45 protein-coding genes and 1 pseudogene are annotated in these 49,653 nt (G+C 73.7%); 25 read left to right on the top strand and 21 right to left on the bottom strand.

Annotated features, from left to right (window positions below):
• Nucleotides 1-285: 285 nt before the first annotated feature.
• Nucleotides 286-1,134, bottom strand: coding sequence for an AraC family transcriptional regulator (locus tag AB0K92_RS28170; protein WP_365927399.1), 849 nt, complete (start codon nucleotides 1,132-1,134; stop codon nucleotides 286-288).
• Nucleotides 1,135-1,224: 90 nt separating this feature from the next.
• On the opposite strand from AB0K92_RS28170, the gene AB0K92_RS28165 reads away from it, so the two are divergent.
• Complete coding sequence (locus tag AB0K92_RS28165; RefSeq protein ID WP_365927397.1) at nucleotides 1,225-2,067, top strand: NAD(P)H-binding protein; 843 nt, start codon at nucleotides 1,225-1,227, stop codon at nucleotides 2,065-2,067.
• Between the two features lie 17 nt (nucleotides 2,068-2,084).
• Here AB0K92_RS28165 and AB0K92_RS28160 read toward each other — a convergent pair whose 3' ends face one another.
• Entirely contained in the window at nucleotides 2,085-2,825 is a 741-nt protein-coding gene (locus tag AB0K92_RS28160) for a helix-turn-helix transcriptional regulator (protein WP_365927395.1), read from the bottom strand.
• A 54-nt stretch (nucleotides 2,826-2,879) separates the two neighbouring features.
• On the opposite strand from AB0K92_RS28160, the gene AB0K92_RS28155 reads away from it, so the two are divergent.
• Complete coding sequence (locus tag AB0K92_RS28155; RefSeq protein ID WP_365927393.1) at nucleotides 2,880-4,088, top strand: MFS transporter; 1,209 nt, start codon at nucleotides 2,880-2,882, stop codon at nucleotides 4,086-4,088.
• Nucleotides 4,089-4,636: 548 nt separating this feature from the next.
• Complete coding sequence (locus AB0K92_RS28150) at nucleotides 4,637-5,305, top strand: O-methyltransferase (protein ID WP_365927391.1); 669 nt, start codon at nucleotides 4,637-4,639, stop codon at nucleotides 5,303-5,305.
• On the opposite strand, the gene AB0K92_RS28145 is transcribed toward AB0K92_RS28150, so the two are convergent.
• The gene (locus AB0K92_RS28145) at nucleotides 5,302-6,447 is read right to left on the bottom strand and encodes a hypothetical protein (protein WP_365927389.1); all 1,146 of its coding nucleotides are present in this window, start codon (nucleotides 6,445-6,447) and stop codon (nucleotides 5,302-5,304) included. The genes AB0K92_RS28150 and AB0K92_RS28145 overlap by 4 nt on opposite strands.
• A gap of 164 nt (nucleotides 6,448-6,611) precedes the next feature.
• Between AB0K92_RS28145 and AB0K92_RS28140 the strand changes: the two genes are divergently transcribed.
• A complete protein-coding gene (locus AB0K92_RS28140; protein WP_365927403.1) occupies nucleotides 6,612-7,553 on the top strand; it encodes an ankyrin repeat domain-containing protein in 942 nt (313 codons plus the stop codon).
• 2 nt (nucleotides 7,554-7,555) lie between these two features.
• Nucleotides 7,556-8,134, top strand: coding sequence for a hypothetical protein (locus AB0K92_RS28135; RefSeq protein WP_365927387.1), 579 nt, complete (start codon nucleotides 7,556-7,558; stop codon nucleotides 8,132-8,134).
• A 90-nt stretch (nucleotides 8,135-8,224) separates the two neighbouring features.
• Here AB0K92_RS28135 and AB0K92_RS28130 read toward each other — a convergent pair whose 3' ends face one another.
• The 5 genes from AB0K92_RS28130 to AB0K92_RS28110 all read right to left on the bottom strand — a co-directional run bounded on the left by AB0K92_RS28130 (nucleotide 8,225) and on the right by AB0K92_RS28110 (nucleotide 15,603).
• Nucleotides 8,225-11,071: a hypothetical protein gene (locus tag AB0K92_RS28130; RefSeq protein ID WP_365927385.1), complete on the bottom strand. Its 2,847-nt coding sequence runs from the start codon at nucleotides 11,069-11,071 to the stop codon at nucleotides 8,225-8,227.
• A gap of 41 nt (nucleotides 11,072-11,112) precedes the next feature.
• Complete coding sequence (locus tag AB0K92_RS28125) at nucleotides 11,113-12,225, bottom strand: AAA family ATPase (protein WP_365927383.1); 1,113 nt, start codon at nucleotides 12,223-12,225, stop codon at nucleotides 11,113-11,115.
• Between the two features lie 62 nt (nucleotides 12,226-12,287).
• Nucleotides 12,288-13,712: a VWA domain-containing protein gene (locus AB0K92_RS28120; protein ID WP_365927381.1), complete on the bottom strand. Its 1,425-nt coding sequence runs from the start codon at nucleotides 13,710-13,712 to the stop codon at nucleotides 12,288-12,290.
• Complete coding sequence (locus tag AB0K92_RS28115) at nucleotides 13,709-15,130, bottom strand: hypothetical protein (RefSeq protein ID WP_365927379.1); 1,422 nt, start codon at nucleotides 15,128-15,130, stop codon at nucleotides 13,709-13,711. Before AB0K92_RS28115 ends, AB0K92_RS28120 begins: the two co-directional genes overlap by 4 nt.
• Nucleotides 15,100-15,603: a hypothetical protein gene (locus tag AB0K92_RS28110; protein WP_365927377.1), complete on the bottom strand. Its 504-nt coding sequence runs from the start codon at nucleotides 15,601-15,603 to the stop codon at nucleotides 15,100-15,102. The genes AB0K92_RS28115 and AB0K92_RS28110 overlap by 31 nt, the downstream gene beginning before the upstream one ends.
• A 265-nt stretch (nucleotides 15,604-15,868) precedes the next feature.
• Between AB0K92_RS28110 and AB0K92_RS28105 the strand changes: the two genes are divergently transcribed.
• The 3 genes from AB0K92_RS28105 (at nucleotide 15,869) to AB0K92_RS28095 (ending at nucleotide 17,790) form a co-directional block, all read left to right on the top strand.
• A complete protein-coding gene (locus AB0K92_RS28105; protein WP_365927375.1) occupies nucleotides 15,869-16,162 on the top strand; it encodes a MazG-like family protein in 294 nt (97 codons plus the stop codon).
• A gap of 1 nt (nucleotide 16,163) precedes the next feature.
• Nucleotides 16,164-16,658: an NUDIX hydrolase gene (locus tag AB0K92_RS28100; protein ID WP_365927373.1), complete on the top strand. Its 495-nt coding sequence runs from the start codon at nucleotides 16,164-16,166 to the stop codon at nucleotides 16,656-16,658.
• A gap of 394 nt (nucleotides 16,659-17,052) precedes the next feature.
• A complete protein-coding gene (locus AB0K92_RS28095) occupies nucleotides 17,053-17,790 on the top strand; it encodes a D-Ala-D-Ala carboxypeptidase family metallohydrolase (protein ID WP_365927371.1) in 738 nt (245 codons plus the stop codon).
• 150 nt (nucleotides 17,791-17,940) lie between these two features.
• Here AB0K92_RS28095 and AB0K92_RS28090 read toward each other — a convergent pair whose 3' ends face one another.
• The 3 genes from AB0K92_RS28090 to AB0K92_RS28080 form a co-directional block, all read right to left on the bottom strand.
• Nucleotides 17,941-18,114 (bottom strand): CsbD family protein, encoded by a 174-nt coding sequence (locus tag AB0K92_RS28090; protein ID WP_365927369.1) that lies wholly within the window; start codon nucleotides 18,112-18,114, stop codon nucleotides 17,941-17,943.
• Between the two features lie 98 nt (nucleotides 18,115-18,212).
• Nucleotides 18,213-19,751 carry an FAD-dependent oxidoreductase gene (locus AB0K92_RS28085; protein WP_365927367.1) on the bottom strand — a complete coding sequence of 513 codons (1,539 nt, stop codon included), beginning with the start codon at nucleotides 19,749-19,751 and terminating at the stop codon, nucleotides 18,213-18,215.
• 204 nt (nucleotides 19,752-19,955) lie between these two features.
• A complete protein-coding gene (locus AB0K92_RS28080; RefSeq protein WP_365927365.1) occupies nucleotides 19,956-20,612 on the bottom strand; it encodes a class I SAM-dependent methyltransferase in 657 nt (218 codons plus the stop codon).
• Nucleotides 20,613-20,761: 149 nt separating this feature from the next.
• Between AB0K92_RS28080 and AB0K92_RS28075 the strand changes: the two genes are divergently transcribed.
• The 4 genes from AB0K92_RS28075 to AB0K92_RS28060 all read left to right on the top strand — a co-directional run bounded on the left by AB0K92_RS28075 (nucleotide 20,762) and on the right by AB0K92_RS28060 (nucleotide 28,483).
• Nucleotides 20,762-21,625 carry a fructosamine kinase family protein gene (locus AB0K92_RS28075; protein WP_365927401.1) on the top strand — a complete coding sequence of 288 codons (864 nt, stop codon included), beginning with the start codon at nucleotides 20,762-20,764 and terminating at the stop codon, nucleotides 21,623-21,625.
• A 58-nt stretch (nucleotides 21,626-21,683) separates the two neighbouring features.
• Entirely contained in the window at nucleotides 21,684-22,601 is a 918-nt protein-coding gene (locus tag AB0K92_RS28070; RefSeq protein WP_365927363.1) for a lipoprotein, read from the top strand.
• 62 nt (nucleotides 22,602-22,663) lie between these two features.
• Nucleotides 22,664-25,708, top strand: coding sequence for a SpoIIE family protein phosphatase (locus AB0K92_RS28065; protein ID WP_365927361.1), 3,045 nt, complete (start codon nucleotides 22,664-22,666; stop codon nucleotides 25,706-25,708).
• A gap of 9 nt (nucleotides 25,709-25,717) precedes the next feature.
• Nucleotides 25,718-28,483 carry a SpoIIE family protein phosphatase gene (locus AB0K92_RS28060; protein ID WP_365927359.1) on the top strand — a complete coding sequence of 922 codons (2,766 nt, stop codon included), beginning with the start codon at nucleotides 25,718-25,720 and terminating at the stop codon, nucleotides 28,481-28,483.
• Nucleotides 28,484-28,672: 189 nt separating this feature from the next.
• Here the strand turns inward: AB0K92_RS28060 and AB0K92_RS28055 are convergent, their stop codons facing one another.
• From AB0K92_RS28055 to AB0K92_RS28045, 3 genes are all read right to left on the bottom strand, one after another.
• Nucleotides 28,673-28,909: a hypothetical protein gene (locus AB0K92_RS28055; RefSeq protein WP_365927357.1), complete on the bottom strand. Its 237-nt coding sequence runs from the start codon at nucleotides 28,907-28,909 to the stop codon at nucleotides 28,673-28,675.
• Nucleotides 28,910-29,406: 497 nt separating this feature from the next.
• Nucleotides 29,407-30,996 (bottom strand): MFS transporter, encoded by a 1,590-nt coding sequence (locus AB0K92_RS28050; RefSeq protein ID WP_365927355.1) that lies wholly within the window; start codon nucleotides 30,994-30,996, stop codon nucleotides 29,407-29,409.
• A 204-nt stretch (nucleotides 30,997-31,200) separates the two neighbouring features.
• Nucleotides 31,201-31,683, bottom strand: a complete 483-nt coding sequence (locus AB0K92_RS28045) for a MarR family transcriptional regulator (RefSeq protein WP_365927353.1) — start codon at nucleotides 31,681-31,683, stop codon at nucleotides 31,201-31,203.
• A gap of 98 nt (nucleotides 31,684-31,781) precedes the next feature.
• Here AB0K92_RS28045 and AB0K92_RS28040 point away from each other — a divergent pair, with 98 nt between their 5' ends.
• The 3 genes from AB0K92_RS28040 (at nucleotide 31,782) to AB0K92_RS28030 (ending at nucleotide 35,620) form a co-directional block, all read left to right on the top strand.
• A complete protein-coding gene (locus AB0K92_RS28040) occupies nucleotides 31,782-32,402 on the top strand; it encodes an L-threonylcarbamoyladenylate synthase (RefSeq protein WP_365927351.1) in 621 nt (206 codons plus the stop codon).
• 421 nt (nucleotides 32,403-32,823) lie between these two features.
• Complete coding sequence (locus AB0K92_RS28035) at nucleotides 32,824-34,023, top strand: glycoside hydrolase family 64 protein (RefSeq protein ID WP_365927350.1); 1,200 nt, start codon at nucleotides 32,824-32,826, stop codon at nucleotides 34,021-34,023.
• Nucleotides 34,024-34,111: 88 nt separating this feature from the next.
• Complete coding sequence (locus AB0K92_RS28030; protein WP_365927349.1) at nucleotides 34,112-35,620, top strand: metallophosphoesterase; 1,509 nt, start codon at nucleotides 34,112-34,114, stop codon at nucleotides 35,618-35,620.
• A gap of 206 nt (nucleotides 35,621-35,826) precedes the next feature.
• Here AB0K92_RS28030 and AB0K92_RS28025 read toward each other — a convergent pair.
• From AB0K92_RS28025 to AB0K92_RS28015, 3 genes and pseudogenes are all read right to left on the bottom strand, one after another.
• Nucleotides 35,827-35,904 (bottom strand): annotated as a pseudogene (locus AB0K92_RS28025) (dipeptidase); the annotation flags it as partial.
• Nucleotides 35,905-35,969: 65 nt separating this feature from the next.
• Entirely contained in the window at nucleotides 35,970-36,437 is a 468-nt protein-coding gene (locus AB0K92_RS28020) for a peroxiredoxin (protein ID WP_365927347.1), read from the bottom strand.
• Complete coding sequence (locus AB0K92_RS28015) at nucleotides 36,434-36,814, bottom strand: DoxX family protein (RefSeq protein ID WP_365927345.1); 381 nt, start codon at nucleotides 36,812-36,814, stop codon at nucleotides 36,434-36,436. The genes AB0K92_RS28020 and AB0K92_RS28015 overlap by 4 nt, the downstream gene beginning before the upstream one ends.
• 555 nt (nucleotides 36,815-37,369) lie before the next feature.
• Here AB0K92_RS28015 and AB0K92_RS28010 point away from each other — a divergent pair.
• The 6 genes from AB0K92_RS28010 to hemC all read left to right on the top strand — a co-directional run bounded on the left by AB0K92_RS28010 (nucleotide 37,370) and on the right by hemC (nucleotide 42,434).
• The gene (locus tag AB0K92_RS28010; protein ID WP_365927343.1) at nucleotides 37,370-38,350 is read left to right on the top strand and encodes an ATP-dependent DNA ligase; all 981 of its coding nucleotides are present in this window, start codon (nucleotides 37,370-37,372) and stop codon (nucleotides 38,348-38,350) included.
• 144 nt (nucleotides 38,351-38,494) lie between these two features.
• On the top strand, nucleotides 38,495-39,271 hold the full coding sequence (locus AB0K92_RS28005; protein WP_165995329.1) for an NPP1 family protein: 777 nt from the start codon (nucleotides 38,495-38,497) through the stop codon (nucleotides 39,269-39,271).
• Nucleotides 39,272-39,395: 124 nt separating this feature from the next.
• Nucleotides 39,396-40,415, top strand: a complete 1,020-nt coding sequence (locus AB0K92_RS28000) for a questin oxidase family protein (RefSeq protein WP_365927341.1) — start codon at nucleotides 39,396-39,398, stop codon at nucleotides 40,413-40,415.
• Nucleotides 40,416-40,440: 25 nt separating this feature from the next.
• Nucleotides 40,441-40,959, top strand: coding sequence for a hypothetical protein (locus AB0K92_RS27995; protein ID WP_365927339.1), 519 nt, complete (start codon nucleotides 40,441-40,443; stop codon nucleotides 40,957-40,959).
• On the top strand, nucleotides 40,956-41,429 hold the full coding sequence (locus AB0K92_RS27990) for a GNAT family N-acetyltransferase (protein ID WP_365927337.1): 474 nt from the start codon (nucleotides 40,956-40,958) through the stop codon (nucleotides 41,427-41,429). Before AB0K92_RS27995 ends, AB0K92_RS27990 begins: the two co-directional genes overlap by 4 nt.
• Before the next feature lie 69 nt (nucleotides 41,430-41,498).
• On the top strand, nucleotides 41,499-42,434 hold the full coding sequence (hemC, locus tag AB0K92_RS27985; protein WP_365927335.1) for a hydroxymethylbilane synthase: 936 nt from the start codon (nucleotides 41,499-41,501) through the stop codon (nucleotides 42,432-42,434).
• A 31-nt stretch (nucleotides 42,435-42,465) separates the two neighbouring features.
• Here the strand turns inward: hemC and AB0K92_RS27980 are convergent, their stop codons facing one another.
• Nucleotides 42,466-42,987, bottom strand: a complete 522-nt coding sequence (locus AB0K92_RS27980; RefSeq protein WP_165995336.1) for a hypothetical protein — start codon at nucleotides 42,985-42,987, stop codon at nucleotides 42,466-42,468.
• Nucleotides 42,988-43,424: 437 nt separating this feature from the next.
• On the opposite strand from AB0K92_RS27980, the gene AB0K92_RS27975 reads away from it, so the two are divergent.
• Nucleotides 43,425-44,219, top strand: coding sequence for a SigB/SigF/SigG family RNA polymerase sigma factor (locus AB0K92_RS27975; protein WP_165995338.1), 795 nt, complete (start codon nucleotides 43,425-43,427; stop codon nucleotides 44,217-44,219).
• Nucleotides 44,220-44,252: 33 nt separating this feature from the next.
• On the opposite strand, the gene AB0K92_RS27970 is transcribed toward AB0K92_RS27975, so the two are convergent.
• Nucleotides 44,253-44,612, bottom strand: coding sequence for an ANTAR domain-containing protein (locus AB0K92_RS27970; RefSeq protein WP_240926082.1), 360 nt, complete (start codon nucleotides 44,610-44,612; stop codon nucleotides 44,253-44,255).
• A 127-nt stretch (nucleotides 44,613-44,739) separates the two neighbouring features.
• Between AB0K92_RS27970 and AB0K92_RS27965 the strand changes: the two genes are divergently transcribed.
• A complete protein-coding gene (locus AB0K92_RS27965; protein ID WP_365927332.1) occupies nucleotides 44,740-45,543 on the top strand; it encodes a VOC family protein in 804 nt (267 codons plus the stop codon).
• A 101-nt stretch (nucleotides 45,544-45,644) separates the two neighbouring features.
• On the opposite strand, the gene glgX is transcribed toward AB0K92_RS27965, so the two are convergent.
• The gene (gene glgX, locus AB0K92_RS27960) at nucleotides 45,645-47,798 is read right to left on the bottom strand and encodes a glycogen debranching protein GlgX (protein ID WP_365927330.1); all 2,154 of its coding nucleotides are present in this window, start codon (nucleotides 47,796-47,798) and stop codon (nucleotides 45,645-45,647) included.
• On the bottom strand, nucleotides 47,795-48,307 hold the full coding sequence (locus AB0K92_RS27955) for a pep a2 (RefSeq protein ID WP_365927328.1): 513 nt from the start codon (nucleotides 48,305-48,307) through the stop codon (nucleotides 47,795-47,797). Before AB0K92_RS27955 ends, glgX begins: the two co-directional genes overlap by 4 nt.
• 313 nt (nucleotides 48,308-48,620) lie before the next feature.
• On the opposite strand from AB0K92_RS27955, the gene AB0K92_RS27950 reads away from it, so the two are divergent.
• Together AB0K92_RS27950 and AB0K92_RS27945 are read left to right on the top strand one after the other, a co-directional pair.
• Nucleotides 48,621-48,917, top strand: coding sequence for a DUF5133 domain-containing protein (locus AB0K92_RS27950; protein ID WP_165995345.1), 297 nt, complete (start codon nucleotides 48,621-48,623; stop codon nucleotides 48,915-48,917).
• A 71-nt stretch (nucleotides 48,918-48,988) separates the two neighbouring features.
• Nucleotides 48,989-49,653: maltotransferase domain-containing protein (locus AB0K92_RS27945; protein WP_365927325.1), on the top strand; the 665-nt coding region annotated here is incomplete at its 3' end.

The raw sequence follows: 49,653 nt of genomic DNA, 5'->3' as shown, positions 1-49,653 counted from the left end.
GCCCGCGAGCGGCTGGTGCGCGCGGTGGCGCCGCCCGCCGCCCTCGTGGTCGCGCGCGGCGACTGGACCGCCGTCGAGGAGGAGTGAGCACGGTCTGCGCCGGGTGGGCGACGGAACGTCGGGACGAGGTACCTGCGGGGACTGGCCGACCGGCCGATGGATGCGGGCGCGCCGGGTCGCCTCGCCGGACCCGGCCGCGGCGGCGACGCGCTGCCCCGCCCGGTCACGCGGGGCAGTCAGCGGCGCAGTCGGCCGTGCCGCAGGCCCGGCGGTACTCGCTGGGGCTCAGCCGTGGACGCGTTTGAAGGCCGTGCTGAAGCCGAAGGCGTCCGCGTAGCGCACCTGGCGGGCGACGGCGGCGACGGTCGCGGTGGACCCGGTCAGCAGATCGGCGGCCAGGGTCATCCGCCAGTCGGTGAGATAGGCCAGCGGCGGCTTGCCGACCTGCCGGGTGAACCGCGCGGCCAGTGTCGTACGGGACACGGCCGCCTCGGCGGCCAGCGCGGCGAGGGTCCAGGGCCGCTCCGGCGCCCCGTGCATCGCCCGCAGCGCGGGGCCGGTCACCTCGTCGCCCAGGGCGCGGTACCAGGCCACAGGCGCGGCCTGCGGGGAGTCGAACCAGCCGCGCAGCGTGCACACCAACAGCCAGTCCAGCAGCCGGTCCAGCACCACCTGCCGGCCCGGACGGCAGGCGGCCGCCTCGGAGTCCAGGAAATCGCCGAGGGAGGCGCAGCCGTCGGTGCCCGGGACCACCAGCAGCGGCGGCAGCACATCGAGCAGCCGCGCGGAGACCCGGCCACGGACCTGGTAAGTCCCCGTCAGCAGCACGGTGGAGGCGGGCGGCGGCGGGTCGGCGGCGCCGGCACGGGGGGAATCCGGCTGCGGGCGGTCGGTGACCGTGAACGGCGCGGGACCCCGCACGATCGCGGAGTCGCCCGGCTTGAGCAGCACGCCTTTGCCGTGCTGTGGCGAGCCGTCGTCCAGGGCGATCCAGGCCTCGCCGCGCAGCGGGGCCGACAGCGTCAGGGAGGCACCGTCGGCGAACCGGAGCGCCCACGGCGGCGACAGCTCCGTGCGGCCGAAACCGGCACCGTCGGCGCGCACGCCCTGAAGGAGATCGTCCAAGGGATCCACGCGCTTCACGATAACCCGGCGGACGATCGGACATCCCCGGCGGACGCATGGCCATGTCCCCTGACGGAACAGGTGAGTTGACTGACCGCCATGACGACACACACCGATGAGATTCTGGTCCTCGGCGCGACGGGCAAGGTCGGCCGCCGGCTCGTGCGCACCCTGCGGGCGGCGGGCCGGCCGGTGCGGGCCGCGTCCCGCACCGGCACCGTGCGGTTCGACTGGACGGACCGCAGCACCTGGAGGACCGCCCTGGACGGGGCGTCGGCGGTCCACCTCCTGGCCCCCGTGGACCCGGCCCTGGCCTCGCCCTTCGTCGAGCAGGCGACCGAGGCGGGCGTCTCCCGCTTCGTGGCGCTGTCCGCGCGCGGCATCGACCGGATGCGGCCCCCGTACTTCCAGGGCATGGCCGCGGCGGAGCAGGCGGTCCGCGAGTCCGGCGCGCGGTGGACGATCCTGCGCCCGAACAACTTCCACCAGAACTTCGACGAGGACGTCTGGCGGGCCCCGCTGCGGTCCGGGCACCTCGCCCTGCCGCTCGGGGCGGTGCCGGAGCCGTTCGTGGACGTCCAGGACATCGCCGACGTCGCCGCGGCCGTGCTGACGTCGGACGGACACCACGGCCGGGTGTACGAGCTGTCCGGGCCCCGGGGGCTCACCTTCGAGGAGGCCGTCGCGGCCATCGCCGAGGCCGCGGGACGCCCCATCCGTTACACCGAGGTGACGCCGGAGGAGTACCGGGCGGACCTCCTGGCCTCGGGCGCGTCCGGGGAGGCCGCGGACGAGCTGAACGCGATGTTCGCCGCCATGCGCGCGGGGCACTTCGCCGAGCCGGGCACCGGCGTGCGGGAGGTACTGGGACGCGCGCCGGTCGACTTCGCCACGTACGCCGCCCGGGCGGCGGCGGCCGGTGCGTGGGACCAACTGCATTGACCTGAAGCGTCGACCGGTCACCGGGAGTGCGTGCCCGGGGTATGGCCGAACGCGCGGCGGAACACGTCGATGAAGGCGCTGGTGGACGACCATCCGCACTGGTTCGCGACCGTGGTCACCGGCACCTTCTCGGCCAGCAGGACCAGGGCGTGGTGGAGTCGCAGCTGGGTGCGCCACTGGGGGAACGTCATGCCGAGGTCGCTCCGGAACAGGCGGGAGAGTGTGCGGTCGCTGGCCCCGACCTCTCGGCCGAGTCGGGCGAGTGTGCGGTTGTCCGAGGGGTCGGACCGCAGGAGGTCGCAGACGCTCCGGAGCAGGGGACTGCTCGGCGTGGGCAGGTGCAGGGGCTGCTGTACCGAGGTCCGCAGCTGGTCCAGGAGCACCGCGCGCAGCCGCGTCCGCTCCGGGCTGCCGTCGTCCTCGGTGCGGGTGAAGGCAATGATCAGCTCGCGCAGCAGCGGGCTCACCGCGAGCACGCTGGGGGTGTCCAGGCGCAGAGGGTTCTCCCACGCGGGGAGGCCCACCAGGTGCAGTTCGAGGTCACCGTGGGCCTGGTGGGCGTGGACGGTGCCGGCCGGGACCCAGATGGCGCGGGTCGCGGGGGCGACCCAGGAACCGGCGCTGGTGGTGACGGACAGTACGCCCCGGCCCGCGTAGACGATCTGGTGGTCGTCGTGCCGGTGCGCGTCTATCCCTGCACCGGACGCCAGTCGCTGGGTGCGGGTGGGGGCCACGGGTGTGTGGCGGACTTCCGTCATTGCTTGGCAGTTTATCGGAAGCGCGACACGGTGGGTGCCGTCCACGATGACCGGGTGCGCAGGAATCTCTCCCTCACTCTCTTGTCCGTCGGGCATGGCTGCGTCGACGTCTATCAGGGCGCCGTCGCCTCCCTCGTGCCCTTCTTCGTCACCGAGCGCGCGTACGGCTACGCCGCCGTCTCGGGCGTCGTGCTCGCCGCCTCCGTGTTGTCGTCGGTGGCCCAGCCGTTCTTCGGCATGGTGACCGACCGTCGGGCGATGCCTTGGCTGTTGCCGGTCAGCACGCTGGTCGCGGGGGTGGGTATCGCGCTCAGCGGGGTGAGTGACTCCTACCTGGTGACGCTGACGGTCGTCGCGGTGTCCGGGGTCGGCGTGGCCGCGTACCATCCGGAGTCCGCGCGGGTGGCCAGGATCGCCGGCGGCGGCAGTCACAGCGCGATGGGATGGTTCTCGCTGGGGGGCAACCTCGGCTTCGCGCTGGCCCCGGTCACGGTCGCCGTCGTGGTCTCGGCCGGAGGACTGCGCCTGACACCGTTGCTCGTGCTGCCGGCCGTGGTCGGCGCCGCGCTGTGCCTGCCCGTGCTGCGGGTGCTGGAGACCCGGTTGTCCGACGCGGCCGAGGCGCCCGCGTCCGGCGAGGACGACAGGGCGTCGTTCGTGCGCCTCTCGCTCGCCGTGGTGTGCCGCTCCGTCGCCTTCATCGGTCTGAGCACGTTCGTCTCGCTGTACGCCACCGACCGCATGGACGGCGGCAAGGCCGCGGGCACGGCGGCTCTGTTCCTGCTGTACGTGGGTGGCGCGGTGGGCAGCGTGCTGGGTGGTGCGCTGGCGGACCGATGGGACCGGGTGCGGGTCTCGCGCTGGTCGTACCTGCTGACGGCCGGATCGATCGCCGGTCTGCTCTTCGTTCCGGGCCCCGCCCTCTACCTGTTCGTCCTGCTCACCTCGGCCGGGCTGTACATCCCGTTCTCGCTCCAGGTCACGCTGGGCCAGGACTACCTGCCCTCGCGGATCGGCACCGCCAGTGGGATCACGCTCGGTCTCACCGTGAGTATCGGCGGCCTGATCAGCCCGGTCATCGGCACCATCGCCGACAGGACTTCGCTGCAGACCGCCTTGGCCCCACTGATCCTGATGCCCGTCCTGGCCTGGCTGCTGTTCAAGACCCTGCCCGAACCCGCCGTGCCGGTGTCAGAGGACACGGCACCGAAGGGAGAAGACACCCATGCCGAACCCTCTCCCGTCCAGCCCGGTCCCCGCTGAGCGGTCGGCACACCCCTTACGGCCGGCTACGCGGGCGGACGGTCCGACGCTCCACTCCGCCCGCGAGGGATGTCCGCTGCTCGCCTGGGGCTGTACGGCCACCGCGGACGCACCGGCCTGGAAGCTGTTGTCCGCCCACTCGACGTCGAGCGGCGAGGTCGAGTACTGCACGTGCAGCTGCGACGCCATCGTGGTGCTCTGCCGCGGCGAGGTTGCCGCGTTCATCGCTCCGGACGGTGATGGCCCCGGCGGGTGCGAGGGAAGCGAGCGAACACCGTGAACGGTGCAGCCGGTGAGCGTGCCGTCGACGAACAGGCAGCGGTCGGCCCGGTCTGAAGGGCCACCAGCACCTGGTCAGCCCGCGCAGCACCAGCAGGCTCCACCGGTCGCCGACCACCGCCGCGGCCTGCGCGATGCCGCAGATGTCGTCAGCCTCGCGCCGAGGACTCATGCCGTACTCCCGAAGGGAGGGAAAACCGATCGCGGGATGCCGCCCACCCTCGTAGGTTCCCCATGGGAGCCCGGTGAGTATCGAAAGGGAACGCACTGTGTCGCAGCAGACGTGGACGGCCGTCGACGACTACTTCAACGGCTTGCTGATGGCCGAGGACGCCGCGCTGCTCTCCGCCGTCGCGGACAGTGACGCGGCCGGGCTGCCGCCGCACCAGGTCGCCCCGAACCAGGGGAAGCTGCTGCACCTGCTCGCCCGCATCCAGGGTGCCCGCACCGTCCTCGAGATCGGCACGCTCGGCGGCTACAGCACCATCTGGCTCGCCCGCGCGCTGCCCGCGGACGGGCGGCTGGTGACGCTCGAGGCCGACGAGCGGTGCGCGGACGTCGCGGCCCGGAACATCGCCCGCGCCGGCGTCGACCACGTCGTCGACCTGCGGGTCGGCAACGCCCTGGACACCCTGCCGCTGCTGGCTGATGAGGGGGCCGGCCCGTTCGACCTCGTCTTCATCGACGCCGACAAGCCGTCCAACCCCGCCTACCTGGACTGGGCGTTGCGGCTCACCCGGCCGGGCAGCGTCCTCGTCGGGGACAACGTGGTCCGCGAGGGCGCGGTCGTCGACCCGGCGAGCGAGGACCCCCGCGTGCAGGGCATACGCCGCTTCACCGAACTCGTCGCCGAGCACCCGCGGCTGACCGCCACCACGGTGCAGACCGTCGGTGTGAAGGGGTATGACGGCTTCACGCTCGCCCTCGTCACCGACTAGCGGGACCGGCCCGGCGACTGCTCGCGCCGTCCCGTACGGCTCTCCAGGCGCCGCAGTGCGGCCGCCGCGGCGCGGGCCTCCCGTTCCGCCGTGGTGCGGGCGTCGGCGGCGGAGCGGTGGCGTTCCTCGGCCTCACGGCGCGCGCGGTCGGCGTCCCGCAGGGCCTCCCGCGCGGTGCGCAGCCGCTGCTCGGCGGCGTCCAGCTCCGCCCGCGCCGCCTCCCGGCGCTCGCGGGCCCGCGTCAGGGACTCCGCCGCCTCGGCCGCCCTCTCGCGGCGCTCGCCCAGACGCCGCTCGGCCTCCTCGGCGGCCCGACGGGCCTGGGCGAGCTGCTCCTCGCGGACGCGGCGGCGTTCGGCGAGTTCGTCTGTGGGAGGGGTGGAGGGCTGTGACTTCTCGGCGGCCTTCTTGGCGACCTTGTCGGCGGCCTTGGCGGCGGTCTTGGCTGTCTTCCTGGTGCTCTTCTTGGTGCTCTTCTTCGCGGGCCCCCCGGCGGGTTCCGCACGGGACTCGGGAGCCGTGGTCGTCCTCGGCTTCGGCCGCGCCGTCAGCGCCGCCGCGTCCGGGTCGGGGGACAGGAAGGCGGACGGCGGGCTGAGGGCGCCGGTCAGCCGGCCGGAGGACCACTGCTCGGCGGCGTCGGGATCGGCGAGGACCGCGTGCAGCGTGGCGGCGACGTCCTGCTGTGCGGCGGCGGACAGCGGGTGCCCGGCCGCGTCGGCGAGCCGGGCGGCCTGCCGGGACAACACGGCGACGACCTGGCGCCGTTGGGCGGTGAGGTCCCTGAGCGCGGCCGGGTCCAGCGTGCGGTAGGCCTCGCGCAGGGCTTCGCCCAGGTCGAGCAGCCGGCGGCTCTCGTCCGGGTCGCGGCGCAGCAGCAGGTTCGCCGCCCAGGCCGCCAGGGTGGGCCGGCGGGCGGCGCGGATGCGCCGGGAGTCCGCCGCGCGGCCGGCTGTCCTCGCCGCGACGGCCAGTTCCTCGCGGCGGGCGACGAACTGGGGCGGCGGCGTGGTGTACAGCTCGTCGAGGACCGCCTCCACATCGGGCTCCTGACCGCCCTCACCCCGACCGCCCTCACCCCGTCCGCCCTCGCCGCGTCCGCCCTCGCCGCGTCCGCCCTCGCCGCGTCCCTTGCGCTGCATGGTCCCCAGCCTGCCGCCGGCCCCGCGCCCGCGCACCTCGGGACCGGGCGGGAGGGGCGTTGTCGGACCCGTCTGCGAGGGTGGGCGTACGGGGTGGCGCGGGTGCCGCCCGGGTCGGTGCCGAAGGGGGCAGGGTGACACGGTGGGACGACGGCTGGGCCGGGATGGGCTGGGACGGCTGGAAGGACGTCGAGGAGGTGCGGCGGCGTCTGGCCGCGGGTGCCGATCCTGAGCAGTGGAGCGGAGGGCGTCCGCTGCACCGCGCGGCGGTGTTCGGCTCACCGGAGGTGGTCGCTGAGCTGGCCCGGCGCGTGGCGGACGTGGACGCGGTGGAGTACGGGGGCACGGCGCTGTGGGAGGCCGTGATGACGGACCGGCCGGACAACGCCCGCGCTCTGGTGGAGGCGGGGGCGGATCCCTGGCGGCGGCTGATCGGCGGCTGGTCGCCCGGGCGGCTCGCGCTGGCGGGACCGACGCCGGATCTGTTCCCGCTGCCGGAGGGCGAGCCCGGTCTGAGCGACGCGGAGCGCGCGATCGCCGAGGAGGGCGGACGGCTCCGCGCCGCGCTGGGCACCTTCCATCACGAGGGCACGGGCCTGGCGTGCGTGGCGGGCATCGACGCCGACGAGGCGATACGCCGCCTGGAGGCGACCCCGGTGCCGGACGGCGCGGAACCGGACCTGACGAACGTCCTGAGGGACCCGTTCGCGTACGACTTCGAGGAGCTTGTACCGTACGTGGGTGTCACCACGGTGCCGGGTGGCTGCGTCGTCACCCAGCCGTGGGGGTACGCGCCGTCGACGCCGGGCGTGCACATCCTGCTGTCGGCGGGCACGGTGAGCTACGGCCTGTACGCCAACGCCAAGAGCGGCAACCAGGGCAGCGTCGCGCGCGACGGGGTCATCGAGGGCTGGGATCTCAGCCCGGGCGGCGCGCCGGGTCCGGAGTCGACCTCCGAGGAGGTGCTGCTCTCCTACGTCCACCGGTACAACGCGGTCTCCTACTCCTGCGCGTACGCCGGCCTGCGCCCGGCCGACGCCCGCGCCGTCGTGGGTCCGCCGGACGTGTGGGTGAAGCTCCCCCGGCGCGACTACTGGAGTTACTGACCATGACCACTCCCCCGCCCCGCCCCCTTCTCTACCTCGATGTCGACGGCCCGCTCAACCCGTACGCGGCGAAGCCGGAGCGCAGGCCCGAGGGCTATGCGACGTACCGCATGAAGCCCGAGGGGTGGGTCGCGCGGCACCCCGGTGAGCCGCCGGGGGCCGTGAAGCCCTTGCGGGTGTGGCTGAACGCGGAGCACGGGCCCCGGCTGCTGGCACTGAGCGAGGTCTACGACCTGGTGTGGGCCACCACGTGGGGCGTGGAGGCGAACACCTTCATCTCACCCGTCCTCGGACTGCCCGAGCTGCCCGTGGTGGAGTGGCCCGCGCCGCACGAGACGGGCGACGGCAGCGCGGACTGCGTCTTCTGGAAGACCCCGCATCTCATCGCGCACGCCGCGGGCCGCCCTTTCGCCTGGGTCGACGACGAACTCGGCGAACGCGACAGGGGGTTCGTGAGCGTGCGCCACGCGGGCGCCGCGCTGCTGCGGCACGTCGATCCCCGGCTCGGGCTGCGGGAGGGCGACTTCCGTGCCCTCGCGGAGTTCGGGCGCGTCTGTGTCCGCTCGGGGCGCCGGCCCTGAGGGGTGTCCCCGCGCGCCGTACCGCCGGCCCGTGCGTACGCCGGGGCCACCGCTCCCTGCCGGGGGCGGTGGCTCCGGTGGTTGTCGCCGTCAGGGGGTGGCCAGGAGGGCTCCCAGTGCATCGGCGGTGTGCGGGTGGCGGGCGAGGAGGGCCGCGCCGGCCGGGGTCCGGTCCGCCGGGGCCCAGTCGGCGTCGCAGCCGAGCAGGGCCGCCACCGCGTCGCAGGCCGCGGGGTGCGCGGCGAGCAAGGGCAGGCCGCGCGGCGCGGACGAGCGGTCGCTGGCCGGGCGTACGGCCTCCGGGGCCGGCTCGGCTCGCCACGGCGGTATCCAGGCGTCCAGGGCGGCGAGGCGGCCGGGGAAGACGCGGCCCGCCTCGCGGATCAGCAGGGGCGCGAGGTCCGCGCCGCCCGCGCGGAGTGTGGTGATGAGGGTCGGCAGCCAGGGCAGCAGCACCGGGTCGGGCAGCCGGGCGAACGCGTTGGACACCGCTTCGACGACGAAGTCGGCGAGGCCGGGCACCGGTTCCAGGGCGTGCAGGAATCCGCTGAGGTAGCGCGGATAGGCGGGCACGACCAGGGGGTTGCCGAGCAGTTCGTCGCAGCGGGCCCGCAGGTCGGCCCGGGAGAGGGTGCCGAGCTGGGTCTTGGCCGCCCACAGCAGCGCCGTCTTCGCGGGGTCCTCCGGATGGGACTGGGCGACGGCCAGCTCCAGCTGGTTGCGGTCGCAGCCCAGCGACAGGGCGAGGCTCTCCATGCTGAACAGGAAGCCGAGCATGGCCGCGACCTGGCGGACGCTCGCCTCGTCGTCGGTGAACGCCGTCGGCAGCAGGGTGCAGTAGTGGGCGTAGCCGGTCTTGACGAAGGACTCGATCCACGCGGGCAGGGACGGCTCGCTGGTGCGGTAGTACGCCAGCAGTCCGCGCACCCGGCGCAGCACCTCGGGCGCGCCGTCGACGGTCCGCTCGGTCGCCAGCACGTCGAGGGCGCGCCGGCCGAGTTCGTCGGCGAGGCGGCGGCTGCGCAGGTAGAGCGTAGCGTCCTCGACGGCTTCGAGGACGGTCGCCGTGGTCGCCTGCGGGCCGTACGCGGTGCGCCGCAGCCGCTGTTCGAGGACCTGCTCGATGCTGACGCCCTCGTAGCCCAGCTCGATGAGGGCCCGCTGATGGGTGCCGAGGGCCAGATCCCAGGACTCCTGGATGGGGCGCTCGCCGAGCTTGCGTTCGCCCATGATGGGGCGCGCCGCGCCGTGCGGCATGAGGTAGCGCAGCATCCACAGCACGTCGGAGCACTGTTCCAGCTCCGGCCGCGAGGCCATGTCGAGCAGGGCCCGCTGGACGCCGCGCTGCTGGAGCTTGAAGTTCAGCGGGGCGAGCCGGTCGTGGACGTCGCGGGCGAGGGGCGGCAGCGCGTCGTAGCCGACCTGGCCGACGCGGTCGCCGCCCAGCATGATCTCCACGAGGCGGCGCACATCGCGCCGGCCGGGCACGGTGTCCTTCTCGATGCAGGTGACCGCCGCGTCCTGGAAGTCGTACGGCGTGGGCTTGGCGCGGTCCCGCATGCCCGCGAGGAGGATCGACGTCTCGAACACGGCGATGGCGTCGGCGGTGGAGGCGAGGTAGCCGTTGCGGCGGGCGGCGCGCACGATCTCCACGGACCAGCCGAGCAGTTCCTCCTCGTCGAGGCGGTCCAGGACGGGGGGCCGTTGCAGGAAGCCGGTGAGTTTGTCGGTGGTGGCGGCCGGGCCGGCGGGAACGGGAGCCGCCGCGGCCTTCGCCGTCTTCTTCGGCGTCCTGGTGCCGGCCTGGCCGGCGAGCCGGTACGGCTTGACCCGGGTGCGCTTGAGGTTCTTCGTCCACTGGGTGGCGGCGATGGACACCGAGCCGGCGGCGAGCCCGAACTGTGCCTCGATGGCGGCGTGGCTGGACGGGATCAGGCCGTGCTGCCACTTGGTGGCGGTGGGCGGGCTGATCTCGAAGGTGTCGGCGCCGTGGACGCCGAACTCGGCGACGCGGCTGGCGGCGTGGAAGGCGCCGCAGACGTAGAGGGCGTCCGCGGGGTGGGTGCCGGTGGCGGCCATGTGCCGGCGCATCCGCGTCCACATGTACCGTTCGCGGTCCTCGTCGACGCGGACCCGGTGCGGGTCGCCGGGGGCGAGGCGCCGGAAGAGGCTGCCGATGAGCAGCATGACCTGCCGGTAGGTGTCGTGGTCGCTGTCGCCGAGGGGCAGTTCGACGTACTGGTGCCACCACTCCGACCAGTGCCGCACCTTGCCGTGGCGCAGCAGGTGCTCCTCCAGTTCGGCGAAGCGGGGGCGCAGGTCGCCGATCTCCACGCCGACCGCGTCGCCGTGCAGCGCGGCTTCCTCCTCGGCGGGCGGCGCGTCCGGGTCGGCCGGTGTGCCGGTGTTCTCCTTGGTCTCCTGCCGGGTCTCCTGCCACTGGAAGACGTGGTCGGAGGAGCGGTCCACGAGGACGAGTTCGACGCCCGGGGTGTCCAGGGCGTAGGCGATGGCCTGGTACTCGGCCGACGCCTCGGTGATCGGGGCGACCACCGACAGCGGTGCCCATTCGGCGGGGAAGCCGTCGACCTCGGTCGCGAACGCCTGGACGGCGACCGGGAGCTTGCAGTTGCGCAGCTCGGTCAGGAGGGGGGCCATGTCCTCGCAGAGTTCGAGGTAGACCACCTTGGGCTGCTTCTCGCGCAGCCGGCGTGCCATGGCGAGGGCGGAGGCGGGCGAGTGGTGGCAGACGGGGAAGATCTCCAGGGGTTCGCGCACTGCGCGGTCGACGTCGTCGACGATGCCGAGGAGGATGCCCTCCAGGGCGTCGGGTCCGCCGGCGAACGCGGTGGCGGCTTGCTGGAGCTGGGTGCGCAGGGCGGTGAAGGCGGACTCGTTCACAGGGGTGTTCAGAGGGCTGTTCGCAGAGCTGTCCACGGGGTGGTCCACAGGGCTGTCCACGGTGTGGTCGCGGGCGCTCACGACAGGGTCGCGATGGTGTCGCGGCCGCCCTCGAGGAATTCCGGCCAGGAGCCGCCCTCCTCCTTGCTGCGCGGCTCGACGACGCCGTGCAGGTACTTGTTGAGGATGGCCAGGTCCTCCGGTTCGCGGCGGGCGAGGGAGCCGACGAGCGAGGAGGCGAGGGTACGGGCGGTCAGGGCGCGCTCGCCGAAGAAGTTGCTGTGCAGGATGGCGTCCTCCAGGACGCCGATCTGCTCGGCGGTGGACAGCGCGGACTCCAGCTTCTCGTCGTCGCTCGCGGCCGCGGCGGCGGAGGCGCGCAGGTCGGAGAAGGACTGCAGCAGCACGTCCAGCAGGGTGGGCGGGACGTCGAGTTCGATCTGGTGGCGGCGCAGCAGTTCCTCGGTGCGGAAGCGGACGATCTCCGCCTCGCTCTTCTTGTTGGTCACGACGGGGATGCGGACGAAGTTGAAGCGGCGCTTGAGCGCGGAGGACAGGTCGTTGACGCCCCGGTCGCGGCTGTTGGCGGTGGCGATGACGGAGAAGCCGGGCTTGGCGAAGACGATGTTGTCGCTGTCGAGTTCGGGGACCGAGATGTACTTCTCGGAGAGGATGGAGATCAGCGCGTCCTGGACGTCGCTGGTGGAGCGGGTCAGTTCCTCGAAGCGGCCGATGACGCCGTTCTCCATCGCGGTCATGATCGGCGAGGGGATCATCGACTCCCGCGACTGGCCCTTGGCGATCACCATGGACACGTTCCACGAGTACTTGATGTGGTCCTCGGTGGTGCCGGCCGTGCCCTGCACGACGAGGGTGGAGTTGCGGCAGACGGCGGCGGCGAGCAGTTCGGCGAGCCAGCTCTTGCCGGTACCGGGGTCGCCGATGAGCAGCAGGCCGCGGTCGGAGGCGAGGGTGACGATGGCCCGCTCGACGATGCTGCGGTCGCCGAACCACTTCTGGGAGACCTCGCGGTCGAGGCCGTCGGCCCGCTCGGACCCCAGGATGAACAGCCGGATCATCTTCGGCGACAGCCGCCAGGAGAACGGCTTGGGGTTGTCGTCGATCGACTCGAGCCAGTCCAGCTCCTCGGCGTACTTGATCTCGGCGGGGGCGCGCAGCAGGTCGGACATGGGTGAGGCCTTTCGGTGAGAGGAGAGGTGGGAGTGCTGAGGCGCGGAACGCGCGGGACGGCTCAGGTGAGGAACGACTTCAGCTCGTGGACGAGCTTGCGGATGTGACCGGAGATCACGGGCGTGCCGAGGTCCTTGAAGCGTTCCCTGAACCACGGGTTGACGCTGCCGCGGCCGGCGCTGGTCACCGAGCCGACGGGGATGAACTTCGCGCCGGAGCGGTGGATGGCCGCCATGCTCTCGAACAGCGGCTCGGAGCGCCATTCGTAGAAGTCGGAGATCCACACCACGACCGTGTTGCGCGGTTCGGCGATCTTCGGCTGGGCCAGGGCCATGGCGACCGTGCCGTCGGTGCCGCCGCCGAGCTTGGTGCGCAGCAGGGTCTCGAAGGGGTCGTTCACCCAGGGGGTGAGGTCGAGCGCCTGGGTGTCGTAGGCGATCAGGTGGACGTCGACCTTGGGCAGGCCGGCGAAGATCGACGCCAGGATGGTGCAGTTGACCATCGAGTCGACCATCGAGCCGGACTGGTCGACGACCACGATGAGCCGCTGCGGCGTCGTCTTGCGGACGGTGTGCCGGTAGTAGAGGCGGTCGACGTAGAGCCGTTCCTCCTCGGGGTCCCAGTTGGTGAGGTTCTTCCAGATGGTGCGGTCGAGGTCCAGGTTGCGGAAGACCCGCTTGGGCGGGATCGACCGGTCGAGGGTGCCGACGGAGGCCTTCTCGACCTGGGTGCGCAGGACTTCGGCGACCTCGTCGACGAAGCGGCGGATGAGCGCCTTGGCGTTGGCGAGGGCGACGCCGGAGAGGTTGTTCTTGTCGCGCAGCAGCTGCTCGATGAGCGACATGCTCGGGGTGAGCTGTGCGGCGAGCTGGGGGTCGGCGAGGACTTCCCGCAGGTGCATCCGCTTGACCAGGTCGGCCTCGATGGCGCCGAGTTCGGGTCCGATCTCCGGGATGAGCGTGCCGAGGTCGGGGGTGGGGTGGCCGATGCCCGTGCCGGTGGGGCTCACTCCCCCGCCGGCCGCGCGGCCGGCGCCGCCGCGGCCGCGTCCGCCGCGCAGTTCGCCGGGCTTGCAGCCGAGTGCGCGTTCCAGCCAGCCGGCGTCGGACTGCCATTGGGCGAGCTGCCCGGCGGTGACGGTGCCGGAGCCGGAGGCGAAGACGCCCAGCAGCACCTTGGACACGAGTGCGGCGCGGCGCACCTCGGCGGCTCGGTCGCGGTCGTCCCCGTCGGGCTCGGGCACCATCAGGTTCTCGAACTCACCCGCGAGTTCGGGGTGGCGCTGGACGATGGAGTCGACGGAGGCCTGCGGGTCGAGCAGGGCGGGCGGCAGGCCGATGTCCTCGACGACGGCGAGCGAGGCGGCCTCCAGGCCGGCCTGCTCCTCGTGGTCGAAGAGGCGGGCGAGCAGCCGCCAGTACAGCAGCTGCCGGCGGTTCTCGTCGGGGTTCGCCGGCACGGTCTCCCCGGTGGTGTGGTCGGTCATTTCCTGAGCAGCCTTCCGGCGCGTTCGCGCAGCACGGCCACCGCGTCGGTGGCGGCCTTCTCGAGCTTGGCCCCGGCCTTGTCGGTGGTACCGCCGGCCCAGGCGCCCGCGTGGACGGCGACCGTCTTCCTGCGCACGGTGGTCTCCACGGCGAGCGGCTGGACGGTGAACCGTCCCGCGTCCCAGCGGAGCAGTCCGATGCAGGCGGTGGACGCGGCGACGGCCTTCGGGGTGAGCGGTCCGGCGACCGGTACGCGGTCGGTGTCGACGGCCAGCCGGTGCCCGGTGAGGGTGAACGTCACCGTCTCGTCGTCCGCGTCCTGTTCGGCGGTGTACCCCTCGAGGAACACGGGGTGGGCGAGGCGCACCGGGTGCCGGTCGAGGGGCGCGGTCGGCGGGGTGGTGGCGGTGGGCAGGGCGACGCGGGCGGTGGCGAAGGGGTCGGCGGACCCACCCGGGCGGGCGTGCTCGTCGCTCCAGATCAGGTCGCCCTCGGCGGTGACGGGCATGTCGGTGAGGTCCATCGAGCGGCCCTCGCCGAGGGCGGCGAGCAGCGCCATGTGCGGGCGCAGCAGCTGCCAGACCCCCGCGCCGAGCACGGTGTCGGGCTTCGGCGCGGACACGCTCGCCCGCACCAGGCGGGGTGGGCCGCCGTCGGCGGGTTCGAGGACGGCGTGCACCTGGGCCTGGGCGGCGGTGGCGTGTTCCTGGAGGTCGACGCCGAGCGGCAGCAGCCGGCCGGTGACGGTGCCCGTGGCGGGCGCGGCGGCGCCGGACAGGGTCAGCAGCATGCCGCGGGCCCACAGGTCGGCCCAGCGGCGCACGGGTATCCGCTCCAGGGAGGCGCCCGGGCAGGACGCGGCGAGTTCGGCGGCGAATCCGTCGAGGAGGGTGGCCAGGCGGCGCAGTTCCGGGTCCGGGAGCAGGGCGGAGACCACCTGGGCGGAGCCGGCGACCACGTCGTGGTCGATGCCCTGCCAGCCGGCGCGCGCGAGGTCGCCGAGCCAGGAGCGGGCGGCTGCGAGGAGGTTGGGCGCCTGCTGTCCGGCGGCGGCCTCGGCGGGCGTCTCCTCACGGGGCCGGCCGGTGGCCTCGTCCGCGCGGGCGGCGAGCGCGTCGTGGACGGAGCCGAGCAGGGCGGTGCGGGCGGCGGCGAGGCTGAGGAAGTGGTCCTCGCTCGCGGCGCCGGCCGCCGCCTTCTCGGCGGCCTCGGCCGCGCGGGCGGCGAGCGGACTGCCGGCCACCGCGTCGGCCAGTCGCGCCAGGCCCTCGGCCTGGGCCGGCTGGGGCCTCAGCAGGCCGCCGACCAGGACCTGGTCGAAGGCGTCGACGGCGGCCAGGGCCTCGTCCAGTCCCTCGACGGGTTCGGTGAGCAGATCGAGCCGCATCAGGCCACCGCCCTCGTCGGCGGGAACCACTGCATCTCGGGCAGCGGCGCGGTGGCCGGGGCGAGTTCGAGGTAGGCGAGGTGGCGCAGGAACCGGCTGAAGACCGACGCGGCGGCCTTGCCGTCCGCGGGCATCGGGCGGGTCGCGCTCATGACCAGGTGGAGGGTGTGGGCGGTGGCCTCGCCGTCCCCGAGGTCGGCGCGCAGATAGCGGGCGACGCGCTCGGCGCCGTACTGGAGCACCGCTTCGTTGATCAGCGCGCCGATGTGGTTGCAGAATCCGCCGCGGGCGCCGCCGCACGGCCGGTTGTTGTTGGTGCTGCACGCGTAGGCGTACGTCCCGGCGGCGACCGACGAGACGTAGACCCGCCCGATGTCGGAGCCGCTGGAGACGACGCCCTGGAGGCGCCCGTCGGCCAGCTCCGCGAACGGGACCTTGGCGAGCTTGCGCGGCCGTGCGGGCGGGATCACCCGCGCCGTGCTCGACCTCTCGAAGTGCGACAACGCACCATCTCCTTTGCAGCACAAGGGAAGTCCGGCGCCGGATCGGCGGGACGGAAAAGAACTTACTGGCGACCACTGACAACGCCCCGGCCGCGCCGGGCCGCCGCCCCCTCCGCGCTCCCTCGCCCCGCGGGGAAATGGCCGGTTGAGCCCGTCTCCGCACGCTGCCCGCAATCGTTCACGAGTCGAGGAGGCGGGGCGAGGGACGCCCGCCGGAAGGGGTGTCCGTGGACGAGGACCACTGGGAGATCACGGCGGGCTTGCCGTGTTCCTGGACGAGGCGGCCGCTCACATCCCCGCCCCGCAGCGGTCGGTGCTGCAAGTGCTCAAGATCGGGGAGGAGTTCGGCGAGGCGGCCCAGGCGCTGATCGGGGTCACCGGCGTCAATCCGCGCAAGGGCACGAGCCACACCTGGGACGACGTGACGGCCGAGATCTGCGACGTCATCGTCACGGCGATGGTGTCGCTGCACCGGCTCGGCGTCCCCGACCCGGCCGGTGTCTTCACCGAGCATCTGCGCAGGACCGCCGCGCGCACCCTGAGCGGGAGGAAGGACTGACATGACAGTTGGGTGGATGCCGCGCGAGGAGTGGGTCAAGACGCAGCCCCGGGCGCTCGTCGCCTCGTGCGTGCTGCTGTACGACACGCGGGGGCGGCTGCTGGTGCTGCGCTATTCCCCCGACGAGCCGAGCGCCGGGCACTGGTGGCTGCCGGGCGGGATGCTCGACCACGGCGAGGATCCGTGGACGGCGGCGCGGCGCGAGGCCCGGGAGGAGACCGGCCTGGACATCGGCGAGCGGCCCCGGCTGATCGGCATCGACCACCGCGTCGACGTCCTGGGCACCGGCCCGGTCCTCGACTGCTACTTCGACGGCGGCACCGTCGCCCCCACCGACCGCGTGCGGCTGAGCCCCGAGCACGACCGGTATGCGTTCCTCACCCTGGACGAACTGACCGACCCGACCCTGGCCATGCACCGCCCGATACTGACCGCGCTGCACTCGGCCGCGCGGGACGGGGGCGTGGTGTGCCTGCGGGAGGGGCGGCCCTGGTGAGGCCATGAAGTCGTGAGGCCATGAAGTCGTGAGGCCATGAAGTCGTGAGGCCATGAGGTCGTGAGGCCGCGCCGAGCCGCGGTGCCGCCTCCCCCCGAAGGCCGCCTCCCTGCCGACGGCGAGCGGCGGCACCCCTGACGGCTCCCCCCGACGACGGCACCGCCTGACGGCGCCCCCCGACGGCACCGCCAGGGTGCGGACCCCGACGAGGCCTCCTGACGAGGCCTTCCAACGACGCCTCCCAACGACGTCTCCTGACGACGGCGACCGCGGCGGCGAGCCCCACTCTTGCGCCACCGGCCACCCGTGCCCCATCGTTGACGCGCGTAACACGGCTCTTCACGTTCGGCAGTGGCTCACAGGGGGCTCATCTCTCCCCCGGCCTGGAGGTCGCATGTTCAGACGCATCGCACGACTCATCGCCGCTTTTGTCATGATCCTGTCGGGAGCGTTCGCCGGTACCGTCGCCACGGCGGGCACCGCGCACGCGGACGGCTGCTACACCTGGACCCGCACCCTGGCGCAGGGCGCCTCGGGCGCCGACGTCACCCAGCTCCAGATCCGCCTCGGCGGCTACGCCGGCTACGGCGCCGTCCTCGCCGTCGACGGCAGCTTCGGACCGGCCACGGAAGCCGCCCTGAAACGCTTCCAGTCGGCGTACGGCCTCACCGCCGACGGGGTCGCGGGCGCCAGCACCTACAACAAGCTGTACGCCCTCCAGGACGACGACTGCACCCCGGTCCACTTCTCCTACAGCGAGCTGAACGACTGCAACACCACCTGGTCCGGCGGGGCGGTCAGCGCGACCACCGCCAAGGCCAACGCGCTGCGCACCATGTGGAAGCTGGAGGCGCTGCGGCACGCGCTCGGCGACCAGCCGATCAACGTCACCAGCGGTTTCCGGTCGTATGCCTGCAACGAGGCGGTCGGCGGCGCGAGCAACAGCCGTCACCTCTACGGCGACGCCGCCGACCTCGGCGCCGGGCCGCACTCCCTGTGCACGCTGGCCAAGCAGGCCCGCTACCACGGCTTCCGCGGCATCCTCGGTCCGGGCTACCCGGGCCACAACGACCACACGCACCTCGACCACCGCGACAGCCAGTACTGGTCCGCCCCCACCTGCGGCATCTGATCGCGCCGCGACCCGCTCACGCATGAGGCGGGCCGGGTTCCGCGGTCTGCGCGCAACCCGGCCCGTCGCTCCTCAGTCTCGCCTCAGCCTCGTCCCAGCCTCAAAAGGCCCCGACGGTCTCGGCGACCGTCGACGCCGCCGGCGGCGGCATCAGTCACGGAAGACGTCCTTCATCTTCTCCTTCGCCTGACGCATGTCCCCCTTCGCCTTCTCCATCCGGCCCTCGGTCGTCCTGCTCTCGTTGCCGACCGCGCGGGCGGCCGTCTCCTTGGCTTTGCCCTTGGCCTGTTCCATCTTCGCCTTGGACTTCTGGTTGCGCGCCACGCTCACTCACTCCCCAGGGCTCGCTTACGGGTCGGACACCGAGTGACCCCGCGCGGGGGAGGTCAAACCCGCGCGGGGCCACTGTGCGGAGCGGGGCGTCAGATCTCGCGGGGCCGCAGCGGGCGGACCGCGGGTCCCTGCACCACGCTGCCGTCGGGTGCGAAGCGGGAGCCGTGACAGGGGCACTCCCAGGCGCCCTCGGCCCGGTTGAAGGCAACCAGGCAGCCCATGTGGGTGCACCGCGCGGAGACGGCGCGCAGCTCGCCGTTCTCGTCGCGGTGGACGGCCACGTGCCGGCCCCCGACGGGCACGACGACGCCCTCGCCCGGCGCGAGATCGTCCACGCGCGAGCGCGGGCCGGGCGCCAGCGCGGACAGCCGGTCGCCGACGAAGTGCCGGGCCACCTTGGCCTGGTTCTTCAGGAACTCCCCACCCTCGCGGACGACGGAGGCGATCCGGCGCGGGTCGTACAGGCCGCTCCAGGGGTTGTCGCGGCCGCTGATCAGGTCGCAGAGCAGGCGGCCCGCCATGATGCCGCCGGCCATCCCCCAGCCGCCGAAGCCGGTGGCCACGTAGACGTGCTCGGTCCGGGGGTGCATCAGCCCGACCAGCGGCACGGTGTCGGAGGACTCGTTGTCCTGGGTGGCCCACCGGTGGGTGACGCGCAGCTCGCCGAACTGGCGCAGCGCCCAGCCGGTCAGGGTGGCGAACCGTTCCTCCACGTCGACGCCGCTGCCGGGAGTGAAGTGCTCGCCGGTCATGATGAGCAGCCGCTGCCCGTCCTTGTAGGGGGCGGTGCGCACCGAGCGCGTGCGGTGCTCGGGGGTGATGTACATGCCCTCCGGCGCCTTCGCTTCGTGCACCGGGGCGGCGACCACGAGTTCCCGGCGCGGGGTGAGACGGGTGAACAGCAGCGCGCGGTCGAAGATCGGGTAGTGGGTGGCGACCACCACGTCACGGGCGGTGACGCGGACCCCCTGGTCCGTGGTGAGCACACAGGGCTCGCCCTCGGAGAGGCCGACCACGCGGGTGCCCTCGTACAGCCGGCCGCCGCCCCGGCGCACGCTGTCCGCCAGCGCCATCAGGTACTTGCGGGGGTGGAACTGGGCCTGCTCGGCGACCCGGACGGCGCCCGCGACGGGGAAGGGCAGGTCCGTCTCGGTCACGAACTCGGCGGGCAGACCGGCCTCCCGCGCGGCCTCCGCCTCGGCCCGCACCTCGGGGACGCGGTGGCGGCCCTGCACGTACGTGTAGGCGGCCGTTTCCTCCCAGTCGCAGTCGGCTCCCAGCTCCCGGGCGACCTCGGCGGCGTGGCCGATCGCGTCCATCTGGGAGCGGGCGTACAGCCGCGCGCCCTCCGCGCCGCGGGTGCGGCGCAGCCGGTCGTAGATCAGGGTGTGCTGGGCGCTGACCTTCGCCGTGGTGTGTCCGGTGACTCCCGCCGCGATCCGGTCGGCCTCCAGTACGGCGACATCGTGCCCGCGCCGGACCAGCTCCCACGCGGTGCTCAGCCCGGCTATGCCCGCGCCGATCACGGCCACGTCGACGGTGAGGTCGCCCTCCGGCGCGGGGGCCGGATCGCCGGGGGGCAGGGTCTGGAGCCAGTACGACCCGAAGGTCTCCGCCTGTTCGCTCATGCGCGTCGAGTGCCCACGCACCGGGCGATCACACGGTGACGGCCCGGTGCGGGCGCGCGGGCGCGGGGCGCGGTCGGGGCCGAGGGGGGTGGCACCGGGCGCGGCCCGGCAGCGGCGGCGGGCGGGGCCGGCGGTCGGGGCGCCCCGGCGCGTCCAGGCTCGGGCTGTCCGTACGGACGGGGCGGGCGCCCGGCGCGTGAGGCGTCAGCCCGCGCGGCGCAGCCGCCAGACGTTGTCGCCGCGGAAGCCCTCGACGCCGTCCGGGGAGACGCTGGGCTTGTGGACGGTCTCGGCGGTGACGACGGTCCACTCGCTCTCGGGCAGGGCCAGCTCGGACAGCAGACCCTCCAGCGTGGGGAACTCACCGTCGAAGGGGGGCTCCTGCCGCCAGCTCGGCCAGGTGGCGTGCAGACCGATCAGCAGGGTGCCGCGCGGGGCGACGGCCCCGGCGGCGCGGCGCAGGATCCCGTACAGGTCGAGTTCGACCGGGGACTGCAGGTAGTGGGCGCTGACCAGGTCGAAGCTGCCGTCGGGGAAGGTGTGGCCCAACTCGTGGCGCTGCCAGTCGATCCGCTCGCCGACACCGGCGTCGGCCGCGTGCCGGGCGGCGCGCTCGAGGGCGGTGGCCGAGATGTCGACCGCGGTGACCTGCCAGCCGCGGGCGGCCAGCCACACCGCGTCCGCGCCCTCCCCGCACCCGAGGTCGAGGGCGGTGCCCGGGGTCAGGTCGCTCGCCTCCCGCACCAGCAGCGGGTTGGGACGGCCGCTCCAGATGCGGTCGCCGTTGCGGTAGAAGCCCTCCCAGAAGTCGGCGGGGCGGTCCGGGGCCGGGGCATCGGGTGTGTGGTGGGTGTGCGTCATGGTGTCCTCCGTGAGTCGCGTACGGCCCTGTACCTCCGAGCCTGGACCGGAGCTCGCGGATCGGCAAAGATCTTTGCTGATTCGGCAAATGCGATCCGACCGGACCCAGGGCGCGCGGCGCCCGCCGTACGCTGGTGACCGTGCGTGACGTGGACGGAGAGTACGGTCCGGCGGCCGTGGCGGAGCGGTTGACCGGGCGGGCGGTGACCGGGGTCCGGGCGGTGTCCGGAGGGCTCGCCGAGGTGACGCTGCGGGGCGGCCCCGTGGTGATCGTGAAGCGGCAGGACGCGCCGGGCGGCGTGCGGGCCGAGGCGGCGGGGCTGCGGTGGCTGGCGGAGGCCGGCGCGGTCCGGGTGCCGGCCGTGCACGGGCATGACGGGTCGTGGCTCGTCATCGACCGGGTACCGGACGGCCGGCCCGGCGCGGAGGCCGCGGTGCGGTTCGGGCGGGAGCTGGCCGCGCTGCACGCCGCGGGCGCGCCCGCCTTCGGGGCTCCCCCGCCGGGCGGCCCGCGGGACGCCGCCATCGGGCTCGCGCCGATGCGCAACGTCACCGGCGCGGACTGGCCGGTCTGGTACGCCGAGCACCGCGTGCTGCCCTATGTGCGCCGCGCCGTCGACGACGGCACTCTGCGTGCGGGCGAGGCGGAGGTGTTCGAGCGGGTCTGCGCGCGGCTGCCCGAGCTGGCCGGGCCGGCGGAGCCGCCCGCCCGGCTGCACGGGGATCTGTGGAACGGCAACGTGCTGTGGGGAGCCGACGGACGGGTCTGGCTGATCGACCCGGCCGCGCACGGCGGCCACCGCGAGACCGACCTGGCGATGCTCCGGTTGTTCGGCTGTCCTCATCTCGACCGGGTCCTGGCCGGCTATCAGGAGGCCGCGCCGCTCGGCGACGGCTGGCGCGACCGGGTCGCCCTGCACCAGCTCTTCCCGCTGCTCGTGCACGTGGTCCTCTTCGGACGGTCGTACGCCGGTCAGGCCGTCGAGGCCGCCCGCACCGCTCTCAGCCGCTGATCACGACTGTCGGTCCCCTCGGTTACAGTGGCGCGCCACAGCGAGAGGAGACGGGACCGTGCGGGTCGGGGTGGGGAGAGCGGGACGGGCGGTGGCCGGTGCCGCGTTGGCGGCCGTGGTGCTGACCGGGTGTGCGCAGGCCGCCGGGCCGGACGCGGGGGAATCGGGGGGCGCGTCGGCCGGCGCCCCGGCGGACGGGGAGCGGGCGGCTGCCGAGAGCGGCGGCCGGGTCGGCGCGGCGGGCTCCGCCTGCGAGCTGCCCGTCAGCTTCGACATCGCCGAGCGCTGGGAGCCGGAGGCGATCGACGCCGCCGCGGCCCGGGCCGCGGGGGAGGAGCCGGCCGGCTCTGAGGGAACGGCCGGTCCCGAGGACTCGGACGGCTCGGACGGCTCGGACGGCTCGGACGGCTCGGACGGCTCGGACGGCTCGGACGGCTCGGACGGCTCGGACGGCTCGGACGGCTCGGACGGCGCGGACGGCTCGGACGGCTCGGACGGCTCGGACGGCGCGGACAGTTCCGATGGTTCGGACGACCCGGACGGCCTGGACCGGGAGCTGGCCGCCGAGCTGGCCGACGCGCTGCTGCGTCAGGGGCCCGTGACGGCCGCCTGCGAGGTGGACGCCAAGCCCGCCGGGCACATCGGCTTCCTCCGCGTCTTCACCGGGGAACGGGGCCAGCCGGGCGGGAACGACGCACGGACCGTCCTGGAGGACTTCGTGCTCGCCGAGGAGAGCGAGGAGGTCAGCCTCCACAAACAGCGGTACCGCACCTTCCGGTCGGGGCGGCTGGCCGGCGTCGAGGTGTCATACCTGCGCACCAGCGCGATCCTTGAGGAGACGACCAAGCAGCGCGCGCTCGCCGTCGTCACGGCGGACGGACCGGTCGTCCTGCACCTGGGCGGGCTGGACGACGAGGAGCACGAGGCGATGCTCCCGGCGTTCGACCTCGCCAAGCGGACCCTGCGCACGTCCTGACCACCGGGTCCGGACCGACCCGCGCGGGACCGGCGACGGCGCGCGTGGACGGGACAGGACCGATGACTCGGAGCGGCGAGGCCAGGAGCGGGACGCGTGCACGGCTGACCGCGCTGCTCACCGGCGCCGCCGTCGAGGCGACCGGTGCCGCCGAGGCGCGGGCCGCCGGGGTGTACGTGCGTTCCGCGCGCGGCAGTGAACTGCGGCTGGCCTCCCTGGTGGGGCTGCCGGGGGTGCTGTTCCGGCCGTGGTGGCGGGTGCACGTGGACCGGCGTTTCCCGGTCTCCGACACCTACCGGCTCGGCGTCCAGGTGGTGCTGGCGAACACCACGGAGACCATGCGCCGCTACCCGCAGTTCGCCGCCGCCCTGCCGTTCCCGATCGGGTCGGTCTGTGTGCCCCTCACCGGGGCGGCGGAGACGTTCGGGGTGCTGACCGCGCTGCTGCCGAGCGCACCGGACGCCGCGGAGCTGCTGCCCGCCCGCGACCGGCTGGCCGAGCTGGCGGAGGAGGTGGGCGCGGCGGTACGTCCGCTGGAAGCCGACGGCGAGACGCTGACCTGGGACGAGGAGCCGGTGTGCGTCTCGCCGCCGACCACCCGTCCGGCGACGGTGCGGATCGGCCGGTTCTGCTGGGACCCGGCGGCGGACGTCGTCACCGGCGACGACACCCTGCGCGCGCTCCTGGGCCTCACACCCGCCGATCTGCCCGGCAGCGCCCGCGCGCTCGTCCGGACCCTGGCCAGGGCGGACGCCGGCCGTCTGCTGAGGCTGCTGAGGGGCGCGGCCGGTGGCGACCCGCCGCAGCCGCTGTACGTACGGACCGTGGACGGTGTCCCGCTCCGGGTCGAGCTGTGGACTCCGTCGCGGGTCGAGGGCATCGTCGTGGACGCGGGTTCGGTGGCCGACGCGGCGGCCGACCAGCTGCCGCAGGGCCTGTTCTGCCTGGACCGGCTGGGGCGGATCGTGCACGCCAACCCGCAAGCGGCCCGGCTGCTGGGCGAGCCGCGCGCCCGGTTCCTCGGACGGCCGCTGTGGGAGGGCGTGCCGTGGCTGGGTCAGCCAGCCTTCGAGGACCATCTGCGGGCGGCCCTGCTCGCGCCCGACCCGGTCCACTTCCACGTCCGCCGCCCGCCTTCCGGACACCGGGCGAGCGGCGCGGAACCGTCCCCGCAGGGTGACCCGTCCCCGCCGGATGCCCGGTTCCCGCAGGGTGACCCGTCCTCGCCGGATGCCCGGTTCCCGCAGGGTGTCCCATCCTCGCCGGACCTCCCGATCCAACCGGGTGATCCGTTCCAGCCGGGCGGCGGTGACTGGCTGTCCGTGTCGGTCCACCCCGGCGCCGAGGTGCTGGCCTGCACGGTGACCCGGTCCACCGGCGGATCCGACGCGGCGGCGTCACAGGCCACCGGGACACCGGACCAGGCCTCGGGACACGCGGCGCCCGCCGCGGGGTCCGCGGCCCGGGCCCCGAACCGCCCCGCGCCCACCGCCGAAGCCGCCCAAGCCCCACCCCGTGCGGCCCCGCGAGCCGCGGCGCCCCCGACGCCCCCATCGCCCCCATCGCCCGCGGCGCCCGTGCCGGACGTCCCCGACCCCGGCGCCGCAGCGGCGTCCCCGGCGTTCCGGCCGATCGTGCTCGCCCTGGCCCTCACCGAGGCGGTCACCGCCCGTCAGGTCTCCGCGGTGGTCATGCAGGAGCTGCTGCCCGCCTTCGGCGGCCGTCGCCTCGCCATCTACCTGCTCCAGGACCGGCATCTGTACCTGGCCTGGGAGACCGGCTTCCCGACCGGGTTCCTGGCCCCGTTCCAGGGAGTCGGTCTGGACGCCCGGCTGCCCGGCGTGGAGACGCTGACCACCGGCCGGCCGCTGTTCTTCGACTCGATGGAGCAGCTCGCGGCGGCCTACCCCGGCATCCCGCTGGACGCGCAGGTCGGAGCCCGCGCCTTTCTGCCGCTGATCGCCTCGGGGCGGCCCGTCGGCTCCTGCATCCTGGGCTTCGACCGGGTGCGCAGCTTCAGCACCGAGGAGCGCACGGTGCTGACCGCGCTGGCCGGGGTGATCGCCCACGCGATGGAGAAGGCGCAGCGCTACGAGACGGAGGCCGCGCTGGCCCGGGGCCTGCAGCGGGCGCTCCTCCCCCGCCGGCTGCCGGCCCACCCGCGCGTGGAGGCGGCGGGCCGGTACCTGCCGGGCACCCAGGGCATGGACGTCGGCGGGGACTGGTACGACGTCATCGGGTCGGGCGACGGGGTGGCCCTGGTGATCGGTGACGTCCAGGGGCACGGGGTGCAGGCGGCCGCCACGATGGGACAGCTGCGCAGCGCCGTACGGGCGTTCGCGCTCGACGACCGGCCGCCGGACGAGGTGCTGAGCGGCACCAACCGGCTCCTCATCGACCTGGACCCGGGCCAGTTCGCCAGTTGCTGCTATGTGCGCCTGGACCCGCTCACGGGCGTCGCGCGGATCGTCCGGGCAGGTCATCCGCCGCCGCTGCTGCGTCACCCGGACGGCCGCACCCGGGTGCTGGACCTGCCCGGTGGGGTGGTGCTCGGGGTGGACGCGTACGCCGACTACCCGGTGTCGGAGCTGGTGATGGCACCGGGCGCGCTGCTGGCGCTGTACACGGACGGGCTCGTGGAGCGGCCCGGCGGCGACATCGACGACGGCATCACCGCGCTGCGGCTGGCGCTGGCCAAGGCCGGTGCGCCGCCGGCGCGGCCGGGCGGGCGCTGGCTCGCCGGCGTCGCCGACCGCCTCACCGCGGCGGCCCGGCACGCCGTCGACCGGCCGGACGACATCGCCCTGCTGCTCGCCTGCCGCCGCGACGGGACCGGTGGTCAGGCCGGCAAGGACCGCGTGCACCGCAGAACCGGAGCGGAGGGGCGAGCCGCGGAGCCGGGAGGACGGGACAGGCTTGACGCCGGGGCGGCTGAGAAGCGTACCGCCGGGCCGGAGGAGAGACCCAGCAGCGGAGAGGACAGGAGCAGCGGAGGACCGGACAGTACGGCAGGCGCGGAGGCGGCGACGCCGGCAGGCGGAAGGGCGGACTCTCCGGGACCCCCGCACCGGGTGACGCCCCTCGCCTCCTGGGGCCGGGGAGGGTAGACAGGGCACATGGTCCGACATTGGGGTCGATCCCGGGCTCGGTCCACCGGACCGCCCGGCGCCGTGCGCCCGCGGAGTGCGTCACGGGCGCTGCCGGAGGGCGGGCCGGGACCGCGCCGGGAGGCCGGCGAGCGACGGCGTTCCGCGGCCGCGCTGTGGCCGGTGCTGCGCCGGCGCAGCGTCGCCGGGCAGGTCTTCCTGCTCCAGGTCGTCGTCGTGCTGGTGCTGGTCGCCGCCGCGGTGGTGGCCCTGGTGCTGCAGGCGCGGTACGACAGCACTCAGGAGGCCCGCAACCGGTCGCTGGCGGTCGCGGGGACCTTCGCCGAGGCTCCGGGCACGCTGGCGGCGCTCCGCAGCCGGGATCCCACGGCGGTGCTCCAGCCACGGGCGGAGGCGGCCCGCGAGGCGACCGGCGTCGACTTCATCGTCGTCATGGCCACCGACGGCACCCGCTACACCCATCCGCTGCCCGACCGCATCGGCAAGAAGTTCGTCGGGACCATCGAGCCCGCGCTGGCCGGGGAGCCGGTGACCGAGGAGATCGAGGGCACGATCGGGCGACTGGTGCAGGCGGTCGTACCGGTCCGGGAGCCCGACGGAACGGTGGTCGGCCTGGTGTCGGCGGGGATCACCACCGAGCACGTCGGCGGCGCCGCCGACCGGCAGGTGCCCCTGATGCTGACCGCCGCGGGGGTGGGCCTGGCGGTGGCCACGGCGGGCACCGCGCTGGTCAGCCGGCGGCTGCTGCGGCAGACCCGCGGGCTGGGGCCGCGCGAGATGACCCGGATGTACGAGCACCACGACGCGGTCCTGCACTCCGTCCGTGAGGGCGTGCTGATCCTGGACGGCGACGGCGCGCTGCTGCTCGCCAACGACGAGGCGCGCCGGCTGCTGGACCTGCCGGACGACGCGGAGGGCCGGCATGTGCGCGAGCTGGGCCTGGATCCGGCCACCGCGGAGCTGCTGGCCTCCGGGCGGGTCGCCACGGACGAGGTGCGGCTGGTGAAGGACCGGCTGCTGGCGATCAACCAGCGGCCCACGGACCTGACGGGCGGCCCGGCGGGCAGTGTGGCGACGCTGCGTGACTCCACCGAGCTGCGCGCCCTGTCGGGCCGGGCGGAGGTGGCGCGCGAACGCCTCGACATGCTGTACGCGGCCGGGGTCGGCATCGGCACCAGCCTGGACGTGACCCGGACGGCGCAGGAGCTGACGGAGCTGGCGGTGCCCCGCTTCGCGGACTTCGTCACCGTGGACCTGTTCGACGCGGTGCTCGCCGGGGAGCAGCCGGAGGCGGGCCTGGAGCTGCGCCGTACGGGCTTCGGCGGAATCCGGGACGACGCGCCGCTGTACCCGGTGGGCCGGCGCATCCACTTCGTGCCGTCCTCCCCGCAGGCGCGCAGTCTGCGCAGCGGGCAGGCGATCCTGGAGCCCCGGCTGAACGACGCTCCGGGCTGGCAGGCGCAGGACCTGGAGCGCACCGCGCAGGTGCTGGAGTACGGCATCCACTCCCTGATCACCGCACCGCTGCGGGCGGGATCGCTGACCCTCGGTCTGGCCAACTTCTGGCGTTCGCGCAAGCCGGAGCCGTTCGACGCGGAGGATCTGGCGCTCGCGGAGGAGCTGGTGGCGCGGGCCGCGGTGTCCATCGACAACGCCCGCCGCTACACCCGTGAGCACACCATGGCGGTGACCCTGCAGCGCAGCCTGCTGCCGCGCAGCCTGCCCGAGCAGAACGCGCTGGACGTCGCCTACCGGTATCTGCCGGCGCAGGCCGGGGTGGGCGGCGACTGGTTCGACGTACTGCCGCTGTCGGGCGCCCGGGTCGCGCTGGTGGTCGGGGACGTGGTGGGGCACGGGCTGCACGCGGCGGCCACCATGGGCCGGCTGCGGACCGCCGTGCACAACTTCACGGCGCTGGACCTGGCGCCCGACGAGCTGCTGACGCTGCTCGACGAGATGGTGGCGCGGATCGACCAGCACGAGGCGGAGGAGGGCGGCAGCGCCCCGGTGACGGGTGCGACCTGCCTGTACGCGATCTACGACCCGGTCTCGCGGCGCTGCGCGATCGCCCGCGCCGGTCATCCGCCGCCCGCCCTGGTGCTGCCGGACGGCCGGGTGGAGTTCCCGGAGGTGCCCGCCGGTCCCCCGCTGGGTCTGGGCGGGCTGCCGTTCGAGACGGCCGATCTGGAGCTGGCGGAGGGCAGCCGGCTGGTGCTGTACACCGACGGGCTGGTGGAGGACCGCGCCCGGGACATCGACGTGGGGCTGGGACTGCTGCGCGAGGCGCTGGAGCGGGCCGGTCCGCTCCCGGAGGACACCTGCCGGGCGGTGGTGGACGCCCGGCTGCCGGCCCGGCCCAGCGACGACATCGCGCTGATCGTGGCCCGGACCCGGGCGCTGGGCGCCGACCGGGTGGCCGCCTGGGACGTGCCGGCCGATCCGGCGGCCGTGGCGGACGTGCGGTCCTCGGTCACCCGGCGGCTGGCCGAGTGGGGGCTGGACGAGCTGGCGTTCACCACGGAACTGATCCTGAGCGAGCTGGTCACCAACGCGATCCGCTACGGCGGTCCCCCGATCCGGGTGCGGGTGCTGCGTGACCGGGCGCTGATCTGCGAGGTCTTCGACGGCAGCAGTACGGCTCCGCATCTGCGGTACGCGGGCATGACGGACGAGGGCGGACGCGGTCTGTTCCTAGTCGCCCAGCTCGCCGAGCGCTGGGGCACCCGCTATCTGCCGACGGGCAAGGTGATCTGGGCGGAGCAGCCGCTGCCGTGAGCGCGCGCCGACCGCGCGCCCGCGTGAGCGCCGGGTGTGTCCGGCTGACGCCCGCCTGAGCGCCGGGCGGGTCCGGCCGGCGCCCGCGTGAGCGCCGGGGGGGGTAAGGCCGGCGCCCGCGTGAGCGGGCGCGCGACGGCCCGGACCCCGGGCGTCGCCGGGATCCGGGCCGGATGGGGTGAGTGCCCGTCAGCTGCCGCTGAGCCGCTTGCGCAGCAGCTCCTTGCCCAGCTCGGCGCCCTTGCGGCTGTCGGCCTGGGCCTTGCGGAACAGCTCCGCGACCTCGGTGTCCTTGGCGCGCTCCGCGTCCTGGACGTACTGCTCCAGCTTGAGCGCGTTGCTGAGGCACGCCTCCACGTACCAGATGAGGTTGTAGTCCTTGTCCGCCGTGCCGGTCACACCGCCGGTCTCCGTGCTGCTGGTCACTCGGGCCTCCTCCTTCTGTGCGGGTGCTTGCTTGACGTGGGCGCCGAGTACCCCTCTTGCCCGGAGCCACACAGACACCCGCTCAGCACGTGCGCCCGCGGATGCGGCGGCCGCCGGCCCTGCGGGGACGCGGAACCGCCCTGGTCGCCGTGCCGCCGCGTACGAACGCGTCCGGGGCCACCCCGCGAGGAGCCGCCCCGGATTCTCGCGGCCCCGGAAGACGAGGGCGCCGCGGGGGCGCGACCGGTCCCCCGTGCCGGTCGCGCCGTCCCCGTGACGTCGAACCTACGGGGCGGGTGGTGCGGCCGGGTATCGCGTCGGTGCGAGCCGTCGGGGGCGGACGGCTCACCCGTGCACAGGTGAGTCCGGATTGTTCCGGTCTGCCGTGGGCAGGGCGGGCTCGGGCAGCTCGCCGAGCGCCACGTGGGCGAGGACGACCTCGTACTGGGTCCGGGCGCCGCCGCCTGCGTCCGACGTTCCGTCAGGAGAGCCTGGGTTCAGTGCTGCCTGGGCCGGCCGCCCGTGCGCAGGCCGAGCGCGGCGACGGCCGCGCCGACGAGGCAGAGGACGCCGGTGACGACGACGGCCAGGTGCACGCCGTTCATGAAGGCGGCGCCGCTGCCCTCGGCGACGGCCGCGCGCAGCGGCGCGGGCATGTCGCCGGAGACCGGCGCGACTCCCATCGCGACGGCGTCCTTGGCCTCCTGGAGCCGCTGGGCCAGGGCGGCCGGCACGCCGGCTCCGGTGAGTTCGCCGCGCAGGGTGGCGCCGACCTCGGCGCTGATCACGGAGACCAGCACGGAGGTGCCGAGGGCCCCGCCGATCTGCAGCGTGGTGGCCTGGAGACCGCCCGCCACACCGCCGTCACGGACGGGCGCGTTGCCCACGATCGCGTCGGAGGAGGCGGCGAGCACCATGCCGACGCCGAGGCCGAGGGCGATGAACGGCGGCCACATGGTGGTGTACGAGGAGTCCGTGGTCCAGGTGAGCATGCCGAAGCAGGAGGCGGCCTGGAGGACCATGCCGACCGGCATGGTCACGCGGGCGCCCAGGCGCTGGGTCAGCGCGGCGCCCAGCGGGGAGGCGACCAGGGAGGCCAGGCTGAGCGGCAGGGTGCGCACACCGGCCTCGACGGGGGTGTAGCCACGCACGTTCTGCAGGTAGAGCATCACGAAGAAGATCATGCCGAGCAGCACGAAGAAGTTCAGCGCGGTGACGATCGCGCCGACCGTGAGGGCACGGTTGCGGAACAGCCGCATCGGCAGCAGCGGATGGGCGGTGCGGGTCTCGTACCGGCCGAAGACGATCAGGACCAGCAGCCCGGCGAGCACGGCGCCCCAGGTGCCGGCCGAGGTCCAGCCCCAGGTCTCCCCCTTGACGACGCCGAAGACGACGGCGAGCAGGCCGAGGGCCAGCAGGATCACGCCGGGCACGTCGAACCGCTGCCGCTCCTCGGCGCTCTTGCCCTGCGGCAGCACGAACGCGCTGAAGAGGAAGGCGGCGACGCCGATCGGCGCGTTGATGTAGAACACCGACTCCCAGCTGACGTGCTCGACCAGCAGGCCGCCGACGATGGGTCCGAGGGCGGTGGAGACCGCCGACACCATCGCCCAGATGCCGACCGCCATGCCGAACTTGCGCGGCGGGAAGACGGCGCGCAGCAGGCCGAGCGTGTTGGGCATGAGCAGGCCGCCGAACAGGCCCTGCAGGGCGCGGAAGACGATGACGCCCTCGATGGAGCCGGCGAGACCGATCGCCACCGAGGTGAGGGTGAAGCCGGCGACGCCGACGAGGTAGTAGGTGCGGCGGCCGAAACGGTCGCCGAGCTTGCCGCCGAGGATGAGGGTGGCGGCGAGGGCGAGCAGGTAGGAGTTGGTCACCCACTGGAGTTCGGCGGTGGACGCGCCGAGGTCGCGGCCGATCTCCGGGTTGGCGATGGCCACGACGGACCCGTCGAGCTGGACCATGAACAGGCCGAACGCGACGGCGCAGAGGGTGAGCCAGGGGTTGGCGCGGCGCCCGGCGGGCGGACGCGGCGCGTCGGCGGACGCGGGCACGCCGGAGCGGTCCACGGCGGTGGAGGACATGGATGGAGCCTTGTCTGTGTCTGTGTCTGTGTATGTGTGTGTCTGTGTCTGTGTGTGTCTGTGCGGGGGTGCGTACGGCGGGAAACGAGAAAGCGGCGAAGGGAACGGCGAAGACACCGGCCGTCACGGCGGGAAGGTGACGCACACGGCGCGGAACCGTCGGCCCGCAGGGGCGGTGGGTCCTCCCGCGCGGGAGGACGGCCGTCAGCGGGTCGCGGCGGGCGCGGTGTGGAGGTGACGGGCGAGCGAGACGAGCGCGCCCGTGGCGGATCCGAGGGCGTCGAGTTCGCCGTCGGTGAGGGCGGCCAGCGCCTCGGTGAGGTGGGTCTGTTCGAGCGCGCGGACCTGGGCGAGCCGGCGCCGTGAGGTCTCGGTGAGGTGCAGGTGCGCGACGCGCTTGTCGGCGCGGTCCTGGCGGCGCTCCAGCATCCCCTGCTCCGTCATCTGGGAGACCAGCGCGCTGACGTTGTTCGGCTTCATCAACAGGGCCTCGGCGGCCTCGCGCACGGTGCAGCCCTCGTGCTGCGCGACGTGGCGCAGCAGCATCAGCTGGCCCTCCGGCGGCTTCGGGTGCGGGAAGTCCCTGGCGATCCGCCGGTCCAGCGCCCGGTACAGCGCGGGCAGGCACGCCGCGAGCTCGGCGGCTACGCGTGCCGTGCGCTGCGTGGGGGCGCTGGTGTCGGACATGACGCCCAGAATAGGTATGGGCTCATACTTATGTCAAAGCGACGCCCTCGGCGTGAGGCCGAGCGGCTCACCGGGGCCGTACGGCATAAGCTCGGCGGATGGCGAAGTACTACGACGTGCACCCCGACAACCCCCAGCCGCGCACCATCGCGCAGATCGCCGACGCGGTGCGTTCGGGTGCCCTCATCGCGTATCCGACGGACTCCTGCTACGCACTCGGCTGCCGGGTCGGCAGCAAGGACGGGATGGACCGGATCCGCTCCATCCGCCGGCTGGACGACCGGCACCACTTCACCCTGGTCTGCCAGGACTTCGCGCAGCTCGGCCAGTTCGTGCGGGTGGACAACGACGTCTTCCGGGCGGTCAAGGGGTCCACACCGGGCAGCTACACCTTCATCCTCCCGGCGACCAAGGAGGTGCCGCGCGCCCTGATGCACCCGAAGAAGAAGACCGTCGGGGTGCGCATCCCCGACCACGTCGTCACCCAGGCGCTCCTCGCCGAACTCGGCGAACCGCTGCTGTCGAGCACCCTGCTGCTGCCCGACGAGGACGAGCCGATGACCCAGGGCTGGGAGATCAAGGACCGCCTGGACCACGTGCTGGACGCGGTGCTCGACTCCGGGGAGTGCGGCACCGAGCCGACGACGGTCATCGACTTCTCCGGCGGCGACGTGGAAATCGTACGACGGGGAGCGGGCGACGTGAGCCGCTTCGAGTAGCCACCGGGCGGCCGGGGCGACGCGCCCCCCTCCCCCGGTCGAGAGCGGCACCGCCGACGCCCACCTCGTCCACGCGCGGAACGGCGGCCCGGCCGGCGATGCCGCTCTTCACGCCGGGTCGGCGGCCCGGCCCGGCCAAGCGGTACCGCTCTTCACTCCGGGACGGCGCCCGGCCAAGCGGTACCGCTCTTCACTCCGGGACGGCGGCCCGGCCCAGCGGCACCGCTTTTCGGCCCCCGCCCTCACCCACACCTCACCCGATTCGTCCCCTGACCTCGCCCGCAAGCCCGCTCACCTCCGCCGCACGGATTGACATGAGCGCAGCATCAGGCCAATCTGAGAGCGCTCTCACGAGCTGGTCCGGACCAATCCCCACGCGTCCGGCCATCCCCCCACAGCGCTCCCCGCACGGAGGCGAGGCATGTTCACATCCCTCAGACGGCACCGTTTACCGGTCGCCGCCGTCGCCGCGGCTTTGCTCGGCACCCTGCTCACGTTCGGCACGCCACGGTCCGCCGAGGCCGCGGTGCCCGCCACCATCCCGCTGCAGATCACCAACAACTCCGGACGCGGCGACCAGGTCCACGTCTACGTCCTCGGCACCTCGCTGACGACCGGTCAGCAGGGCTGGGCCGACGCCACCGGCACGTTCCACCCCTGGCCGGCCGGCGGAGTGCCCCCCGTCCCGGCCCCGGACGCGTCGATCCCGGGCCCCGCCGCCGGTCAGACCAAGACGATCCGGATCCCCAAGCTGTCCGGGCGGATCTACTTCTCCTACGGCCGCAAGCTCGACTTCCGGCTCGCCACGGGCGGTCTGGTGCAGCCGGCCGTGCAGAACCCGAGCGACCCCAATCACGACATCCTCTTCAACTGGTCCGAGTACACGCTGAACGACTCGGGCCTGTGGCTCAACAGCACCCAGGTCGACATGTTCTCCGCGCCGTACGCGGTCGGCGTGCAGCGGGGCGACGGCACCACGGCGACCACCGGGCGGCTCAAGCCGGGTGGCTACAACGGGGTGTTGTCGGCGCTGCGCGCCCAGCCGGGCTGGGGCGGGCTGGTGCAGACGCGGTCGGACGGGACCGTGCTGCGGGCGCTGTCCCCCGCGTACGGGGTCGGCACCGGGCGCATCTCTGCGTCCGTGATGGACGACTACATCAACCGCGTGTGGCAGAAGTACGCCACGACGACCCTGACCGTCACCCCGTTCGCGGACCGTCCGGGGACGAAGTACCAGGGCCGGGTGTCGGACGGCGTGCTGCGCTTCACCAACAGCTCGGGAGCGGTCGTGACCAGCTTCCAGAAGCCGGACGCCGACAGTGTCTTCGGCTGCCACAAGCTGCTGGACGCGCCGAACGACGAGGTGCGCGGGCCGATCTCCCGCACGCTGTGCGCGGGGTTCAACCGCTCGACGCTGCTGACCAACCCGAACCAGCCGGACACCTCGTCGGCGTCGTTCTACCAGGACGCGGTGACCAACCACTACGCGCGGATCATCCATGAGCGGATGGCCGACGGGAAGGCCTACGCGTTCGCCTTCGACGACGTCGGGCACCACGAGTCGCTGGTCCACGACGGGGCTCCGCAGCAGGCGTACCTGACGCTGGATCCGTTCAACTGATCAACTCGGCACCGAGCGGCGCGAGATGGAACCGGTGATCATCCGGGTTCCGCCTCGCGCCGCTTTCGATCATCATTACGATGCACGGGTGTCTGACTCCTCACGTGATACCGCCGAGGGCGCCGGCTGGGGCGCGCCCGAACCCGGCGCCTACCGGCAGCTGGTTCCGGCCGCCCCGGGCCGGAAACTGTCGTGGCTCGACCCCAGGACGCTGTGGCTCGCCCGCAACGGCATCCTGGCGGCCCTGTTCGGGGACCCCACGGGCCGTACCCGCGGCCGCTGGGTGGCCCAGCAGGCGGCGGTCGGGGCGCCCGCGGACAAGGTGATCCGCCGACCGGACCCGGACCGCTTCGCGTTCCTGGTGGCCGGGGACACGGGTGAGGGGGGCGAGCCGCAGTACGCGGTGGTGCCGGGCCTGTTGCGGGTCGGCCAGGACACCCAGTTCATGATCATCGCGAGTGATGTCATCTATCCCGTGGGCGCCACGGACGACTACGGCGACAAGTTCTTCCGCCCGTACCAGGACTATCCGGCGCCGATCTACGCCGTGCCCGGGAACCACGACTGGTACGAGGACCTGCGCGGCTTCATGCGCGTCTTCTGCGACGACGCGCCACCGCTGCCGCCCGAGGCCCGGCCGCGCCGGCTGACCCGGGCCTGGCTGCGCGAGCTGCTGTGGCACCGGCCGAGCCCGGTCGACGAGGCGGGCTTCGCCCAGGCCCGCAAGCTGCGCTCCGCACCCGCCCAGTTCTCCGTCCAGCCGGGCCCGTACTGGGCGATCGACGCCGGGCCGATCCGCATCGTGGGCATCGACACCGGGCTGCTCGGCACCGTCGACGCCGAGCAGGCCGCCTGGCTGCGCGAGGTCTCCCGCGACCCGCGCCCGAAGATCCTCGTCACCGGGCGGCCGCTGTACGCCGACGGCGCGCCCCGCCCGACCCCGATCGAGGGCGGCGGCACGGTCGACGACATCGTCCGCGACCCCGCGCACCGCTACGTCGCGGCGATCGGCGGCGACATCCACAACTACCAGCGCTATCCGATACGGGTGGACGGCGACCGCACCATCCAGTACATCGTCGCGGGCGGCGGCGGGGCGTTCACCCACGCCACCCACACCATCCCCCCGGTCGACCTGCCCGGCGTCACGGAGGACGACTTCCGCTGCTACCCGCTGCGCGGCGACTCCCTGGCCTTCTACAGCCGGATCTACGCCCGCCGCACCCGGCTGCGGCGCTTCTTCGCCCTCACCGAGGCGCAGGCCGCGGCCGTCGTCGCCGAACGCCTGAAGGACCGGCCCGCCCGCCCCGCCGAGACCCCCGCCCTCGTCACCCGCCGCACCCGCCTGGTCGCCACCCTCCTCGGCACCGGCCGCCGCCCGCGCCGCACCCCCCGCCTCCGCCTCCCCCTGCGCAAGCTCTACACCGGCCTCCTCTCCCCCAGCTGCGCCACCCACGCCCCGCCCTTCTTCAAGTCCTTCCTCCGCATCGACGTCACCCCACAGGCCCTTCACATCCGCTGCCACGCCGCGACAGGCCACCTCGCCCAGGAACTCGATCCCCCGGTGGAGGACGAGGTGACGATCCCTCTGACCTGAACCACACTGGCGGCTGTGGCCGGGCGGGGGCCGTCGCGCACCCGCGGGCAACGGCTGCTGCCGGGCGCGCTCCGGCTGCCGTTCGTGGAGGACTGTCGTCCACTGGACCAGCGACTGGCGTCGACCCGTGTGTCCAGGTCCAGTGCGTCGCCGCATACGTCGGCGAGAACGAGATGCACGGCGACGCCGGCACTGTGCGGCCCGGGGCGAGGGCCGTAGAGCGCGGCGCCGGCACCGGTCGCCGGCGCCCAGTACCGGCCACCGTACGCCCAGTGCCACCACTGCGGCCGTACGGGGCGGCGGTGCTGTCGCGGGGGCGCGCCGGATCAGGGCCGCTTCTTCGCGTGGGTCATCCCCGGTGGGCGCGCAGGGCGGCGAGGGCGCGGTCGGCGTGGGTGTTCATGCGCAGTTCGCTGCGGACGACCTCCAGGACGGTGCGGTCCGGCGCTATGACGAAGGTGACGCGCTTGGTGGGCGCGAGGGTGAACCCGCGTCTGACGCCGAACCGTTCGCGGACCGTGCCGTCGGCGTCGGACAGCAGCGGCATCCCGAGGGAGTGCCGGCCGGCGAACTCCTGCTGGCGTTCGACGCTGTCGCCGCTGATGCCGACCGGGCGGGCGCCCACGGCGGCGAACTCGGCGGCCAGGTCCCGGAAGTGGCAGGCCTCGGCGGTGCAGCCGGGGGTGAGGGCGGCGGGGTAGAAGAACAGCACCACCGGGCCCTCCGCGAGGAGTCCGGACAGGGTGCGGGTGACTCCGGTCTCGTCGGGCAGCGCGAAGTCCTCGGCCTTGTCGCCGACGTTCACGGGTGCGCTCACGACCGTCCCTCCGCGTTCTTCGCCACGCTGCGGGCCCACAGCACGAGCGGCAGTTGCAGCGGCAGCCGCCCGTAGGCGGCGGCCCGGAGCGGGGCGGGGCGGTGGCGCCAGTCGACGGCCATCTTGACGTTGGCGGGGAAGACGCCGACGAAGAAGGCGGCGGTGGCCAGCGCGGCGGTCTTACGGGTCCTCGGCAGGGCCAGTCCCGCCGCGAGCGCGAGTTCGGCGGCCCCGCTCACCCGGGTCCAGGTCCGCGGCTCGCCCGGCAGGGCGCGGGGGACGACCGCGTCGAACTGACGGGGTACGGCGAAGTGCGCGGCGCCCGCGGCGGCCAGCAGACCGGCGAGCAGCAGGGGCGAGCGTGCGGACCGTGACACGGTTCCTCCTCGGTGGGGGCTGCCGCCGGATGCTACCCGACGGTAACGCGAACGTGGGCGCTCCCTGGCACCGAGGCCGGGCGCTGGGGCGCCGCTCCCGCACCGCCCGCCGGGCCGGCACCGCACCCCGGCCGCACCACCAGGGCGTCGCACCCTCGCATCACACCATGGCGTCGCACCTTCGCGTCACAGCCCCGGCGCCTGCCGCCACGGGTCCCCAGCGGCCCGACCACCTGCCGCCGCGGGGGACCACGCATCCACCGTCGTCCTGCCGCCATACAACAACCGTCGTACTGCCGCCGCACCGCCGCCGTCCGCCACCGTGCCGCCGCCACCCCGCCGCGCCGTACCGCCACCCGCCGGCCGGTCCCCGCGACGGACACCCGCCCGACGGCACCCCCAGGACGGACCCGGCCGCGCCCGGCCGCGCCCGGCCGCGCACCCTGGCCGGCATCCCGCAACGGACGCGGGCCCCGGCCCCACCCCCGGCGCCGTTCAGGCGAAACCGTCCCGCGACACGCGTGACGGCCGCCCACCGCGTCGACATCTAGGGCCGTGACCCTGCCGCTGATCGCCCCCATGCTCGCCACCCCCGGCACCCTGCCGCCCGCCGCGCAGGACGCGCGCTGGGCGTACGAGACCAAGCAGGACGGCCAGCGGGTGGTGGCGTACGCCGCCGGGGACGGCGGTCTGGTGCTGCGCGCCCGGTCGGGGGACGAGATCACCGCCGCCTACCCGGAGCTGCTGCCCCTGGGCGGCGCCCTCGGCCGCACTCCCGCCGTCCTGGACGGCGAGGTGCTGGCGCTGGACGAGGAGGGACGCGCCGACTTCCAGCTGCTCCAGTCCCGGATGGGCCTCGCCCACGCGCCCGCGCGGGCCGCGCACCGGGCGGCGCGGGTGCCGGTGCATCTGGTGCTGTTCGACGTGATGCACCTGGCGGGCCGCTCGCTGACCGGGCTGCCGTACACCGAGCGGCGCGCCCGGCTGCTGGAGCTGGGTCTGGAGGGGCCGTTCTGGTCGACGCCGGGAGCGCTGGTCGGGCACGGCGAGGAGGCGCTGCGGGCGACGCGCGAGCACGGCCTGGAGGGGCTGGTGTGCAAGCGGCTGGACTCGGTGTACGAGCCGGGGGTGCGCTCCCGTGCCTGGATCAAGATCCGCAACATGCGGGCGGTGGACGTCGTCGTGGGCGGCTGGCTGCCCGGCAAGGGCCGGCTGACCGGGCTGCCGGGCGCGGTGCTGGTGGGTCAGCGCGCGGGCGGGCGGCTCCGCTACGTGGGCAGTGTGGGCACCGGCTGGAGCGAGGCCGAGCGGGCCGAACTGGCGGCCCTGCTGGCCGGCTTGGCGACCGATGTCTGTCCGTTCCAGCCGCGGCCGGCGGCGCCGGGCGCGCGCTGGGTGCTGCCCCGGCTGGTCGGGGAGGTCCGCTACAGCACCCGCACGCGGGCGGGGCTGCTGCGCCAGCCGTCCTGGCTGCGGCTGCGGCCGGACCTCACTCCCGAGGAGTCGTCGGCCGATCTGCCCGGCGCGGACCTGTGACGCCCGGCCGCGAACCGGCTGTTGAGCTGGGCTTCACCGCCGGGTCACTCGTGATCCCTTGGCACGGCCGGGGTTTGTGGGCATCCTGAACTGCCTTTCCCCCCACAGCCGTTGGGCTGCGCCCGCATCGCCGAGGAGGACGCAGTGTCGTCGCCGAAGTCCGTATCGCACCGCCGCAGATGGCTCACCGGTATCGCCGGAGCCTTCGCCCTGGTCATCGCCTTCCCCAGCACCGCCCTGGCCGCCCCGCCGCCGGCGCTGCCCGCCAACGCGGAGGCCGCCGAACGCGCCTACCAGCCCGCGTTCGACTACGACACCGACGGCTGCTACCCCACCCCCGCGGTCAGCGCCGACGGTACGGTCAACGGCGGCCTCGCCCCGACCGGCGCCCTCAACGGCAACTGCCGGGACGCCTTCGACCTGGACAACACCAACAGCTACTCCCGCTACAAGTGCAACAACGGCTGGTGCGGTTACCTGTACGGCCTGTACTTCGAGAAGGACCAGGCCCTGCCCGGCACCAGCCTGGGCGGGCACCGGCACGACTGGGAGCACGTCGTGGTGTGGGTGCAGAGCGGCCAGGTGCGGTACGTCTCGACGTCCAACCACGGCTCGTTCACCGTCACCGCCGCCTCCCAGGTGCGCTTCGACGGCACCCACGCCAAGGTCGTCTACCACAAGGACGGCATCGGCACCCACTGCTTCCGCCTGGCGAGCGCGGGCGACGAGCCGCCGGAGAACCACAAGGGCACCTGGCAGTATCCGCCGCTGGTCGGCTGGAACGGCTACCCGGCCGGTGTCCGCGAGAAGCTGAGCGCCTACGACTTCGGCAGCGCCCACTTCGGCCTGAAGGACGCGAGCTTCGCGAGCCACCTCGCGTCGGCGAAGCCGTCGGGGATCGCCTTCGACCCGTACGCATGACACCGTACGCGTGACACCGGGGCCGGGCGGCCGGGGTCGGGCCCGGGGCGTAGGACCCGCGCCCCGCGCGGGTTCGGCCCCCTGACCGATCCCGGTGGCCCCGCCGGGCCGTAGCGTCCCGGCCATGACGACGAACGACACGAGCGGACGGCTCGACGAGGCATTCGAACGGCTCCACGCCTCCGGTCCGGAGTTCCGGGGCTGGCTCAGCAACCACGCGCCCATGGTGGTCGAGTCGCTGGCCGCGCACGGACAGGCCGGGGCCGTGCACCGGTGGCTGGACCTGTACAGCGACCGGCTGGAGGAGTTCCCCTCGCGCGTCGAGCCCGTCACCGACGACAACTGGCGGGAGGCGCTGGGCGATCCGCGACGGGCCGCCGACTGGGTCGACCACTTCACGCGGTTGGTCGCCGACCGTCCGTGGCGTGCCGTGCTCGCCGAGTGGTGGCCGCGTCTGCTGCCCGGCCTGTACGCCGCGGCCACCCACCCGGTCATCCGGGTCGGCCACGCCGTACGCGCCCTGGAGGCCGAGGAGAACGAGCCGCGGCGCACCGAACTCGCCCACGCCCTCGGGTACTGGGCGGCCCGGCACCTGCCCGTGGCCGGCATCAGGGCGCTGCCCGGCGCGCCCAGCGCCGCCCTGAGCCTGGACGCGGTGCCCCCGGTCGAGGCGGCCGGGGGCGGCTATCTCACGCGGCTCGCCGCCGTGCGCGACCTGCCCGTGTGGGCGGACGACGTGACCGACCCGGACACCGCGCGGGCCCGGCTCGCCGAACTCGTCCGGGCCGCCACCCACCGGTACGCCACCCACGGCCACGGCGACGAGACGATGCTCGTGCACGCGGCGACCGCCCCGAACGCCGTGCTGCGCACGCTGCACGTGCTGCCCCGCGAGCTGTGGGCGCCCAGCCTGCACGCCGCGTGGACGGCCTCGGCGGCCATCACCGCCATGTACGCCCCCGACGAGCCGGCCGACTGCGCGCCGCCCGCCGCGCTGACCGCCGAGGAGGTCGTCGAACGCGCCCTCGCGCACGGTGACGAGCACGTCATCAAGTTCACCGACACCGCCCTCGACGTCGGCGACGAGCAGGCCCTGGCGGCCGCCCTGCGCGCGGTGGAACTGAGCGAACCCCTGGCCGGATGACGCCCGTTCGGCCGATGATGGCCGAATGGATCATGACGACACGCTGCCACCGGCGCTCGCCGCCGACGCCCTGCTCGCCCTGGCCGACGGCCATCACGCCCGCACCGTACGCCCGGCCGGCACCCGGGAGGCCGCCGGGCACCTGGTGAAGACGTACGCCCTCCAGGCCCCCGGACGCACGGTCACCGAACGGGACGTCGAGGCCGCCCTGCGGATCGCCGAGGGCCATCTGGCGCTCGGCGGGCAGCGCGGCTCCCTCGGTCTGTCCGTACTGATCCTGCACGCGGGCGGCGACGGCGACTATGTGGTCCTCCACACCTGGATCGAGGGGCACATGGCGGACCTCGCGGTGTTCACCGGCCCGGCCGGCGATCCCGCGCGGCTGCGGCCGGGGCGCGCCGGGCTCGCGCCCTGTGTGTGGGAGGCGGCGCTGCTGGCGCACGAGCGGGAGGCGTTCTCCCGGCATGTCCTGGACGGCACGGGGCCGTTGCCGGACCGGCTCGCCGCCTGGAGCGCGGACACCGTCGAGGGGACGGTGCGATGAGCGACGCGCCCGTGGTGCGGCCCGCCCGCCCCGCCGACCTGCCCCGGGTCGCCGAACTGGCCCGGCTGCACACCGCGTACGAACGGGCCGCGCCCCCCGCGCCCGGCCTCGCCGAACGCCTCGACACCCTGCTGTTCGCCCGCTCCGCGCCGCGGCTGCGCTGCCTGGTCGCCGAGGCACCCGGCGGCGAGGTCGTCGGCTACGCCACCTGCGCCCCCGAAGTGTCCACCTGGGACGGCTGCGAGTTCCTGCACATGGACTGCCTGTTCCTCGACCCGGACCACCGGGGCCGGGGACTGGGCGCACGGCTCATGGACGCGGTGCTCGCCGAGGCCCGCGCCCTGGGCCTGGCCGAGGTGCGGTGGCAGACTCCCGCCTGGAACGAGGGAGCGATCCGCTTCTACGGCCGGCTGGGCGCCCGCGGCCACGCCCAGGAGAAGGTGCGCTTCACCCTCCCGGTCGCGAACTGACGTTCCCCGCCGGGGGATTCGAGCCGGACCCCAGGGGGCCGGCCCGCCGCTGCGGCTATCGTGTCCGGCATGTCCGTTCCGGAACTGATCCGTATCGTCTCGCGCGACTCGCCCATGGCCCTGGCCCAGGTGGAGCGGGTCCGCGCGGAGCTGTCCGCCCGGTATCCCGGTGTGCGCACCGAGGTCGTGCCCGTGAAGACCACCGGCGACAAGTGGCTGGGGGACCTCTCCCTCGTCGAGGGGAAGGGTGCCTTCACCAAGGAGGTCGACGCCGCGCTGCTGGCGGGCACGGCCGATCTCGCGGTGCACTGCGTCAAGGACGTGCCCGCCGACCGGCCGCTGCCGGCGGGCACGGTGTTCGCCGCGTTCCTCCGGCGCGACGACATCCGCGACGCGCTGGTGCACCCGGGCGGACGCACCCTGGACGAACTGCCGCCCGGGACGCGGATCGGCACCTCGTCGGTGCGCAGGATCGCCCAACTCGCCGCCGGTCACCCGCACCTGGCGTGCGTGCCGCTGCGCGGCAACGCCAACCGGCGGCTGGAGAAGCTGGCGGCGGGCGAGGCGGACGCCCTGCTGCTCGCGGTGTCCGGTCTGGAGCGGATCGGCCGCCGGGACGTGATCAGCGAGGTGCTGTCGCCGGAGACGATGATGCCGCCCATCGGCGCGGGCATCCTCGCCCTGCAGTGCCGGGAGGACGACACCGCCCTCATCGACGCGGTCAGCGCCCTCGGCGATCCGGACACCCACCGCGAGGCGACCGCCGAGCGGATGTTCCTGCATGTGCTCCAGGGCCACTGCAACAGCCCGATCGCCGGTTACGCCCGGGTGGACCGCGGCGGTGAACTGTCCCTGCGCGCTTGTGTGTTCACCCCGGACGGCAAGACCCGCCTCAACGCCCACGAGTGGGCCGGGCGGCTGGACGCGGCCACCCTCGGCACCTCGGTCGCGGTGGCGCTGCTGCGGCAGGGCGCCCGGGAGATCATCGACGGCATCCCGCACTGACGGGGTCAGGCGGTGCCTTGCCGGCCGGGGGTCAGGCGGTGCCTTCCTCCGCCTGGTCGCGCAGGAAGGTGCTCACCTGGTGGGCGAGGCTGTCGCGGCCCGCGACGGAGTGCGCGCAGGCCGTCCCCTCGGGCAGGCCGATACCGCCGGACCACATCCTGCGGTCGGCCCACTCGTCGTCCACCCGCAGCTGGATCTGCACGTCCACCTGACCGAGCGCGGCCTCCGGTCCGGCGGCGTACACCACGGCGGTGACCCGGCGCAGCGGGTAGACGTCGTAGCCCTCGATGAACTGGGAGTTGCGCCAGTCCATGAACGCGCTCTCCCCGTCGGGGCCGATCCGCACGTCGATCTGGCCGTCCTCCAGGTGGACGCCGAACCGCTCGGTGCCGCGGTTCTCGACGGTGACGCGGAGGCGGAAGTACGTCAGCCCGTCCGCGGCGTCGTCCCGGCCGCGCGGCGGCTCGGCAAGCTCCAGTCGGTGGACGCGCAGACGCAGACCGGCGTGCTCCTCGCAGTCCTGCCAGTCCCCGACCACGTTCGGCTCGTACACACTGCACCTCTCGACCTCTGAAGCTGCTTCCTATCCGTGGGCTGAGCGCACTGTCAAATGAGCGGAATGGGCTGTTGCCCCGGTTTTCCGGGCCCTGATCGGTGATCAAGCCGTGGGCAGGACGAATCCGCCGCGGCCCCGCCGGGGCGGGTGCGCGGGCGTGCCGTACATCACGTTCCGGACACCGGGCCCGCGATCCCCCGCCGCGCGGGCCGGTGATCGCCGGGGCCCTGTCGTTCACTACGAAAAGACCAAAAGATTCACGAAAGGCGTTTCGTCCCGATTTGTGCCGGGAATCTCCTCGGAAGTGCTTCGGACAGGAGGCACGTCCGTGGGAGCCTGTGCGCAGGGGCCCCGGCGTCCCGAATGCCAGTGCCCGAACCGCGCCTCCCACGGTGTCCGTCCATCCGGCACCCCCTGAGGGAGGCACGCGCACCATGCGTACGGCCGGCAGAACGAAGCAGCACCCGCACGACGACGCTCCGGACACCACGGAAGCGTTCGAACGACTCCAGAAGCTCCCCGAGGGCAGCCCCGAGCGCCGGGCGCTCAGGGACGAGCTGGTCCGCCTGTGGCTCCCGATGGCCGAGCGGATCGCCGTCCGCTTCCGCGGCCGCGGCGAGGCCCTGGAGGATCTGTACCAGGTGGCGGCCCTCGGCCTGGTCAAGGCCGTCGATCACTACGATCCGTCGCGCGGCCGCGCCTTCGAGGCGTACGCCGTGCCCACCGTGACCGGTGAGATCAAGCGGCACTTCCGGGACCACATGTGGACCCTGCACGTGCCCCGGCGCGTCCAGGATCTGCGCAACCGGGTGCGGCGGGCCGCCAAGGAGCTGGCCCAGACCACGCCGGGCAGGGCGCCGACGGTCGCCGAGATCGCCGAGCACGCCCAGCTGAGCGAGGCCGAGGTGGCCACCGGCATGGAGGCCCTGGAGTGCTTCACGGCGCTCTCCCTGGAGGCCGAGATGCCCGGCACCGACGGCTACGCCCTCGGGGACGCGATAGGCGGCCCCGACCCGCGCTTCGACGTCGTGGTCGACCGGGTGGCCGTCCGGCCCTGTCTGGAGGCCCTGCCCGAGCGCGAGCGCACCATCCTCTACCTGCGGTTCTTCTGCGGCATGACGCAGAGCACCATCGCCGACCAGCTGGGCATCTCGCAGATGCACGTCTCACGTCTGCTGAGCGCCTGCTTCGCCCGGCTGCGGGAGGAGCTGCTCACCGAGGCACGCTAGGCGGTGTCGTTCGGAGCAGCCCCTGTGCGACTCCTAGGCGTCCCCGAGGGCGGTCTGGCCGTCCTCGGGCGGTGCCCCCGGGATCTGGGTCGGGCCGTGGCGGTCGAGGGCGTCCTCCAGCTCGGCGCGGATCTCCGGGGGCATCTGCCCGTGGCGGCCCCAGATGAGGATCAGCTCGGCGACATTGCGCAGCTTGATGTTCGTGTGCTGGGAGACCTCCTTCAGCACCGTCCAGCCCTGCTCGGGCGTGACCCGGCCCAGCGCCACCATCATCCCGATCGCCTGGTCCACCACGGCGTGGGAGGAGACGGCCTCCTTGAGCTGGGCCACTTCCCGCTGGAGTGCCAAGATCCGGTCCGTCTCGTCGGCCGGCTCGCTCGGTGTGTGTGCCACCCGTCCATCGTGCCACCGCGCGTCTGTGGTGCCACCGGGGTACTCGGCAGGCGCCGAGGGCGGTTCCGGTTGGACACTGGTGTGCAACCGGTGGCCGCCGGCCCCACGAACCCAGGGAACGACTGCCATGACACAGCACCCCACACCCTCCGCCCGACCGAGGGAGGTCGTCTCCACCGACTCCGTCTTCGGTGCGCCCTGCTGGGTGAGCCTGACCAGCCGGGACCTGGCCACCACGGAGTCGTTCTACTCGGCCGTGCTGGGGTGGCAGTGGCGGTCGGTCAAGCTCGGCGACCGCTTCCGGATCGCCCTCGCGAACGGAGCGCCGGTGGCCGGGGTCGCCGGGCTGGCCGGCGTGTGGCACGCGGCGGTCGCCTGGACGCCGTACTTCGCCGTGCGCAGCGCGGACGAGGTGGCGAGCCGGGTGCAGGAACGCGGCGGCACCGTCGCGGTCGGCCCGATCTCCTTCCCGCCCGGGCGCGGGGCGCTGCTGGCCGACCGGGACGGGGCGACCTTCGGCATCTGGGAGGGCGCGCTCTTCTCCGACTGGGAGACCTGGCGCCGGGCGGCTCCCGCGTTCGTCCGGCTGCACACCCGCGACGCCTTCGACGCCGCGATCTTCTACGGCGAGGTCCTGGACTGGGCCTCGGCGCGACCGGGCTGCTGCGAGGTGGAGTACGAGGGCGAGGAGGTCGTGCTGCGCAGCCGGGGCGACATCGTGGCCCGGATCGAGTCCGGTGCCGTCGAGTCGGCGCCCGACCCCACCATCCGGCCGCACTGGCAGGTGCACTTCTCCGTGCCCGACGTCGCCGCCTGCGCGCGCGCCGCGGAGCTGCACGGCGGCAGCGTGCTGCGCGAGAGCTCCGACGAGGCGGTGCTGCGCGATCCCGACGGCGCGCAGTTCACGGTGACGTCCCGGCGGGAGCGGTAGGAACGGCGGGAGCCGCAGGGGCGGATGAGGTTCAGCGCGGTGAGCGGGCGGCCGTCGAGGCCGCCCGCTCATCTATGGGCCGTCCGGGTGCGCCGTCCGGCTCAGCTGCCGCTCCTCGTCCCCCGCGGCGGCCGGGACAGCAGGACCAGGCTGCGGCTCTCCACCGCGACGACGCTGCCGGCCTTGTGCTCGGTCTCGTCCGGGGTGTCCGGGTCGGCCGTGTCCAGGACGGTCGTCCAGCGTTCCCCGTAGGCGGCGTCCGGGAGGCGGAAGTCGACGGGCTCCCAGTAGCTGTTCAGCAGCAGCAGGAAGGAGTCGTCGACGACCGGGCGGCCCTGGGAGTCGGGTTCGGCGATGGCGTCGCCGTTGAGGAAGACGCCGACGCAGTGCGCGTCGGAGCGCTGCCAGTCCTGGTCGGTCATCTCGCAGGCGTTGGGCAGCAGCCAGACGAGGTCGGGCAGCGGCTGGCCGGCGTGCACGGCCGTCTCGCCGCGGAAGAACCGCCGGCGCCGCAGCACCGGGTGCGCCGCGCGCAGCCCGATCACGTACCGGGTGAACTCCAGCAGCTCGCGCCGGTCCCCGTCGAGCCGCCAGTCGATCCAGGAGACCTCGTTGTCCTGGCAGTACGCGTTGTTGTTGCCGCGCTGGGTGCGGCCCAGCTCGTCGCCGTGGCAGAGCATCGGGATGCCCTGCGACAGCATCAGCGTGGCGAGGAAGTTGCGCTGCTGGCGGGCGCGCAGCTCCAGCACCGCCGGGTCGTCGGTGTCGCCCTCGGCTCCGCAGTTCCAGGAGCGGTTGTTGCTCTCGCCGTCCCGGTTGCCCTCGCCGTTGGCCTCGTTGTGCTTGTCGTTGTACGAGACCAGGTCGCGCAGGGTGAACCCGTCGTGGGCGGTGACGAAGTTGACGCTGGCGCGCGGCCGGCGGCGGCTGTGCTGGTAGAGGTCGGACGACCCGGTCAGCCGGGAGGCGAACTCGCCGAGCGTGTACTCCTCGCCGCGCCAGAAGTCGCGGACCGTGTCGCGGTACATGCCGTTCCACTCCGACCACAGCGGCGGGAAGTTGCCCACCTGGTAGCCGCCCTCGCCGACGTCCCAGGGCTCCGCGATCAGCTTGACCCTGCTGATCACCGGGTCCTGCTGGATCAGGTCGAAGAACGCCGACAGCCGGTCCACCTCGTGGAACTGGCGGGCCAGGGTCGCCGCGAGGTCGAAGCGGAAGCCGTCGACGTGCATCTCGGTGACCCAGTACCGCAGCGAGTCCATGATCAGCTGGAGCACGTAGGGGTGCCGCATCAGCAGGCTGTTGCCGGTGCCGGTGGTGTCGTAGTAGTGCCGCCAGTCACCGTCGACCAGGCGGTAGTACGACGAGTTGTCGATGCCCCGGAAGGACAGCGTGGGGCCCTTCTCGTTGCCCTCGGCGGTGTGGTTGTAGACGACGTCGAGGATCACTTCCAGGCCGGCCTCGTGCAGCGCCTTGACCATCGCCTTGAACTCGGCGACCTGCCGGCCGCCGGTGGAGTCGGCGGCGTAGCCGTTGTGCGGGGCGAAGAAGCCGATGGTGTTGTAGCCCCAGTAGTTGGACAGACCGCGGTCCTGGAGCACCCCGTCGTGCACGAACTGGTGCACGGGCATCAGCTCGACGGCGGTGACCCCCAGCGAGGTCAGATGCTCGACGACCGCGGGGTGGGCGAGTCCGGCGTAGGTGCCGCGCAGCTCGGGCGGTACCTCCGGATGGGTGCGGGTCATGCCCTTGACGTGGGCCTCGTAGATCACGGTGTCCGCGTACGGGCGCCGCGGCGGGCGGTCGCCGCCCCAGTCGAATGCCGGGTCGGTGACCACGCCGAGCATGGTGTGCCCGGCGCTGTCCGACGGGTCGGGCCCGGCGGGTGACCGCTCGTACAGCGAGGGGTCGTTGTCGATCTGCCCGTCGACGGCGGTGGCGTACGGGTCGAGCAGCAGCTTCGCGGGGTTGCAGCGCTGGCCGACGGCCGGGTGCCAGGGTCCGTGCACCCGGTAGCCGTAGCGCTGGCCCGGTCCGACGCCGGGCAGGTAGCAGTGCCAGACGAAGCCGTCGACCTCGTGCACCGGCACCGTGCGGTGCCGTCCGTCGTCGTCGACGAGGACGAGTTCGACGCGTTCGGCGACCTCGCTGAAGAGCGCGAAGTTGGTGCCCTGGCCGTCGTAGGAGGCACCCAGCGGGTAGGGGTGCCCGCTCCACACGGGCACCCCGGCGTTCCGGTGCGTGGTACGCGTCACCGTGCGTCCTCCAGAGGGCTGTCGGCGAAGTCCGCCGGTGCGGCCAGGACGGTGACCGGCAGGGCGCGTGGCACCTGGAGTCCCTCGCGCAGTCGCGGGGTGGGGGCCGTCGGGACCAGCGGGGCGCTGCGGCCGGCGCGGGCGCGCTGCGAGAACCAGATCACCTTGGAGCCGGTGTCGGTGGCGCAGCAGCCCCAGCCGTCGCTGATGGCGGCGATGTGTTCCAGGCAGCCGCGCAGGTCCTGGTCCGGGCGGAGGTTGCGGTCGTGGTCGCCGACGGCGGTGATCAGGTGCTGGCCGTTCCACCACATCTCGATCGACGTGTTCTTGTCCGTGGCGTGTTCGTCGATGGCCTTCAGCAGCAGCTCGGTGCTGCGGCAGACCGTCTCGACCAGGTTCTCGAGGTCCCAGTACCTGAGGTGAGCGGCCAGGATGCGGCTGACCTGTCCCACGCGTTCCGGACTGACTTCCACGTCGAGGTGGTAGTAGCAGGGCACTGCGGTCTTCATCGTGTTGGCTCCTCACCGGCGAGGATCTCGCTCCCTTCCTCGCCCTAGCGGGCCGAATCCCCCTCCTCGGACACGAAGCGTGAACACCGATCGCTTCTGAGTCACCTCAACAGTGGGACTGCTAGCCCATTCGTGCAACACGAGCGGGACACGAGATGTAGTTGAAGCTCTAACAAGACGCTGGGTCGCCGTGCGTGCACCATGAGTGAAGGCCTCGATCGCCGTAACGGAGATTCCGTGCCCGCTGTCGTGCACGGCCACCGGCCCGACCGTCGGGAACGTGCCTCGAGTGCCCCGGAAGGTGAACGGCGCCATGCTGCTACCCGCCAGAGCCGAAGTCGCCCGGCAGCTGCGGCGGTACCGGGCGTGGGAGCGAGTGATGCTCGCCTCCCCGACCGACCGCGCGGTGCGGGCGACCTTCGAGGACTCGGGTTACACCCTGTGTGTGCTCATGGGGAAGCGGTGTGCTCGGGAGGCCGCGGACGCGGCCGAACGGTTTCTGCGCACCACACTGACCACCTATTTGCAGGAACAGAACGACCGGCCCCGCAGGAACGGCCCCGCCCGGCGCGGCCCGCCCTCGGGACCCCGTTCCCGGGTGGCCCGGTAAACCACCCTTTCGGCGCAGGATCACGAGCCGGGCCGCACGGCCCGGCTCCGAGTACGGCGGAGGTGAGACCCATGAACACGACGGTGGCCATCGGGCGCATCCCGGTGCGGGACGTCCATCCGGCGGTCGAGTGCGGCAGGCGCCCGGCGAAGGCGGTCACGGGCGAGACGTTCCAGGTCACCGCCACCGTGTTCCGCGAGGGTCATGACGCGGTCGGCGCCAATGTGGTCCTGCGCGACCCCGCGGGCCGGCCCGGCCCGTGGACGCCGATGCGGGAACTCGCCCCGGGCAGCGACCGCTGGGGCGCGGAGGTCACTCCGACGGCCGAGGGCCGCTGGACGTACACCGTGGAGGCGTGGAGCGACCCGCTCACCACCTGGCGGCACGTCGCCGGCCTCAAGGTGCCGGCCGGGATCGACACCGGGTTGGTGCTGGAGGAGGGCGCCGACCTGTACGAACGGGTCGCCGCCGAGGTGCCCGAGGCCGCCGCGCGCGAAGTGGTCCTGGCCGCCGTACGGACCCTGCGCGACGACTCGCTGCCGGTGGCGACCCGCCTGGCCGCCGCGCTCACCCCCGAGGTGGACGCCGTGCTCGCCCGGTACCCGCTGCGCGAACTGCTCACCCGCACGCCCCCGTATCCCCTGCTGGTGGAGCGGGAGCGGGCGTTGTACGGCTCGTGGTACGAGTTCTTTCCCCGTTCGGAGGGCACGCCGGAGCGTCCGCACGGCACGTTCCG

The sequence above is a fragment of the Streptomyces sp. NPDC052687 genome (genome assembly GCF_040678395.1).
GTDB lineage: Bacteria > Actinomycetota > Actinomycetes > Streptomycetales > Streptomycetaceae > Streptomyces.
This window is presented reverse-complemented; position numbering and strand designations above follow the sequence as displayed.

Coding starts and splice junctions, on each gene's coding strand:
- AB0K92_RS27950 (WP_165995345.1), top strand. CDS start 48,621: ATGCTGCTACCCGCCAGAGCCGAAGTCGCCCGGCAGCTGCGGCGGTAC.
- AB0K92_RS28165 (WP_365927397.1), top strand. CDS start 1,225: ATGACGACACACACCGATGAGATTCTGGTCCTCGGCGCGACGGGCAAG.
- AB0K92_RS27995 (WP_365927339.1), top strand. CDS start 40,441: ATGGATCATGACGACACGCTGCCACCGGCGCTCGCCGCCGACGCCCTG.
- hemC (WP_365927335.1), top strand. CDS start 41,499: ATGTCCGTTCCGGAACTGATCCGTATCGTCTCGCGCGACTCGCCCATG.
- AB0K92_RS28035 (WP_365927350.1), top strand. CDS start 32,824: ATGTTCACATCCCTCAGACGGCACCGTTTACCGGTCGCCGCCGTCGCC.
- AB0K92_RS28135 (WP_365927387.1), top strand. CDS start 7,556: ATGACCACTCCCCCGCCCCGCCCCCTTCTCTACCTCGATGTCGACGGC.
- AB0K92_RS28160 (WP_365927395.1), bottom strand. CDS start 2,825: ATGACGGAAGTCCGCCACACACCCGTGGCCCCCACCCGCACCCAGCGA.
- AB0K92_RS28120 (WP_365927381.1), bottom strand. CDS start 13,712: ATGACCGACCACACCACCGGGGAGACCGTGCCGGCGAACCCCGACGAG.
- AB0K92_RS28045 (WP_365927353.1), bottom strand. CDS start 31,683: ATGTCCGACACCAGCGCCCCCACGCAGCGCACGGCACGCGTAGCCGCC.
- AB0K92_RS27975 (WP_165995338.1), top strand. CDS start 43,425: ATGCGTACGGCCGGCAGAACGAAGCAGCACCCGCACGACGACGCTCCG.
- AB0K92_RS28145 (WP_365927389.1), bottom strand. CDS start 6,447: ATGCAGCGCAAGGGACGCGGCGAGGGCGGACGCGGCGAGGGCGGACGC.
- AB0K92_RS28050 (WP_365927355.1), bottom strand. CDS start 30,996: ATGTCCTCCACCGCCGTGGACCGCTCCGGCGTGCCCGCGTCCGCCGAC.
- AB0K92_RS28040 (WP_365927351.1), top strand. CDS start 31,782: ATGGCGAAGTACTACGACGTGCACCCCGACAACCCCCAGCCGCGCACC.
- AB0K92_RS28095 (WP_365927371.1), top strand. CDS start 17,053: ATGTTCAGACGCATCGCACGACTCATCGCCGCTTTTGTCATGATCCTG.
- AB0K92_RS28065 (WP_365927361.1), top strand. CDS start 22,664: ATGACTCGGAGCGGCGAGGCCAGGAGCGGGACGCGTGCACGGCTGACC.
- AB0K92_RS28100 (WP_365927373.1), top strand. CDS start 16,164: ATGACAGTTGGGTGGATGCCGCGCGAGGAGTGGGTCAAGACGCAGCCC.
- AB0K92_RS28000 (WP_365927341.1), top strand. CDS start 39,396: ATGACGACGAACGACACGAGCGGACGGCTCGACGAGGCATTCGAACGG.
- AB0K92_RS27955 (WP_365927328.1), bottom strand. CDS start 48,307: ATGAAGACCGCAGTGCCCTGCTACTACCACCTCGACGTGGAAGTCAGT.
- AB0K92_RS28125 (WP_365927383.1), bottom strand. CDS start 12,225: ATGTCCGACCTGCTGCGCGCCCCCGCCGAGATCAAGTACGCCGAGGAG.
- AB0K92_RS28085 (WP_365927367.1), bottom strand. CDS start 19,751: ATGAGCGAACAGGCGGAGACCTTCGGGTCGTACTGGCTCCAGACCCTG.
- AB0K92_RS28060 (WP_365927359.1), top strand. CDS start 25,718: ATGGTCCGACATTGGGGTCGATCCCGGGCTCGGTCCACCGGACCGCCC.
- AB0K92_RS27965 (WP_365927332.1), top strand. CDS start 44,740: ATGACACAGCACCCCACACCCTCCGCCCGACCGAGGGAGGTCGTCTCC.
- AB0K92_RS28080 (WP_365927365.1), bottom strand. CDS start 20,612: ATGACGCACACCCACCACACACCCGATGCCCCGGCCCCGGACCGCCCC.
- AB0K92_RS28140 (WP_365927403.1), top strand. CDS start 6,612: ATGGGCTGGGACGGCTGGAAGGACGTCGAGGAGGTGCGGCGGCGTCTG.
- AB0K92_RS27990 (WP_365927337.1), top strand. CDS start 40,956: ATGAGCGACGCGCCCGTGGTGCGGCCCGCCCGCCCCGCCGACCTGCCC.